The sequence below is a fragment of the Phaeobacter sp. SYSU ZJ3003 genome (assembly GCF_041300735.1).
Lineage (GTDB): Bacteria > Pseudomonadota > Alphaproteobacteria > Rhodobacterales > Rhodobacteraceae > Phycobacter > Phycobacter gallaeciensis_A.
In genome coordinates, this window is the sequence record NZ_PXNU01000013.1 from 1 (window position 1) to 56729 (window position 56729).

The 56729-nt window shown below is 63.5% G+C and carries 53 protein-coding genes (1 of these 53 running past the window's edge); 32 read left to right on the forward strand and 21 right to left on the reverse strand.

What is annotated here, in order from left to right; genetic code table 11:
• Positions 1-139 precede the first annotated feature (139 nt).
• Together fabB and C6W91_RS05905 are read left to right on the forward strand one after the other, a co-directional pair.
• Entirely contained in the window at positions 140-1369 is a 1230-nt protein-coding gene (gene fabB, locus C6W91_RS05900) for a beta-ketoacyl-ACP synthase I (RefSeq protein ID WP_370570542.1), read from the forward strand.
• Between the two features lie 7 nt (positions 1370-1376).
• Entirely contained in the window at positions 1377-2168 is a 792-nt protein-coding gene (locus C6W91_RS05905) for an enoyl-ACP reductase (protein ID WP_065272315.1), read from the forward strand.
• A gap of 92 nt (positions 2169-2260) precedes the next feature.
• Here the strand turns inward: C6W91_RS05905 and C6W91_RS05910 are convergent, their stop codons facing one another.
• From C6W91_RS05910 to C6W91_RS05920, 3 genes are all read right to left on the reverse strand, one after another.
• Complete coding sequence (locus C6W91_RS05910) at positions 2261-2872, reverse strand: hypothetical protein (protein WP_065272314.1); 612 nt, start codon at positions 2870-2872, stop codon at positions 2261-2263.
• A 64-nt stretch (positions 2873-2936) separates the two neighbouring features.
• Positions 2937-4004 carry an NAD(P)H-dependent flavin oxidoreductase gene (locus C6W91_RS05915; RefSeq protein ID WP_370570543.1) on the reverse strand — a complete coding sequence of 356 codons (1068 nt, stop codon included), beginning with the start codon at positions 4002-4004 and terminating at the stop codon, positions 2937-2939.
• 342 nt (positions 4005-4346) lie between these two features.
• Positions 4347-4775 (reverse strand): peptidylprolyl isomerase, encoded by a 429-nt coding sequence (locus tag C6W91_RS05920; protein WP_065272312.1) that lies wholly within the window; start codon positions 4773-4775, stop codon positions 4347-4349.
• 197 nt (positions 4776-4972) lie between these two features.
• Between C6W91_RS05920 and C6W91_RS05925 the strand changes: the two genes are divergently transcribed.
• From C6W91_RS05925 to C6W91_RS05970, 10 genes are all read left to right on the forward strand, one after another.
• The gene (locus C6W91_RS05925; RefSeq protein ID WP_370570544.1) at positions 4973-5659 is read left to right on the forward strand and encodes a haloacid dehalogenase type II; all 687 of its coding nucleotides are present in this window, start codon (positions 4973-4975) and stop codon (positions 5657-5659) included.
• Between the two features lie 32 nt (positions 5660-5691).
• Positions 5692-6525, forward strand: a complete 834-nt coding sequence (locus tag C6W91_RS05930; protein WP_370570545.1) for an alpha/beta fold hydrolase — start codon at positions 5692-5694, stop codon at positions 6523-6525.
• A complete protein-coding gene (locus C6W91_RS05935) occupies positions 6525-7499 on the forward strand; it encodes a threonine/serine dehydratase (RefSeq protein WP_370570546.1) in 975 nt (324 codons plus the stop codon). The genes C6W91_RS05930 and C6W91_RS05935 overlap by 1 nt, the downstream gene beginning before the upstream one ends.
• An 88-nt stretch (positions 7500-7587) precedes the next feature.
• Positions 7588-8379, forward strand: coding sequence for a 3-oxoadipate enol-lactonase (pcaD, locus tag C6W91_RS05940; protein WP_370570548.1), 792 nt, complete (start codon positions 7588-7590; stop codon positions 8377-8379).
• Positions 8372-9082 (forward strand): alpha/beta fold hydrolase, encoded by a 711-nt coding sequence (locus C6W91_RS05945; RefSeq protein ID WP_370570549.1) that lies wholly within the window; start codon positions 8372-8374, stop codon positions 9080-9082. Before pcaD ends, C6W91_RS05945 begins: the two co-directional genes overlap by 8 nt.
• A gap of 1 nt (position 9083) precedes the next feature.
• Positions 9084-10424: a lyase family protein gene (locus tag C6W91_RS05950; protein ID WP_370570550.1), complete on the forward strand. Its 1341-nt coding sequence runs from the start codon at positions 9084-9086 to the stop codon at positions 10422-10424.
• 105 nt (positions 10425-10529) lie between these two features.
• Positions 10530-11729 carry a TCR/Tet family MFS transporter gene (locus C6W91_RS05955; RefSeq protein ID WP_370570551.1) on the forward strand — a complete coding sequence of 400 codons (1200 nt, stop codon included), beginning with the start codon at positions 10530-10532 and terminating at the stop codon, positions 11727-11729.
• 106 nt (positions 11730-11835) lie between these two features.
• Positions 11836-12930, forward strand: a complete 1095-nt coding sequence (locus C6W91_RS05960) for a Zn-dependent alcohol dehydrogenase (RefSeq protein WP_370570552.1) — start codon at positions 11836-11838, stop codon at positions 12928-12930.
• 29 nt (positions 12931-12959) lie between these two features.
• Complete coding sequence (locus C6W91_RS05965) at positions 12960-14192, forward strand: mandelate racemase/muconate lactonizing enzyme family protein (protein WP_370570553.1); 1233 nt, start codon at positions 12960-12962, stop codon at positions 14190-14192.
• Between the two features lie 104 nt (positions 14193-14296).
• Entirely contained in the window at positions 14297-14605 is a 309-nt protein-coding gene (locus C6W91_RS05970; protein ID WP_335645308.1) for a metalloregulator ArsR/SmtB family transcription factor, read from the forward strand.
• Positions 14606-14894: 289 nt separating this feature from the next.
• Here the strand turns inward: C6W91_RS05970 and C6W91_RS05975 are convergent, their stop codons facing one another.
• Both C6W91_RS05975 and C6W91_RS05980 read right to left on the reverse strand, forming a co-directional pair.
• On the reverse strand, positions 14895-15743 hold the full coding sequence (locus tag C6W91_RS05975) for a fumarylacetoacetate hydrolase family protein (RefSeq protein WP_274831555.1): 849 nt from the start codon (positions 15741-15743) through the stop codon (positions 14895-14897).
• A 36-nt stretch (positions 15744-15779) separates the two neighbouring features.
• Entirely contained in the window at positions 15780-18776 is a 2997-nt protein-coding gene (locus C6W91_RS05980; protein WP_370570554.1) for an ABC transporter transmembrane domain-containing protein, read from the reverse strand.
• A 242-nt stretch (positions 18777-19018) separates the two neighbouring features.
• On the opposite strand from C6W91_RS05980, the gene C6W91_RS05985 reads away from it, so the two are divergent.
• Complete coding sequence (locus C6W91_RS05985) at positions 19019-19366, forward strand: DUF3307 domain-containing protein (RefSeq protein WP_065273682.1); 348 nt, start codon at positions 19019-19021, stop codon at positions 19364-19366.
• A gap of 12 nt (positions 19367-19378) precedes the next feature.
• Here the strand turns inward: C6W91_RS05985 and C6W91_RS05990 are convergent, their stop codons facing one another.
• Positions 19379-19837 carry an Lrp/AsnC family transcriptional regulator gene (locus C6W91_RS05990; protein WP_274829522.1) on the reverse strand — a complete coding sequence of 153 codons (459 nt, stop codon included), beginning with the start codon at positions 19835-19837 and terminating at the stop codon, positions 19379-19381.
• Between the two features lie 145 nt (positions 19838-19982).
• Between C6W91_RS05990 and C6W91_RS05995 the strand changes: the two genes are divergently transcribed.
• Both C6W91_RS05995 and C6W91_RS06000 read left to right on the forward strand, forming a co-directional pair.
• A complete protein-coding gene (locus C6W91_RS05995; RefSeq protein ID WP_370570555.1) occupies positions 19983-23405 on the forward strand; it encodes an indolepyruvate ferredoxin oxidoreductase family protein in 3423 nt (1140 codons plus the stop codon).
• 303 nt (positions 23406-23708) lie between these two features.
• Positions 23709-24146, forward strand: a complete 438-nt coding sequence (locus C6W91_RS06000; protein ID WP_065272300.1) for a response regulator — start codon at positions 23709-23711, stop codon at positions 24144-24146.
• Between the two features lie 25 nt (positions 24147-24171).
• Here C6W91_RS06000 and C6W91_RS06005 read toward each other — a convergent pair whose 3' ends face one another.
• Complete coding sequence (locus C6W91_RS06005; protein WP_274837981.1) at positions 24172-24837, reverse strand: TetR/AcrR family transcriptional regulator; 666 nt, start codon at positions 24835-24837, stop codon at positions 24172-24174.
• 351 nt (positions 24838-25188) lie between these two features.
• Here C6W91_RS06005 and C6W91_RS06010 point away from each other — a divergent pair, with 351 nt between their 5' ends.
• Positions 25189-25671 (forward strand): N-acetyltransferase family protein, encoded by a 483-nt coding sequence (locus C6W91_RS06010; protein WP_370570556.1) that lies wholly within the window; start codon positions 25189-25191, stop codon positions 25669-25671.
• Positions 25672-25759: 88 nt separating this feature from the next.
• Here the strand turns inward: C6W91_RS06010 and C6W91_RS06015 are convergent, their stop codons facing one another.
• Positions 25760-26389: a glutathione S-transferase family protein gene (locus C6W91_RS06015; RefSeq protein WP_370570557.1), complete on the reverse strand. Its 630-nt coding sequence runs from the start codon at positions 26387-26389 to the stop codon at positions 25760-25762.
• A 75-nt stretch (positions 26390-26464) separates the two neighbouring features.
• Positions 26465-26959, reverse strand: a complete 495-nt coding sequence (locus tag C6W91_RS06020) for a class I SAM-dependent methyltransferase (protein ID WP_274829518.1) — start codon at positions 26957-26959, stop codon at positions 26465-26467.
• 275 nt (positions 26960-27234) lie between these two features.
• Between C6W91_RS06020 and C6W91_RS06025 the strand changes: the two genes are divergently transcribed.
• Genes C6W91_RS06025 through C6W91_RS06045 form a run of 5 tightly spaced genes read left to right on the forward strand, consistent with a single transcriptional unit; the run spans position 27235 to position 34477 of the window.
• The gene (locus C6W91_RS06025; protein ID WP_274829517.1) at positions 27235-29007 is read left to right on the forward strand and encodes an ABC transporter ATP-binding protein; all 1773 of its coding nucleotides are present in this window, start codon (positions 27235-27237) and stop codon (positions 29005-29007) included.
• Positions 29000-30952, forward strand: coding sequence for an ABC transporter substrate-binding protein (locus C6W91_RS06030; protein WP_370570558.1), 1953 nt, complete (start codon positions 29000-29002; stop codon positions 30950-30952). Before C6W91_RS06025 ends, C6W91_RS06030 begins: the two co-directional genes overlap by 8 nt.
• Positions 30952-31980, forward strand: a complete 1029-nt coding sequence (locus C6W91_RS06035) for an ABC transporter permease (protein ID WP_274831563.1) — start codon at positions 30952-30954, stop codon at positions 31978-31980. Before C6W91_RS06030 ends, C6W91_RS06035 begins: the two co-directional genes overlap by 1 nt.
• Positions 31977-33134: an ABC transporter permease gene (locus C6W91_RS06040; RefSeq protein WP_065272293.1), complete on the forward strand. Its 1158-nt coding sequence runs from the start codon at positions 31977-31979 to the stop codon at positions 33132-33134. Before C6W91_RS06035 ends, C6W91_RS06040 begins: the two co-directional genes overlap by 4 nt.
• Positions 33131-34477, forward strand: coding sequence for a CoA transferase (locus tag C6W91_RS06045; RefSeq protein WP_370570559.1), 1347 nt, complete (start codon positions 33131-33133; stop codon positions 34475-34477). The genes C6W91_RS06040 and C6W91_RS06045 overlap by 4 nt, the downstream gene beginning before the upstream one ends.
• Positions 34478-34641: 164 nt before the next feature.
• Here the strand turns inward: C6W91_RS06045 and C6W91_RS06050 are convergent, their stop codons facing one another.
• Positions 34642-37014, reverse strand: coding sequence for a mechanosensitive ion channel family protein (locus C6W91_RS06050; protein WP_370570560.1), 2373 nt, complete (start codon positions 37012-37014; stop codon positions 34642-34644).
• Positions 37015-37235: 221 nt separating this feature from the next.
• On the opposite strand from C6W91_RS06050, the gene C6W91_RS06055 reads away from it, so the two are divergent.
• From C6W91_RS06055 to C6W91_RS06085, 7 genes are read left to right on the forward strand one after another with little or no spacing between them, the layout of a single operon-like run.
• A complete protein-coding gene (locus tag C6W91_RS06055; RefSeq protein ID WP_274831567.1) occupies positions 37236-38462 on the forward strand; it encodes a glycosyltransferase family protein in 1227 nt (408 codons plus the stop codon).
• Positions 38459-39703 (forward strand): glycosyltransferase family 4 protein, encoded by a 1245-nt coding sequence (locus C6W91_RS06060; RefSeq protein WP_274831568.1) that lies wholly within the window; start codon positions 38459-38461, stop codon positions 39701-39703. Before C6W91_RS06055 ends, C6W91_RS06060 begins: the two co-directional genes overlap by 4 nt.
• Positions 39700-40788 carry a glycosyltransferase family 4 protein gene (locus C6W91_RS06065; protein ID WP_274831569.1) on the forward strand — a complete coding sequence of 363 codons (1089 nt, stop codon included), beginning with the start codon at positions 39700-39702 and terminating at the stop codon, positions 40786-40788. Before C6W91_RS06060 ends, C6W91_RS06065 begins: the two co-directional genes overlap by 4 nt.
• A complete protein-coding gene (locus C6W91_RS06070) occupies positions 40785-41372 on the forward strand; it encodes a histidine phosphatase family protein (RefSeq protein ID WP_370570561.1) in 588 nt (195 codons plus the stop codon). The genes C6W91_RS06065 and C6W91_RS06070 overlap by 4 nt, the downstream gene beginning before the upstream one ends.
• Positions 41369-42505 (forward strand): glycosyltransferase family protein, encoded by a 1137-nt coding sequence (locus tag C6W91_RS06075; RefSeq protein WP_370570562.1) that lies wholly within the window; start codon positions 41369-41371, stop codon positions 42503-42505. The genes C6W91_RS06070 and C6W91_RS06075 overlap by 4 nt, the downstream gene beginning before the upstream one ends.
• An 8-nt stretch (positions 42506-42513) precedes the next feature.
• On the forward strand, positions 42514-43272 hold the full coding sequence (locus tag C6W91_RS06080; RefSeq protein WP_370570582.1) for a polysaccharide deacetylase family protein: 759 nt from the start codon (positions 42514-42516) through the stop codon (positions 43270-43272).
• Positions 43273-43749, forward strand: coding sequence for a class I SAM-dependent methyltransferase (locus C6W91_RS06085; RefSeq protein WP_370570563.1), 477 nt, complete (start codon positions 43273-43275; stop codon positions 43747-43749).
• 84 nt (positions 43750-43833) lie between these two features.
• Here the strand turns inward: C6W91_RS06085 and C6W91_RS06090 are convergent, their stop codons facing one another.
• Positions 43834-44976 carry an alpha-D-ribose 1-methylphosphonate 5-triphosphate diphosphatase gene (locus C6W91_RS06090; protein WP_370570564.1) on the reverse strand — a complete coding sequence of 381 codons (1143 nt, stop codon included), beginning with the start codon at positions 44974-44976 and terminating at the stop codon, positions 43834-43836.
• A 52-nt stretch (positions 44977-45028) separates the two neighbouring features.
• Between C6W91_RS06090 and C6W91_RS06095 the strand changes: the two genes are divergently transcribed.
• Positions 45029-45712: a DUF1045 domain-containing protein gene (locus tag C6W91_RS06095; RefSeq protein ID WP_370570565.1), complete on the forward strand. Its 684-nt coding sequence runs from the start codon at positions 45029-45031 to the stop codon at positions 45710-45712.
• On the opposite strand, the gene phnN is transcribed toward C6W91_RS06095, so the two are convergent.
• The 7 genes from phnN to phnG all read right to left on the reverse strand — a co-directional run bounded on the left by phnN (position 45694) and on the right by phnG (position 50839).
• Positions 45694-46254, reverse strand: coding sequence for a phosphonate metabolism protein/1,5-bisphosphokinase (PRPP-forming) PhnN (phnN, locus tag C6W91_RS06100; protein WP_370570566.1), 561 nt, complete (start codon positions 46252-46254; stop codon positions 45694-45696). The genes C6W91_RS06095 and phnN overlap by 19 nt on opposite strands.
• On the reverse strand, positions 46251-46934 hold the full coding sequence (phnL, locus tag C6W91_RS06105; RefSeq protein ID WP_370570567.1) for a phosphonate C-P lyase system protein PhnL: 684 nt from the start codon (positions 46932-46934) through the stop codon (positions 46251-46253). Before phnL ends, phnN begins: the two co-directional genes overlap by 4 nt.
• A 10-nt stretch (positions 46935-46944) precedes the next feature.
• The gene (phnK, locus tag C6W91_RS06110) at positions 46945-47715 is read right to left on the reverse strand and encodes a phosphonate C-P lyase system protein PhnK (RefSeq protein WP_370570568.1); all 771 of its coding nucleotides are present in this window, start codon (positions 47713-47715) and stop codon (positions 46945-46947) included.
• A complete protein-coding gene (locus C6W91_RS06115) occupies positions 47712-48572 on the reverse strand; it encodes an alpha-D-ribose 1-methylphosphonate 5-phosphate C-P-lyase PhnJ (RefSeq protein ID WP_370570569.1) in 861 nt (286 codons plus the stop codon). Before C6W91_RS06115 ends, phnK begins: the two co-directional genes overlap by 4 nt.
• 114 nt (positions 48573-48686) lie before the next feature.
• Positions 48687-49787: a carbon-phosphorus lyase complex subunit PhnI gene (locus C6W91_RS06120; protein ID WP_370570570.1), complete on the reverse strand. Its 1101-nt coding sequence runs from the start codon at positions 49785-49787 to the stop codon at positions 48687-48689.
• Positions 49788-49790: 3 nt separating this feature from the next.
• Positions 49791-50375 (reverse strand): phosphonate C-P lyase system protein PhnH, encoded by a 585-nt coding sequence (gene phnH, locus C6W91_RS06125; protein ID WP_274831579.1) that lies wholly within the window; start codon positions 50373-50375, stop codon positions 49791-49793.
• Positions 50375-50839, reverse strand: a complete 465-nt coding sequence (gene phnG, locus C6W91_RS06130) for a phosphonate C-P lyase system protein PhnG (RefSeq protein ID WP_370570571.1) — start codon at positions 50837-50839, stop codon at positions 50375-50377. Before phnG ends, phnH begins: the two co-directional genes overlap by 1 nt.
• Before the next feature lie 108 nt (positions 50840-50947).
• Here phnG and phnF point away from each other — a divergent pair, with 108 nt between their 5' ends.
• Entirely contained in the window at positions 50948-51661 is a 714-nt protein-coding gene (gene phnF, locus C6W91_RS06135; protein ID WP_370570572.1) for a phosphonate metabolism transcriptional regulator PhnF, read from the forward strand.
• A 313-nt stretch (positions 51662-51974) separates the two neighbouring features.
• Here phnF and C6W91_RS06140 read toward each other — a convergent pair whose 3' ends face one another.
• The 3 genes from C6W91_RS06140 to C6W91_RS06150 are packed head-to-tail and all read right to left on the reverse strand — an operon-like array spanning position 51975 to position 54189.
• Positions 51975-52778, reverse strand: a complete 804-nt coding sequence (locus C6W91_RS06140; RefSeq protein WP_370570573.1) for a substrate-binding domain-containing protein — start codon at positions 52776-52778, stop codon at positions 51975-51977.
• On the reverse strand, positions 52775-53485 hold the full coding sequence (locus tag C6W91_RS06145; protein WP_370570574.1) for an ATP-binding cassette domain-containing protein: 711 nt from the start codon (positions 53483-53485) through the stop codon (positions 52775-52777). Before C6W91_RS06145 ends, C6W91_RS06140 begins: the two co-directional genes overlap by 4 nt.
• A complete protein-coding gene (locus tag C6W91_RS06150; protein ID WP_065272274.1) occupies positions 53485-54189 on the reverse strand; it encodes an ABC transporter permease in 705 nt (234 codons plus the stop codon). Before C6W91_RS06150 ends, C6W91_RS06145 begins: the two co-directional genes overlap by 1 nt.
• A 403-nt stretch (positions 54190-54592) precedes the next feature.
• On the opposite strand from C6W91_RS06150, the gene nadA reads away from it, so the two are divergent.
• Together nadA and C6W91_RS06160 are read left to right on the forward strand one after the other, a co-directional pair.
• Positions 54593-55645, forward strand: a complete 1053-nt coding sequence (gene nadA / locus C6W91_RS06155) for a quinolinate synthase NadA (RefSeq protein WP_065272273.1) — start codon at positions 54593-54595, stop codon at positions 55643-55645.
• Positions 55646-55648: 3 nt separating this feature from the next.
• Positions 55649-56729: the 5' portion of an L-aspartate oxidase gene (locus tag C6W91_RS06160; RefSeq protein ID WP_274835388.1), read on the forward strand. It continues 509 nt past the right edge of the window; only the first 1081 of its 1590 coding nucleotides appear in the window; the start codon lies at positions 55649-55651; the stop codon falls past the right edge of the window.

The window sequence follows — 56729 nt, forward strand, 5'->3', positions numbered from 1 at the left end:
AGGTGTTTCTCTCTGCCATCGCGCTCGCGGCTCTCGTCATCTTTTGGTTATGAATCCTGACCCTAGCTCCCCCCCAACCCATCTTGCACCCACGCCCTGCACGGCCTAGTAAGACAAAAGCTATTAAGGGAGTGCACCTATGCGTCGCGTCGTCGTCACCGGTCTTGGCATCGTCTCCTCGATCGGCAACACAGCCGAAGAGGTTCTTGCATCGCTCAAGGCCGGGAAATCCGGTATCGTAGCCAGCCCCGAAATGGCCGAACACGGCTTTCGCAGCCAGGTGGCCGGCACGCTGAAAATCGATCCTGCCGAACATGTGGACAAGCGCACCCTGCGCTTCATGGGGCCGGGAGCCGCATATGCCCATATCGCCATGAGCCAGGCGATTGCCGATTCCGGCCTTTCCGAAGATCAGATCGTCAACGACCGCACCGGTCTCATTGCAGGGTCCGGCGGACCGTCGACCTCGTCCCTGCTGGCCGCGCATCAGACCGTTCTGAAAACCGGCGCGACCAAGCGGATCGGGCCGTTCGCGGTGCCGAAATGCATGTCGTCCACGATCTCCGCGAACCTGTCGACCGCGTTCAAGATCAAGGGCATCAACTATTCCATCACCTCGGCCTGCTCCACTTCGCTGCACTGCATCGGCAGCGCCGCCGAGCAGATCATGATGGGCAAGCAGGACGTGATGTTCGCAGGCGGCGCCGAAGAGCTGGACTGGACCCTGTCCTGCCTGTTCGACGCGATGGGCGCGATGTCTTCGAAATACAACGACACGCCCGAAAAGGCCTCGCGCGCCTTTGACCAGAACCGCGATGGTTTCGTGATCACCGGCGGCGGCGGCATCGTCGTGCTGGAAGATCTCGATCACGCGCTGGCCCGCGGCGCCAAGATCTATGCCGAGGTCACCGGTTTTGCCGCAACCTCGGACGGGCACGACATGGTTGCCCCCAGCGGTGAAGGCGGCGAGCGCGCCATGCGTCTGGCCCTGTCCACCCTGCCCGAGGGTCGCAAGGTCTCCTATATCAACGCCCATGGCACCTCGACCCCGGTCGGCGACCTCGGCGAAGTCGAAGCTGCCCGCCGCGTCTTTGGCGCAGGCCAGGTGCCGCCGATTTCCTCGACCAAGTCGATGACCGGCCACGCGCAGGGGGCTGCCGGAGCGATGGAGGCGATCTTCTGCCTTCTGATGCTGGAAAACGATTTCATCACCCCGTCGATCAACGTCGAAACCCTGTCCGAAGGCATTGAAGAGGGCGAAATCGCCACCTCCTATGTGGAGAACGCCGGTCTGGACAGCGTGATGACCAACAGTTTTGGGTTTGGGGGCACCAACGGCTCCATGGTTCTGAGCAAGTACAAGGGATAAGCGCGTCATGTCTGGAGTATTGACCGGCAAACGGGGCCTGATCATGGGCGTGGCCAACGAACGTTCCATCGCCTGGGGCATCGCCAAGGCGATGCACGAGGCCGGAGCCGAGCTGGCCTTCACCTATCAGGGTGAAGCCTTTGGCAAGCGGCTGGAACCGCTCGCGGCCTCTGTCGGCAGCGATTTCATGGTTGATGTGGATGTGACCGACGATGCCTCGCTCGACACCGCATTCGAACAGCTCGCAGCGCGCTGGCCGACGATCGATTTTGTGGTGCACGCGATTGCCTATTCGGACAAGACAGAGCTGACCGGCCGGTTCATCAACACCAGCCGTGCGAACTTCAAGAACTCCATGGATATCTCCGCCTATTCCTTCATCGAGGTGGCGCGCCGCGCCTATCCGATGATGGAGGAGAACGGTGGCACCCTGCTGACGCTGACCTATGGCGGCTCCAACCGGGTGACCCCGAACTACAACGTGATGGGCGTTGCCAAGGCCGCATTGGAAAGCGCCACCCGCTATCTGGCCAATGACCTTGGCCCCGATGGCATCCGCGTCAACGCGATCTCGCCCGGCCCGATGAAGACCCTCGCCGGCGCCGCTATTGGCGGGGCGCGCAAGACCTACAAGCACACCGAACAGAACGCGCCCTTGCGGTCAAACGCAACGCTTGAAGCTGTGGGCGGCACCGCCGTATATCTGGCCTCGGATGCGGGCGCCTATACAACGGGTGAGGTCATCCGTGTCGATGGTGGCTTTCATATTCTTGGTATGCCGCAGCAGGAAAACCTCTAAGTTTCCCACAAGCTGCATCCTTCAAAATGGAAAAACGGGCGCCCTCACCGGACGCCCGTTTTTCTTTTATGGCAGGCGCGATCCCAAACGGCTCACCCTCCGTCAGCCTCGTCCGGGCCATCCTTCTCTTGAACCTTACGGCGGGAGCGCGCCAATCCTGCCTCGAACCCCTCGCCATCTCCGAATTCGGAAAACTCGGCATAGCGCGCGTGGGCCCCTGCAACCCGCGCGGCATGCTTGATCGGGCACCAATAGGCTTCGGTGCGGCTGGCAACTTCACGCACCCAGGCGATCACCCCGTTGCAATACCCGCAGTAGATGCAATTCAGTTTCTGCACCCCGTTAAGATAGGCCAGATGGTGCCGGTCCATCCGGATAAAATCGCGCCTCGGCACCTTTGGGATGCCGTAAACCGGGAAACAGGCGGCCTGATAGACAAGCACGAAGAGGTCCAGCAGCACGAAGGGCACGATCAGCGCATAGATGAAAGGCGCGGTGATCAGCACCATAGGCCGTGTGTAGGCAAGAAAGCGTAGCCAGCGCACCCGCAAAGCCCGGTGACGACGGCGGGCCTCTTCCTCCCAGACGATGCGGCCGTTCTCCAGTTTGTACTGAAACGCGGCGCGCTTGTCGGCAATTTCGTCCTCCAGCTCGTCCTGCAGCTCCCGCATCCGGGCCAGCAGATCCTCCATTCGCGTGCTCATCTCATACCCTCCATCTGCTCGTTACACCGGCGCGCGGACCGCGCTCTGTTGCGCCCTCGCGGAACTATGCCGTGGCCACCCGCCATTCGGCAATCAGCGCTGCCATGATATCCGACGCCGAACCGCTGCGGACGCGCGGCGCGCCTTGGCCTGCCCATTGCGCGCCAAACCCGGAGGCCCCGGCAGATTTGGCAACCGCATTCAGCGCCTTTCCCGCATCATAGGCGATCGGATAGTCCGGAACAGCCGCGTCTGCGTGCTCTGCCGCCCATGCGGTGAAATCGTTGGCGAGGCAACGGGCCGGGCGGCCTGAAATCGCTGCTGTCATCTGCGTGGCCTCTGCCGCTTTCGAATGCAGCCGGGCGCGGTACGCACCATCTGCCAGGCTTTCGCTACAATCGATGAAGGCGGTGCCCAGCTGCGCCGCCGAGGCTCCCAAACGCAGCGCCGCTGCGATATCGCCCCCCGTCATCAGCCCGCCTGCTGTCACCACCGGCAGGTCAACCTCCGCCACCAGCAGCCGCGTCAGATCAAGGGCACTCAACCTTTCATCCGGGGCCGCGGGGTCGAAGATGCCGCGATGACCGCCCGCCTCCCAGCCCTGGGCCACCACCGCCTGCACCCCGGCGTCGCGGATCGCACGCGCTTCCGCCAACGATGTGGCACTCGCCATCAGAAAGATTCCCGCCTCTTTCAGTGCCAGCATCAAATCCGGCGCAGGCAGGCCGAAATGAAAGCTGACCACCGCCGGGCGCTCTGCCAGCAGCATCTTCTGCATGTCCCTGTCCACCACAAAGCTGGTATATATTTCGCTCAAGGCCGCGGGCGGCACTGCATCGAACCGGGCAAAGACCGGGGCGAGCAGATCCAGCCAGGCCGCCTCCCGCGCCGGATCCGGCACAGCGGGCTGGTGGCAGAAAACATTGACGTTGAATGGCCGCGCAGTCAGCGCCCGCGTCTGCTGGATCATCTCCCGCGCTTGCGCCACTCCAGAGGCGCCGATGCCCAGCGCGCCAAGCCCGCCTGCATTGCTGACCGCCGCCGCCATGGCAGGAGAGCTGACCCCCGCCATCGGCGCCTGAAAGATCGGCACCTCAAGGTCCAGTGCCCGGATAAGCTCCGTTGCAGCCATGCCATATGTCTCCCTGTTTTGCCCCTCGGCCAGCAAAGCCGCAGTTTCATGCCCATGCAAGTAGAGAAAGCGAAACGCCCATCCCCCCTTTGGCCGGAGCCGGGTCAAGGGCGGCGCAGCCGCCGCACCCTAGGTGCGGCTTGCCCTTGAGGCGGCTCTGGCCGCACACAAACTGGCTCTGGCGCCCAAAGGAGGGGCAAAGCCCTCCCTTTGGCGCCTCTCAGCCGTCCTTCGCGCCGCGCAGCGGCGCCACTCCGACGGAACGGGCCCAACGGAAAAGGCCGGATCTGGGATCCGGCCTTTTCGGGCGGGAGAACCCCGCCTTGCAGAATAATTCGCAGATCAGTTAATCGACACCAGCTCGATATCGAAAATCAAATCCTTGCCCGCCAGCGGATGGTTGGCATCAAGCGTAACCGTCGCTTCGTCCGCTTCGACCACGGTTACCGGCAGGACCTGGCCTTCCGGGGTCTGCATCTGCAGCTGCGTGCCCGGCTCCAGCGGAATGTCATCCGGAATACCTTCGCGCGGGATCGCCTGACGTGCGTCAGGGTTGGACGGACCGTATGCGTCATCACAGGCGATCTCGAGCGTCTTCTTGTCGCCCGCGACCATGCCCGGCAGACCGGCATCCATGCCGCCGATCACGTGACCGGCGCCAACGGTGAACTCCAGCGGATCACGCCCTTCGGAGCTGTCAAAGACGGTCCCATCCGTCAGTCGGCCCGTGTAGTGGATGCGCACGGTGTCGCCATTCTTTACCTCGGTCATGTGACCTCCAGTTCGTGTTCAGAATCTAAAGGGCCGGACCCTACAGGACCTGTTTGTGATGTAAACCCACGGCCCGGACCGCAGCAGAGACAATATTTGACCGCCATCCGGGCACCCTCGCGCAATTGTGACAGGTACAACTTCCCGCTTTGTTCCAAGCTGCCTCCTATGACAAAGTCGCGGCAACGGAGGATCTCATGCCCATCACCACCTGTGTATTCGACGCCTATGGCACCCTGTTCGATGTTGCCGCCGCCGCCCGGCAGGCCGCGGCCGAGCCGGACTTCCCGCAGCTTCAGGGCACATGGGCAACCCTCGCCGCCAACTGGCGCCAGAAGCAGATCCAATATACCTGGCTGCGTGCGGTGACAGGCGCCCATACCGATTTCTGGGAGGTCACCCAGAACGGGCTGGACTGGTCGCTGGAGGCCGGCGGTCTGGCCGGAGATGACGCCCTGCGCGAGCGTCTGCTGGCGCTCTACTGGGAACTTCAAGCCTACCCCGAGGTGCCCGCCATGCTCACCGCGCTGAAAGAGGCCGGTTTCAACACGGCCATCCTGTCCAACGGCTCGCCCGGGATGCTTGAAGGATGCGTGCAATCCGCCGGAGTGGGCGCGGTTCTGGACGATCTCCTGTCGGTCGAAAGCGTCGGCGTCTTCAAGCCGCATTCCAGCGTCTACGATCTGGTCGGCAAACGCTTTGACTGCGCTTCGTCCGAGGTGCTCTTCGTCTCCTCCAACGGCTGGGACGCCGCAGCAGCCAGCGGCTACGGCTTCGAAACCGTCTGGGTTAACCGCGCCGGAGAGCCGATGGACCGCCTGCCCTGGACGCCGCAGCACGTGCTGAATGATCTCACCACGATCCCGGACATCGCCAAGGGCTGATCCCCTCAATCCCAAAGGAGCACTTCGCACCGATGCCATTTTTCACCACTTCGGATGGGCTGTCGCTCCACTACACCGACAGCGCGCAGGGTCAGGCCCTGCCGCTGATCTGCCTGCCGGGCCTTACCCGCGATGGGCAGGACTTTCGGTATTTTGCACCACATGGCGCACGCTACCGGATGATCACGCTGGACGCGCGCGGGCGCGGGCAATCGGACCCCGACCCTAAGATCGCCAATTACAACGTCATGCGCGAGGCGCAGGATGTGACCGAACTGATGGATCACCTGGGCCTGGAACAGGCGGCGATCCTCGGCACCTCACGTGGGGGAATGGTGGCCATGGTGCTGGCCGCCACCGCAAAGGACCGCCTTAGCGCCGTGGTGCTGAACGATGTGGGACCGGAAATCCCTCAAGGTGGCATTGCCCGCATCATGGAATACGTCGGTCGCCGCCCCGCTGCAAAAACCTATGATAAGGCTGCGCAAACTCTGGCGGCTTTGATGGCACCCGCCTTCCCCGACGTGCCGCCCGCCCGCTGGCGTGAAGAGGTGGAGGTCTTCTACGACGAAACGCCGGAGGGCCTTTCCCTGCGCTATGATCCACGCCTGCGCGATGCGCTGCTTGAGCAGGCCAAGGCTGGCCCGCCCCCCGATCTTTGGCCGCTGTTCATGGCGCTTGAAGGGCTGCCCTGCGGCGTGATCCGGGGCGCCAATTCCGATGTGCTTAGCCATGAGACCTATCTTGAAATGCAGCGCCGCCTGCCTGCCTTGCAGGCGGTAGAGCTGGACAATCGCGGCCATGTCCCGTTTCTGGACGAACCGGCTGCCCTCACCCTTATTCATTCCGTATTGGACCAGATTTGATGACTTCCATTTCCATGATCGAAGCCGCTGCCCGGCGGCTTGACGGCCACGCCCGCAAGACACCGCTGCTCTCCTCGCCCTTCCTCGACGAGGTTGCGGGCCGTCGCCTGCTGGTCAAACCCGAGTGTCTGCAACACACTGGATCGTTCAAGTTCCGGGGCGGCTGGGCAGCGCTCTCGGCAATGGACGAGGACACCCGCAAACGTGGCGTTTTGGCCTATTCCAGTGGCAATCATGCGCAGGGTGTCGCAGCCGCCGCGCAGGCCCATGGCGTCCCTGCCGTTATCATCATGCCCTCTGATGCGCCGCAGCTGAAGATCGACAATACCCGCGCCCTTGGCGCCGAGGTAGTTCTTTATGACCGTGCAGGTGAAAGCCGCGAAGAGATCGGCGCGCATTACGAGAAGACCCGCGGCCTGACGCTGGTCAAACCCTACGACGACCCGCAGGTGATCGCGGGTCAGGGCACCGTTGGTCTGGAGATCGCCGAGCAGGCCGCTGCCGAAGGCGTCACCTCGGGCGATGTGCTGGTCTGCTGCGGTGGCGGCGGTCTGACCGGCGGCGTGGCGCTGGCGCTGGAGGCCCGCGCGCCCGGCCTGCGGGTACGTCCCGCCGAACCCGAAGGCTTTGATGACGTGGCCCGGTCACTCTCAAGCGGGCAGGTCGAAAGCAATCCCGCCACCTCCGGCTCCATCTGCGATGCTATCCTGACGCCTGCACCGGGGGAAATCACCTTTCCCATCCTGTCGCGCCTTTGCGGCCCCGGCATTGTCATCACCGAGGACGAAGCCCTGCGCGCCATGGCGCTGGCCTTCCTGCGGCTGAAGATCGTTGTCGAGCCGGGCGGCGCTGCTGCCCTTGCCGCGGCACTGTTCCACGGGGATGAGATCCAAGGCGATGCGGTGATCGCCGTGGCCACCGGCGGCAATGTGGATCCCGCGATGTTCATCCGCGCACTGGAGCAGCACGCCTAAGGCGGCACCCGTCCCTCCCCGACCTTTGCTTTACCTTCCCGTGCCTTCGCGGATATGGTGCGCCGCAAACGTGACGGGGAGAGATATCATGCAAATCGCGGATCTGGGCGATGTCCAGCTGCACTACCGTGTCGACGGCGATCCGGACGGCGCGCCCATCGTTTTTGCCAACTCTCTAGGCACCGACCTCAGGGTCTGGGACGCGGTGGTCGAACGCCTGCCTGCGGGTCTGAAGGTGATCCGCTATGACAAGCGCGGCCACGGGCTGTCCTCGGTGCCGCCCGCCCCTTATTCCATGGGCGCACTGGTGCGCGATGCCGAGCGGCTCCTGGATCATCTCAATGTGCGCGATTGCGTTTTTGTGGGCCTGTCCATCGGCGGCATGATCGCCCAGGGGCTGGCGGTCAAACGCCTCGATCAGGTGCGCGCGCTGGTGCTGTCGAACACCGCCGCCAAGATCGGCACCGCCGAGATGTGGCAGGAGCGGATCAAGGCGGTCGAGGAACAGGGCATCGAACCCATGGCCGACAACGTGATGGAGCGCTGGTTCGGCAAGGATTTCCGCGCCACGCCCGAACTCACCCTCTGGCGCAACATGCTGGTGCAGCAATCGCGCGCGGGCTATGCGGGCTGCTGCGCCGCCATCGCGGGCACCGATTTCTACACCCCCACCAGCGGCTTGCGCCTGCCCTGCCTTGGCTTTGCCGGGGCTGAGGATGGCTCTACCCCGCCCGATCTGGTGCGCGAAACCGTCGATCTGATCCCCGGATCGCAATTCCACCTGATCCGCCGCGCGGGCCACATCCCTTGCGTCGAAAAGCCCGATGAATACACCGAACGGCTGACCACCTTCCTCAAGGAGATCGGACACATTGGCTGACTTTCTGCTGATCCACGGATCCTGCCACGGCGCCTGGTGCTGGCGCGATCTGATCCCGGCGCTTGAGGCGCGCGGCCATACCGCCCGCGCCATCGACCTGCCCGGCCACAACGACGGGCGCGACCTGACCAGCGTCACGCTGGAGGAAACCGCCGAGGCAATCCTGATGAACGCGGGGCCGGACACCATCGTGCTGGGCCATTCCTGGGCGGGTTTTCCGATCTCGGCCGCCGCAGAAAAGGACCCCAGCCGCCAGCGCGGGCTGATCTATCTCTGCGCCTATGTGCCAGTCTCGGGCCTTTCCATGATCGACATGCGCAAGCGCGGCCCGCGCCAGACGCTGGCCCATGCGGCGATCAAAGACGAAGCTAGCAACAGCTACACAGTAGACCCGGCCGAGGTGCCGCGCCTGTTCTACCACGACTGCCCGCAAGAGGCGGTGGATTATGCGCTGGAGCGTCTCTGCCCGCAGGCGATCCGTCCGCAGGACACGCCGCTGACCCTGGGCGCCAACTGGGACGGTACGCCCAAGGCCTATATCCGCTGTGCAAATGACCAGACCATTCCGCCGGAATATCAGGCCGATATGGTCAAGGACTGGCCCAAGGGCAGCGTGCATGTGATGCAGACCTCTCATTCCCCGTTCTTCGCCGCGCCGGATGCGCTGGCGGATCTGCTCACCCAGATCGAAAAGGATCTCTGACATGGCCGGATCGGTCTTTGACAGCCAGCTTTATGGCGATCTTTTCCCGGCGGGCGATGCTGCGCGCCTGTTCAGCGACAGCGCCGAAATCCGCGCCATGCTGCTGGTCGAGGGTGCGCTGGCCAAGGCCCAGGGCGCGGCGGGCGTAATCCCCGCCGACAGCGCCGCCGCCATCCAGCGAGCGGTGATGGAAGTCGCTTTGGATCCCGGTGCGCTGCGCAAGGCGACCGGACAGAACGGCGTGCCGGTGCCCGCGCTGGTCGCCGCCCTCCGCAGCGAGATGAACGCGCCGGAACATGCGCAATACGTGCATTGGGGTGCCACCTCGCAGGATATCATGGACACCGGCCTGATGCTGCGACTGCGGCAGGTTCTAACGGCGGTTGAAACCGATTTGAAAGCAGCGCTGACGGCACTGGCCCGGCTGGCCAAAGACCATGCCGAGCTGCCGATGCCCGCCCGCACCTATGGCCAGCATGCCACCCCGACCAGTTTTGGCGCCGTGGTCTCCGCCTGGGGGGCGCCACTGATCGCGCTTCTTGAAGAGCTGCCCACCTTGCGCCAGTCTTGCCTGCTGGTCTCACTCTCTGGTGCTGCCGGAACCGCCGGGGCGCTGGGGCCCGAGGCGCCGCAGATCCGCACTGCCCTAGCCGAAGGCCTGTCTCTGGGCGATCCCGGACGCAGCTGGCACAGCGACCGCACCCCGGTGCTGCGCCTCACTGACTGGCTGGTGCGGGTGAACCTTGCGCTTGGCAAGATGGGCGAGGATTGCATCGCGCTGGTGCAGACCGGCATTCAGGAAATCCGCCTTGGCGGAGCGGGCGCCTCATCGACCATGCCGCAGAAACAGAACCCGGTTGCGCCTTCGGCGCTGGTGGCGCTGGCGCGGCAGGGATCGGGGCTTCTATCGGTCCTGCACGGCGCCGCCATGCAGCAGCATCAGCGCGACGGTGCCGCCTGGTTCACCGAATGGATGTGCCTGCCACAGATCGTGCTGGGCACCGCAAGCGCCGCCGCCATGGCCAAGGATCTGAGCGCTGGGATCACCCCCAACGCCGATGCCATGGGCGCTGCACTCGCCAGCGGCCTGGACATGATCCACGCCGAGGCGCTGAGCTTTAACCTCGCCGCCACAATGCCCCGACCGGAGGCGCAGGCCGCCGTGAAAAAGCTCTGCCTGGAGGCCAACGAGACCGCAACGCCACTCAGCACCCTTGCAGCGCGCACCTTTGCCGATCTGGATACTGAGGCGCTGTTTGATCCAGCCCGGCAACTGGGACATGCCCCGGCGGAAGCCTTGCGTTTTGCCGAAAAAGCCGCCGAAATCTGCAGCGAGACTTAACCGGCAAAGAGACATCAGAATGCGGCGCAGGAAAGACGGTTTGGCAGAGGCTGTGCCCGCGTTCATGAAACGCAGGCACAACAGACGCGGGGCGGTGCCCTTCTGATGCGCCTGCCGCTGGTCTTTGTTCTGCTGACCGTGATGATCGACGCCATGGGCATCGGTCTGATCATGCCGATCATGCCCAGCCTGATTGTCGAGGTGCAGGGCGGATCGCTGGCAGATGCGGCCATCTGGGGCGGCGTTCTCAGCACCGTCTTTGCCGTGATGCAATTCCTGTTCAGCCCGGTGCTGGGGTCCCTGTCAGATGCCATTGGCCGCCGTCCGGTGTTGCTGGTGTCACTCTTCGTGATGGCGCTGGATTATCTGGTGATGGCATTGGCCGGGTCGCTGTGGCTGCTGCTGGCGGGGCGTCTTATCGGCGGTATCACCGCCGCCACCCATTCCACCGCAGGCGCCTATATCGCCGATATCTCGAAGCCGCATGAAAAGGCTGCGAATTTTGGCCTCTTGGGCGCGGGCTTTGGCGCTGGTTTCGTGCTGGGTCCGCTGATTGGTGGTCTGCTTGGCGAGATGGGCACCCGGGCACCCTTTTATGCCGCCGCCGCCCTGTCGGCGCTGAACTTTGCCCTTGGCTGGTTCGTGATGCGGGAAACGGTCACCGACAAGACCCGCCGCGCCTTTGACTGGCGCCGCGCCAACCCCTTTGGCGCCTTTCGCGCCATGGCCCGCATTCCTGGTATTGCCAACCTTCTGTGGGTTTATTTCCTCTATTCCGTGGCGATCTACGTTTACCCGTCGATCTGGTCCTATTTCACCGCCGAACGGTTTGGCTGGGACACCAAGGTCATCGGCGTGTCACTGGCCATCTACGGCGTCTCGATGGCGCTGGTGCAGGGCTGGCTTTTGCGCCACTGCGTGCGCTGGTTCGGCGAGCGACGCACCGTGCTTTGGGGGCAGATCTTCGACTTTGTCGCCTTTGGCATTCTCGCCTTCATCACCAGCGGGTCGCTGGCGCTTGCGCTGATCCCGGTCTCGGCCCTTGGCGCGGTGGTGCAGCCCGCATTGCAGGGGATCATGTCCCGCGCGGTGGACGACAACCAACAGGGGGAGCTACAGGGGGTGATGACCGCCGTGCACGCCCTGTCGATGATCATCTCTCCGATGATGATGACGCTAACCTTTGCCCATTTCACCCGCGCCGAGGCCGCCATCTACCTGCCGGGGGCGCCGTTCCTGCTGGCGCTGGTACTGATGCTGGGTGGGTGTCTGCTGTTCTTGCGCGCCAGCCGTTCCCCTACGTAAACGTGCAATCTCCCCTTCAACTCTCCTCTTGCGACAATCAACCGTCCGGGTCACCGTGCGGAAAATGCACGGTCTAAAAAACACGGGCCAACGGGGAGAACGCACCATGCAAACCATCAAAGCCGCCGTCTGCCACGCCTTCGGCAGTCCGCTTGTGATCGAGGAGATTCAGCTGGCCGCCCCGCGCATGGGCGAGGTCGAGGTGACGCTGGATGCGGTGGCCATCTGCCACAGCGATATTTCCTATGCCGAAGGCGCCTGGGGTGGTCACCTGCCTGCCGTCTATGGCCACGAGGCGGCCGGAACGATCAGCGCGGTTGGCGGCGGCGTCAACGGATTTGAAGAGGGAGACAGCGTTGTCGTCACCCTGATTCGCGCCTGCGGCACCTGCCCCAGCTGCGCAGGAGGCAAGCCGACGATCTGCGAAACGCCCTATGACGGGGTCAAAAACGGCCCCCTCGCCACCGCCGATGGCGGCCCGCTGGAACAAGCCATGGCTTGCGGTGCCTTCGCCGAAAAGGTGGTGGTCGATCAGCGCCAGATCGTGAAGATCCCCGACACCATGGCCAAGGATGTCGCCTCGCTGATTTCCTGCGGGGTGATCACCGGCGTTGGTGCCGCGGTCAATGCCGCCGGTCTGCGCCCTGGGCAGGACGTGGTGGTAATCGGCGCTGGCGGCGTTGGCCTCAACGCCATTCAGGGCGCCCGTATCGCAGGCGCCCGCCGCATTGTCGCCGTCGACATGAGCGAGGAAAAGCTGGAGGTTGCCAAGGAATTCGGCGCCACCCACGGGGTGCTCGGCAGCCAGGCCTCACCCTGGCGCGCCGCTTACAAAGCGCTTGGCGGCAAGGGGGCCGATGCGGTGCTGGTCACTGTAGGCGCCATCCCCGCCTATGATCAGGCCGTGCGCTATCTGGGAAGGGGCGGCAAGGCGGTGATGATCGGCATGCCGCATTCCGGCCAAAAGGCGGAATACGAGCCCGTCGTAATGGCCGCCATCGGTCAGGGCATGGTCGGCTCCAAGATGGGCGATGTGGTGATCCAGCGCGATATCCCCTGGATGATCGACCTTTACGATCAGGGGCGGCTCAAACTGGACGAGCTGATCTCCGGCCGCTGGCGCCTTGACCAGATCAACGAGGCCATCGCCGATACCAAGACCGGCTCAGCCCGGCGCAACGTCATCCTCTTCAACCACTAACGGCTGCCGCAGCCCAAAGGAGCCCTCCCATGAAGCTGCAGAACCTCGACATCATCGTCACCGCACCGCCTGCCCCGGGTTGGGGTGGACGCTATTGGATCCTCGTTAAGGTCACCACAGACACCGGGGTCACCGGCTGGGGCGAATGCTATGCCGCCTCGATCGGGCCGGACGCCATGACCCATGTGATCCGCGATGTCTTTGACCGGCATATGGCGGGCGAGAATCCGGAAAACATCGAGCTGATGTTCCGCCGCGCCTATTCCTCGGGTTTTACCCAGCGTCCCGATCTGACGGTCATGGGGGCCTTTTCCGGCTTGGAAATCGCCTGCTGGGACATTCTGGGCAAGGACAGGGACCGCCCGGTGCACGCACTGCTCGGCGGGCGGATGAACGATCGCATCCGCGCCTATACCTATCTTTATCCGCTGCCCCATCACGACATCGCCGCCTTCTGGACCTCGCCCGATATGGCCGCCGAAAGCGCCACCGAAATGGTGCTGAGGGGCTATACGGCGGTGAAATTCGACCCCGCAGGCCCCTATACGATGCGCGGCGGCCATATGCCCGCGATGCGCGACATCAGCCAGTCGGTCGCCTTTTGCAAGGCGATCCGGGAGGCGGTCGGCGACCGTGCGGATCTGCTGTTCGGCACCCATGGCCAGTTCTCGACCGCAGGCGCCGTACGGCTGGGCCAGGCGCTGGAGCCCTATGCGCCGCTGTGGTTCGAAGAACCCACCCCCCCTGACAATATCGAGGACATGGCCCGCGTCGCCCGGCAGGTGCGCATCCCGGTTGCCACCGGCGAGCGGCTGACCACCAAGGCCGAGTTTGGCGCGGTGTTGCGTGCGGGCGCTGCCGAGATCCTGCAACCGGCGCTGGGACGGGCCGGCGGCATCTGGGAGATGAAGAAGGTTGCCGCCATAGCCGAGGCCTTCAACGCGCAGATGGCGCCGCATCTTTATGCTGGGCCGGTGGAATGGGCCGCGAATATCCATCTGGCGGCCTCGATTCCGAATATCCTGATGGCCGAAACCATCGAAACCCCCTTCCACGACGCCCTGATCAAAGGAGCGATCCGCGTCGAAGAAGGCTTCATCCGGCCGCCCGAGGCCCCCGGTCTGGGCATCGAGGTGGACGAGGACCTGGCCCGCGCCAATCCCTTTACGGGTGATGATCTGCACCTCAACATGCAAGAGGCGCCCTGCGACTATGCCAAGGGAAATTCCTTTGCCGGAGGCGCCCCGCCGCTGCCCGAGTGACTCTGTTTCATCGGTGCTTGTGCAACAGGGACAAAATGGGGCATTATACGGTCCATCATTTATCGCAGGACCCCGGACACGTGACCATTCAGCATCCCGATACGATGTCGCCGGATACCCCGATCGACATGGCCCAGCGCGCCGCCGATGCCGCGTCTTTCCTCAAGACGCTGGCCCATGAAGGGCGGTTGATGATCCTGTGCCATCTCGGCACCGGTGAGAAATCCGTCGGCGAATTGGAAGCGCTGCTGAATATGCGCCAGGCCGCCGTCAGCCAGATGCTGGCGCGACTGCGCGACGAGGGGCTGGTCGAAACCCGCCGCGACGGCAAGACGATCTTCTATTCCCTGAAAGACCGGAACACCGAAGAGATCATCGCGCTGCTCTACCGCCAGTTCTGCGGCCCGGAATAAGCACCCACTGCGCCCGGCACCGAGCGGCCCACAGACGTCTCCAGTCCAAGACTACACCGGATCAAACCCGCTGGGTTTGAGACCCACGGCACCTGACCCCGTTCGACAAGGACGCGGGTGCTCCCGTGCCTGTCAGGTCCCTTGCCTGCGGCAAAGCCCCAGACACGCTTTGGGCGTGGCGCGGCTTCGCCGCGCCACGCCCAACTGGCACAGGGCATTCCCTGAATGGCCGAAGCCAGGCGGGAGTGCCCCGCCTGCCTTTCAATGGTGGTTTTTCAGAACGCCCGGATCAGTCGTCCGCACGCACGGTCTGCCGTTGACGGCCCAGACCTTCGATTTCCAGCTCCATCACGTCACCCGGTTTCAGATAGATCGGATCAGGCTTGATCCCCATGCCGACGCCCGGCGGGGTTCCTGTCGCGATCACATCGCCCGGATGCAGGGTCATCAACTGGCTGAGGTGGGCAATGATTTCCGCCACCGAGAAGATCATCTTGCCGGTGGTGCCACTTTGCATGCGCTGACCGTTCACATCGCAGGACAGCGACAGGTTCTGCGGATCGGCAACCTCGTCCCGGCTCACCAGCCAGGGACCGATCGGACCAAAGGTGTCGCAGCTTTTTCCCTTGGTCCATTGTCCGGTCAGCTTGATCTGGAAATCCCGCTCAGAGACATCGTTGACCACGCAATACCCGGCCACATAATCCAGCGCGTCTTCTTCGCTCACGTATTTGGCGGTCTTGCCGATCACCACGCCCAGTTCGACCTCCCAGTCGCCAGCGACCGAGCCGCGCGGCAGCACCACATCGTCATTGGGCCCAACAATGGCCGAGGTCGCTTTCATGAACAGGATCGGATGTTCCGGGATCGACATCCCGGCCTCTTCGGCGTGGTCCGAATAGTTGAGACCAATGCAGAGGAACTTGCCCACGCCGCCGACGCAGGGCGCCAGGTCCACATTGCCTTCGACCACGGGTAGGGCCGCCACATCCAGTGCCGCCAGCTTCGCCAGGGCGGCATCATCCAGGGTTGCGCCTGTGATATCCTCTACATGATCCGACAGATCGCGGACCGTTCCATCGGCCGCCAGCATCCCCGGACGCACAGTGTCTCCCACGCGATATCGCAGCAGTTTCATTCTATTCTTCCCGTCTTGTTGGTTGTCTTCGTCAGATCAGCTCGACACGTAGCCGGCCACCACCTGCAACAGCTTAAAGGCCGTCGCGGCGTCGTTTTCCACCACGGCGAGGAACTCTTCCTCGCCGATACGCAGACAGGTCAGATCCGTCTGCGCGATCATGCTGAGCGCACGGGGCTCCTTGCGGATCAGCCCCAGTTCCCCGACCAGCCGCCCCGGGCCAACCGTGGCAATCAACCGGTCCTCTTCGCCATCCTGTGGCAGGAACAGCCCCGCTTCGCCTTCGGTGATCATATAGGCACCGTCGCTGGCATCGTCGTCTTTCAAAAAAACCGCATCGCCCGCCTTGGCCTCGTACCAGCGCGCGCCAAAGGCCAGCAGCCGCAGCTGGCGCCGGTTGAGACCTGAGAAAAGCTCGGATTGTTCCAGCGCCCGCAGTTTGCGCGCCAGATCTTGGCTGGCGGCGCTGTCGGCCACGGCGACCTCCTGCATCTGGTCGCTGACCAGCCGCCCCTGGCGCAACTGGTAGAAAACATCGAAGACTTCGGAGCGTTCGAAATCGCTGTCGAGATAGACCAGCGTCGTCTCCGGCAACAGCTTGCGCAGGTTCTTGTGCACCGAAACGCGGGTTTCCAGATCGTAACTCGCCAGCGCCGATTCCAGGATCAGGATATCGGGCCGTTTGATCGTCGCACGGGCAAAGGCCAGCGGTTCGGCAAAACTGGCAGGCAAGCCCTGCCCGCCCAGCGCCACCGGCAGATCAAAGATCAGTTCGACCACCATGTTGCGGGTGCCATTTTCCACCAGCACGTCCGACACCAGCTTGCGCAGCTCGTCGCCTCGGGCGCCCGCAGTGTCGGAGATCTTGCCGAACATGGCGTTCTCCATCACCGTCAGACCGGGAGCAAAGCTGCTGTCGTCGATACGGACAAAGATGTCCTCAAGCGTTTCCATCAGCTCGTCCGCGTGGCTGCGGCGGAACTGCAGGATGCGGTCCTGCATTTCCTGACTGAAGGCCGGGCCGATCTGCTCGGCCGAGATGCTGAAGGGCACGATCAGCATCTGTGCCAGCTCGTCCCGGTCCAGCGCATCGACGCCCTTGCTGCGGGTCTTGTCCACCAGCGCCAGCGCCGCCTCATAGGCCGACGGTTCCAGCCCCAGTTTGCGGAACAGCGGATGGCCGGTACCATCGATACCAAAGATCTGCCGCAGCATGTCCACCACGTCCTGTGTCAGCGTCACAAGGTCGGTGTCCAGCTTCAGCTCGCGCAGCCGGTCCAGAAAATTGACGTGGCGTTTCAGCACCGCTTCGGTGATCGGCTCGCGCAGGGTGGCATACAGCAGGTTTTCCGCCACCGGCAGCGCCGGGTTATAGCGGTCGGGCGCAAAGAAATGCGCTTGCGCCTCCAGTCCAGCCTTTTCAATGGCCGCCTGCACCTTGGGCCGCAGATCGATCAGGCTGGCGGTCAGGCGCGGATGCGCGTTGCTGTCGAATTTCTGGTCCATGCCGCGCCGAAACAGGGCGGTATCGGTGCCGATGCCCGACACCAGCTGCACCCACCAGTCGCGCAATTCCGCCTCGGTCGAGAACCCCGCAAGCGATGGGTCCAGCCAGGCCGCATCGTAGGGGTCGGGACTGTTGCCCGCCCTCAACGCCGCATCCAGCTGCAACATGTCTCGGGCCTCACCCTGCGGGCGCTGCCGCATCGGCATCATGACGTTGTCCCCGAAAGAGCCCCGAAACAGAACCGGCCGCGAGGTCGCATGACCGATGCGCGAAGCAACGATGGCCTGATGCACCTCGCGCAGATCAAAGGTTGCGACCGTCACGGCGCCCGCCGCAGGCAGCACTTCACGGGTCAGCAATTCGGCCATGGCGCGGCGGTCTTCCTCGGAGGGGGCAGCAATGCCGATGACCTTTCCGGCGGGCAGCGTGGCGGTCAGATCCTCCAGCACGAGATTGCCATCGGCATCGCGCACGCTGACGTCTTTCAGCTCGATATCGCCCTTGAGGCGCGGAATATCGTCAGGTTCGCCGGTCATCAGCGCTTCATCGACCATGCCCGGCGGCGCGAAACGTTCCAGGATCACCTCCCAGCGCAGCGACATGTCCTGCGTCTGGTTGTAATATGTCAGCAGTTCCTTCCAGGGCGAGGCGATATCCTTGTACGCCGCCAGCGCCGCCACCAGCGCGCCCAGTGATACCTTGCCCTGCAGCACCAGGAAGCCGCCCACGGCGTAAAAGAAGAATGGCGTCAGCTGGGTGATGAAGTTGTTGAGGAACTTCATGAAGAATTTTTTCTGGTAGATATCGAAACGGATATCATAAAGCCGCCCCAGCCGGTCGGTGATCACCGCCATCCGGTAGCGCCAGCCGCCATTGATGCGCAGCGTGGCGGCACCTGCTGCGCTTTCGCCGATTTCCGAGGCCAGCGCCCGCACCTCTTTGATGCGCTCCTTGTTCAGAAGGTTGATGCGCCGCTGCAGCATCGGGATCAACCAACCCTGAAGCGGGATCAGTGCCACGGCGGCCAGACCGAACCAGAAGCTTTGCACAAACAGGAAATAGAGGATGGTCAGCATCTGCCCGGCCTGCAACACCGGCTGGCTGACGGCATCGCCCATCAGACCGCCCATCGGCTCGGATTCCGATGTCACCATCGACACCAGTTCGCCCTGGCTGACCCGTTCGAAATAGGGCTGCGGGAACCGCAAAACGCGGGCGATCAGCTGATAGCGGAACCGGCGCAGCATCCGTTCGGCCAGAACCCCCTTCATGGTGTTGATGCGCATTTTCAGCAGACCGTGCATCAGCACCGACACCAGAAAGGCCACGCAAAGGATCCACAGGAAAGTCAGCTTGTCGAAGGAATACCCCAACACCGCAATCGTGTCGGTCTCGGCACCAATCGCATCGTTGATGATACGCTTGGGCAGTTCCAGCGTCAGGTACAAAAGCGGAAACAGGCAGGCCGTGACCACCAGAAGCACGAGCTGATCACGTTTGGAATACTTCCAGATAAAACGGAACAAAGAACGTTCTATGAGACAGCTCCGGATAGGCGTCTGAAATTCGGTACAACATATGCCTAGCGCGGTTTACCTGTGACAGGCAATGGCAACTGCACCAAAGCCCGTTTTGGCCTGTCGTCGCGGCACAAGGGCACGCAGCATTTGCCATGGCCGCAAAAAAACGTAAGGTTCCCGGACAGTATAGATGACAGGGGACTGTTTTGCCGGAGCATACCGGAACATTATTGCTGCTGCTCTGCCTGATGCAGGTCAAACATATGTTCGCAGATTTCTTTCTGCAGACACCAAAGATGCTGTCGGGCCGCGGCGAATACCTGCACAGCGGTCGTGCGCAGCATGCCGGAGTTCACACGCTGGGTTCCATTCTGGTCTTCGTGCTGATGGGCGCGCCCGTCCTGTTCATCCTGATCACCTGCGTGCTGGAATGGATCGTGCATTTCAACATCGATTACTGCAAGGCGCGCTATTCCGACAGCAAGAAACTGACGCCGCAACAGGCGGCTTTCTGGCGCGCTGCCGGTACCGATCAGGCGCTGCACCAGCTGACCTATATCGCCATGGCCGCCGCCTGGCTGAAATACGCGACCTAGGGCACAACCTGCCTAAGGGACAACCGGTCTGTCCCGCTTGATCGTGCGCAGGACCACGTTGGTCTGGGCGCTGGCCACCGCAGGCAGGCGGAACAGGAACTCCTCCAGAAACCGGTTATAGGCCTCCAGATCCGGCGCCAGAACCCGCAGGTGATAATCCGACTGGCCGGTGGTCGCAAAACACTCCTGCACCAGCGAATTGTTCTCAACCGCGCGGATGAACTCCTTCAGCTTTTCCGGATCATGCCGCGTCAGCTGCACATGCACCATGGCGTGAAAGCCAAGCCCCATGGCCGCCGCATTCACCACCGCGCCATAGCGTTCGATCACACCGGCCTCTTCCAGCGCGCGCACCCGCCGCCACAGGGCAGAAGGAGACATGCCTACCGTCTCGGCCAGATCCGCATTGGAAATACGCGAATCCTCCTGCAACAGGGTCAATATACGGCGGTCGCGGTCGTCCAGCTTCATTGTAACGGTTATCCAGTTCAAAATAGCGATCAACACCGGTTAATTTATCCACAAATCACCAAAACACCAGTAGATGTGGCAAAATTTTCCGCCCTAAATGGATTATCCTTTCGCGATCACAGACTACCCGCGCGAGGACTCCCCGATGACCAAGCTGAGCCACGACTTCCGCAGCTACCAGCTCGATGACCGTTACGAGATGACCAAGGGCCGCGTGTTCCTCACCGGCACGCAGGCGTTGGCGCGGATCATGCTGGACCAGTCCCGCCGCGATCAGAACGCCGGGATGAACACCGCCGGTTTCGTCTCGGGCTATCGCGGCTCGCCGCTGGGGGCCGTGGACCTGGAGTTCTGGCGCTCGCGCAAGCGGATGGAAGAGGCCAAGGTCAAATTCATGCCCGCCGTGAACGAGGATCTGGGCGCCACCGCCGTTCTGGGCGCGCAGCAGGCGGTTCTGGATCCCCATTGCGAGGTCGAGGGCGTCTTTTCCATGTGGTACGGCAAGGGGCCGGGCGTCGACCGTTCTGGCGATGCACTGAAGCATGGCAACGCCTATGGATCGTCCGAAAAGGGCGGCGTGCTGGTGGTTGCGGGCGACGACCACGGCTGCGTCAGCTCCTCGATGCCGCACCAGTCGGACGTCGCCTTCATGGCCTGGTTCATGCCGGTTCTGAACCCGGCTGATGTCTCCGAATTCCTGACATTTGGCGAATACGGCTTTGCCCTGTCGCGCTATTCCGGCACTTGGGTCGGCTTCAAGGCCGTGTCGGAAACCGTCGAAAGCGCGCGGTCCGTGGAATTGCAGCCGGACCGTGAATTTGTTCTGCCCGAGCTGCCGCCCTACCCCGGCGGGCTGCACATCCGCCGCGCCGATCTGCCCTCGCCCGAGATCGAGACCCGCATACAGGCCAAGATCAAGGCGGTGCGCACCTTTGCCGAGGCCAACCCGATCGACCGGCGCATCTATGACGTCGAGGATGCCAAGTTCGGTTTCGTCACCACCGGCAAGGGGCATCTCGACCTGGTGGAGGCACTGCGCCTTCTGGGTCTGGATGAGGCCGCCTGTCGTCGGCTGGGTATCGACATCTACAAGGTCGGCATGGTCTGGCCGCTGGCCCGCCCCGAGGCGCTGCGCTTTGTGAACGGCAAGGAAGAGGTACTGGTCGTCGAGGAAAAACGCGGCATCATCGAAAGCCAGTTCAAGGAATATTTCTACGACTGGCCCGGCGACAAGCCCAAGAAAATGGTCGGCAAATACGACAGCAAGGGCGAGCCGCTGATCCCATGGACCGGGGAACTCAGCCCGCTGCAACTGGCACCCATCGTGGCCGCGCGGCTTGATGCGTTCTTCCCTGAGGAAGGTCTGCCCGCCAAGGCCGCCGCGCTGACCGCTGAGCCGCCCAAGCTGATCAACGTGCCCGGCGCCACCCGCACGCCCTATTTCTGCTCGGGCTGCCCGCACAACACCTCGACCAAGCTGCCCGAGGGCTCCAAGGCATTCTCCGGCATCGGCTGCCATGTGATGGCCAGCTGGATGGACCGCGAAACCGCAGGCTATGCCCAGATGGGCGGTGAAGGTGTGCCCTGGGCCGTTGCCTCGCAGTTCAACGGGAACAAGCACGTGTTCCAGAACCTGGGCGAGGGCACCTGGTATCACTCGGGCAGCCTTGCCATCAGGCAAGCGGTCGCGGCGAAAACCAATATCACCTACAAGATCCTCTATAACGATGCGGTCGCCATGACCGGTGGTCAGCCGGTGGACGGGCCGGTCAGCGTTTCGGGCATCGCCCAGACCTGCCGCGCCGAAGGGGTGGACCGCATCGCGCTGGTCTCGGACGACATCGGTAAGTTCAGCCGCGCCGATTTTCCGGCAGGCACATCGTTCCACGACCGGGAAGAAATGGACGCGGTACAGCGTGAACTGCGTGAAATCCCCGGCGTCACCGTGCTGATCTATGAACAAACCTGCGCCACCGAGAAACGCCGCCGCCGCAAGCGCGGCAAGATGGAAGACCCCAAGAAATTCGCCTTCATCAACGATCTGGTCTGCGAAGGCTGCGGCGATTGTTCGGTGGAATCCAACTGTCTCAGCGTGGAGCCGAAAGAGACGCCCTTTGGACGCAAGCGCAAGATCAACCTCTCCTCCTGCAACAAGGATTTCTCTTGCCTCAACGGCTTTTGCCCCAGCTTTGTCACCGTTGAAGGTGGCGAGCGGCGCAAGAAGCAGCCCGCCGGTCTGGATGCAGACCAGCTGGTGGCCCGCCTGCCCGCCCCGGACCTTCCCTCCCTCGCCGAGCCGTTCGATCTGCTCGTCACCGGGGTGGGCGGCACAGGCGTTGTCACCGTCGGCGCGCTGATCACCATGGCCGCGCACCTTGAGGGCAAGGGATCGAGCGTGCTGGACTTCACCGGCTTTGCGCAGAAATTCGGCACCGTTCTCAGCTATATCCGCCTGTCAAACGCGCCCGAAACGCTGAACCAGGTGCGTATCGATCAGGCCGCTGCCGATGCGGTCATTGGCTGCGATGTGGTGGTGTCCTCCGCCCCCAAGGCCTCGGCCCATTATCGCGCGGGCACCAAGGTGGTGCTGAACCGCGCCGAGATGCCCACGGGCGATCTGGTGCTGCGCCGCGATGCCGACCTGATGACAGGCCTGCGCGAAAAGGAGATCGAAGCGGTGGTTGGCGCCCAGAACCTGTCGGGCTTCAACGCCAACGAGGCGGCCGAGGCGCTGCTTGGCGATGCGGTTCTGGCCAATGTGATGATGCTCGGCTTTGCCTGGCAGAAGGGGCTGGTGCCGGTCAGCGGGTCGGCCCTGTCACAAGCCATCGAACTCAACGGTGTGGCCATCGATAAGAACCACCTCGCCTTTGCCATTGGCCGCGCCATGGCGGTTGATCCCGGTCTCGTCAGCCAGCTCTACGACGAAACCCCGGACCAAGGGGAAACGCTGCAGCAGATGATCGATCGCCGCGCCGCCTTCCTGACCGAATATCAGGACGCGGCCTACGCAGAGCGGTATCGCGAAACGCTGGTGTCGTTGCGCAGCGCCCTGCCCACCGAAGCGCAGGACGAACTGATCGAGAAGGCCGCGAAATCCCTGTTCAAACTGATGGCCTACAAGGACGAATATGAGGTCGCGCGTCTGCTGACCGCAGACAGCTTCAAGGAGCAGATCGCGGAGGAATTCGATGGCAACTATTCAGTCAAATACCATCTCGCGCCGCCTCTGCTGGCGCGCGGCAAGGACAGCCGGGGCCGCCCGAAGAAAAGCGCCTTTGGCGCCTGGCTACGCCCGGCTCTGTCGGTGATGGCCAAGGCCAAGGGCCTGCGTGGCAGCGCGTTCAACCCCTTTGGCTATCACGCCGAGGCCCGCCTGCACCGCGACCTTCTGGACTGGTACGAGGCGGCGATGACCAAGGTCGCACGTGCCTATGGCGCGGACCGGCACGACACCTGCGCCGACATCCTGGCAGCACCGATGGAGATCCGGGGCTATGGCCCAGTCCGCATGGAGGCCGCCGCCAAGGTGCGCCAAGAGGTCGACCAACAGCTCGGCCAGCTCTGAGCGCCGTCTCTCCCGATCAAGGGCGCGCGTGCCTCTGCGCAGCGCGCCCTTTTTTGATCCAAAACTCTTGCTTATCCAGCACAGCTTTCCACTGCCCCGGATTGAAAACGCCTCTCCCATCGGGCTGCACAGTGCGACCGATTGCGGCCAGTGCCGGATTGGCAATTGTAAAAGTAGCCACAGAAATGCATAATTTTCGAACGATGGGTGACTTCGTTCCGATAAGGATGCAACGCGCCTTGGGAAACCGGCCAAGCAGTGCCGGGACACGCACACCAGACGGTTCGGAAAGGGCCTGCCTGTATGCCAACTGAAATGAACATCCTTCTGGTCGAAGACAGCGACCTGGATGCGATGATCCTGGAACGTACTCTGAAACGGCTTGATCTTCCGGCAACCGTCGTGCGGGCGCGTGACGGCGTCGAAGCACTGGATATCCTGGCGGGCACAGCCCCGGGGATATCAATCGAAAGCCCGTTCCTTATCCTGCTGGATATCAACATGCCGCGCATGAACGGCCATGATTTTCTGAGCGCCCTGCGCGCCAACCCGGACACGGCAGATCAGATCGTCTTCATGTTCACCACATCAGACAATCACGCGGACATTGCCGAAGCTTATAAGCACAATGTCAGCGGATATTTCATCAAACCCCAGGGTGCGGCCGAGCTGAAGACGCTACTGACCTCTCTTTTCCGGTTTTGGGAGATTTGTCAGCCGCCGGTGCCCAGCCCCGCCTAGGCGATGGTCGCCAGACCCGGTCGTCTCAGACGTCCCAGTATCTTTCCGTGTAGATGGCGAATTCTTCCAGCTCCTCCGGCAGGGGTTCTTTGCCGGTGAAGACCCGCAGGTAATGGGGCGTCATCTGCAACCGTTCCTTATGGCTCTCGTTCGGCTCCGCCATGTCATAGCCAAGCTGCATGTAGTAAAGAACCTTGGCCCGGGTCTTTGCCTCCAGCTCCGGATAGCCATAGCGGGAGAACATGTCGCTAAGCGCTTTCACCCGCCGTGCATCGGAACGGTCCAGCAGGCTGCGCACCTTGCCCGAGCGCCGCGCCCAGTCCCGCACCGCGAAATCGAGCGCGGTATTGAACAGATCCGGGTTGGCAATGCAGTGAAAGACGTTCAGCACCGCGCCCGTGATCGCGGCGGCAGGGGCTTCGGTCTGGGCAACCATCGCGGCGGTATTGGTCTGCTCCCACGTCTGCAACAGCGCATCCAGAAGATCCTGCCGCGATTTGAAATACCAGTAGAAGGAGGAACGCGACACGCCCATGCGCTCAGCCAGGGCCAGCACCTTGACCTGCTCAACCCCGTGGCTGATCAGCACATCCATCGCCACATTCAGCCAGTCGGCCCGGGTAACCTTGACATTGCCGGTCAGGGGTTCGGCGGTGGGATCATCCCGGTGCAGGATCGGTTTGGGGGGCATGGACAGAACACCTCGTGACGTGCGCCAATCAGGGCACCAAACATCCTGCGGCGCCCACCGCGCCTTGTCCACCGCATTTGACGGTGTTGCGACATTTGTCTCAGTTTAAGGCCAGGGCACCTGGACTCTCGAAATCGTGTCAGTCCATCGCGCGGGCCCGCACCGCCCGCGAACAAACGGTCATTGAGCACCCACATTATGTATGCGAGCCTTCACCCTGGGACGGTTTCGAAGGTGACATGAAATGAGCAATGCCTGCACAGTGAGATGCCGCGAGAACATCCGCGGTCATGCCATCTGCCACCGCAAGGGAAACGAGAATACCCGCCCGATTGCCTTGGAGAAAAACCAATGAGCGTGACAGTCCGAGCGTTCAGGGCAGAAGATGCAGAGGCATTCCGCACTCTTCACCGGGCCTGCCTCGCGTATTACCAGATTGCCCCGGCCACCCATGATCAGGAGGAGCGGGTGCTTTCACTGCTCCGCGCCGAAAGGCACATGGCGTGCCATCTGGCCTTTGATGGCACCCAGCCCGTCGGGTTCGCCACATGGGGACTAAGCTTCCCGGCCGGCCCGGGCATATCATTGGTCATGAAAGAGCTGTTTGTTTCTCCGACCGCACGACAGAAAGGTGTCGGAAAAGCATTGTTATCCGCCCTCATCGATGTGGCACGTCGCGAGGGCTGCACACGTTTTGACTGGGCCACAGACGGCACCAACGGTGGCGCACAACGATTTTATGAGGCGCTTGCAGCACCGAAAATGACCAAGCAGAGTTATCGCGTAGCCGAAACGGAATTTGACGCCTTTCAAGCCCGAATTGAGCCCAAGTAGCGCCTGATTAAATCCTGATATTGGCTCCGAACTCGGGCTGTCAGGACGTGCCATCGCTGCGCGAGACCTCCTCCTCTGCCCTCCCGGCCTACAACTGCGAACTTGGACGCTCCCGAATGGCCTCTTGCCAGGCCAGCGTGGCCGTGTTGGCTTCGGGCACGCGCATCTTGATCACGCGAGCAAAGTCGACAAAGACGAAGGCCGAAATATCCGCCAGCGTGAAATGATCAGTGGCAAGGAAGGGGCTGTCCTGCAGACGCTCTTCCAAGAGATCAAAGAACCGCGCAGTCCGCGCCTGTCCGCGTTCGGCCAGCTCAGGGATCTGGGCATAGTGATCAGGGCCCGGAATAGCGCGGTTTTCAAACGCCGGGTGGGTGTTGCGCAGCGCCTCGGCCACGGGGGCGCCGCCCTGCTGTTCCACGATGGCATTCCACATCAGCACCAGCCCTTTTTCATCGGCGGTGCGTCCCATCAACGGCGGTTCCGGATGCGCCGCCTCCAGATAGGCGGCGATGCCAAGGTTCTCGGTCAGGACAGTGCCCGTATCGGTGACCAGTACCGGGATCGTCGCGCGTGGGTTCACCGAAAGAAAGGCCGCGTCCAGCTGCTCTCCCTTGGCGATGGAGATGTCATGGGTTTCGGGGCTCAGCCCCTTCTCCGCAAGAAACATCCGCGCCCGACGCGGGTTCGGCGCGGTGGAGCAATCGTAGAAAATCATGGCAGCCTCCCTCTGTTACCGCCAGCCTAGGGGCAGGGCAGCACGTGAGGCCAGCATGACGGAGCGTCGCGCGGATCAGGCGTCGCGGCGGTAGATGAAGCAGCGCCCCTCGACGGCGTCCGGCGGCAGGGGCATTTCGCGCAAGCTGTCAAAATACATCCGGTCCGAGGACACCATCATGCCGCCCACCGCCAGCAGCGGTTCGATGAGCGGCGACACCAGCCGGGCAAAGGCATCGTTCTTGGCGCGGTTGTGACCGCCCAGATCCGCGTGGATCAGACTGGCGGTCGCACCGAACCGTTCCACGGCTGCCGGTAGCGTTTCACGCACATCGCCAAGGATCGTCAGTTCCTCGGGCGGGGTGCTGTCAGGATGCGAGGCAACAGCGCGTTCGAAGACATAGATATCCCGGCCGGTGATATTGTGCTTCATGTGGTGGTAGGTGCGCCCGTTCCCAAGCCCCAGCTCAAAGACCGGGCCGCTCATACCAGCGGTTTCGGCAATGGCGTAATCCAGACAGGCACGCTGGGACACCATGCGATCGATAAAAAGGTCCAGACGGGTGATCATGTTACGGTCTCCTTGCACGCCATGGCCGCGCGGCGGCCAATCCCGTGCAGATGTGTCAGACTTTTACGCAAATGTGTAGCGAATAGCGAAAACGGCCCGAGCGCCTTCACAATTGCGTAAAGACCCCACCGGCGCGTCATATTTCCCGCATCTGGGGCTGCTATCTGCGAATGGGGTTTGACTAGTGCCCGTAGGCCGCGCGATGGTGGGGGAAAAAACAGGGAAACGGGAAGATCATGAAGAGACATCACCGGACCTCAGACGGGTTGAACTGAATGGCGCCGCTGTTGTCAGTCGAGGGCCTCAGCATCGGCTTTGGCCGGGATGAAGCTGTCGTGCGCGATGTTAGTTTTGACGTTGCCCCCGGCGGCACCCTGGCGCTGGTCGGGGAAAGTGGTTCCGGCAAGACGATCACCTGCCGCGCCGTGCTGCGCATTCTGCCACGTGCCGCCCAGATCCGTTCTGGCCGCATCACCCTCCACGGCGGCGACGCGCCGCTGGAGCTGAGCCGCCTTGGCGAACGGCGCATGCGGGATGTGCGCGGCAACCGGATCGCGATGATCTTTCAGGAGCCGATGCGCTCTTTGTCGCCGTTGCACCGGATCGGCAACCAGGTCTCCGAAGTTTTATGGCTGCACGAAGGCAAAAGCGAAGCCGCCGCCCGCAAGGAAGTTCTGGAGTGTTTCGAACGGGTCGGTTTTCCCGAGCCGCAACGCACCTATGACTCGTACCCCTTTGAATTGTCCGGGGGCATGCGCCAGCGGGCGATGATCGCCATGGCGATGGTGGCAAAACCCGATCTTCTGATCGCGGATGAGCCGACCACGGCGCTGGACGTGACAACGCAGGCACAGGTTCTGGGCCTGATGAAGGAATTGCAGCGCGACACCGGCATGGCGATGATCCTTGTGACCCACGATCTGGGCGTCGTTGCCAATATGGCCGAAGAGGTCGTGGTCATGCACAAGGGCCGGGTGATGGAAGCTGGTCCTGCTGCACCGATCCTTTCGGCACCCGCGCATGCCTACACCCGGGCGCTGATCAACGCCGCGCCCAAGATCCCCGCCGCCACGCAGGCTGTGCCGCCAGAGCCCAAGGAAGATCTGATCCTTGAGCTGAAATCGGTGTCCAAGACCTACACCCTGCGCGCCGGAAAGGGCTGGGCTGCCCCCACTCTTATACACGCCTGTCGCGGCGTCGATCTGAAACTGCCACGCGGCAAGACGCTGGCCATCGTCGGCGAAAGCGGCTCTGGCAAGACCACCGCCGCCCGCATCGCGCTTGGCGCCGAACCGCCGGATCCCGGCGGCGAGGTTCTGTTCCGCCCCGATCCGGATGGCGAGATCGTCAAGGTTCACCAGATGGACCGCGCCGCCCGCACCGCGTTTCAGCGCGAGGCGCAGATGGTGTTTCAGGATCCCTATTCCTCGCTCAGCCCGCGCATGCGCATCGCGGACACCATGACCGAGCCGCTGGAGATCCACGGTATCGGCACCTCCGCCGACCGCCGCGACAAGGCAGCAAAGATGCTGAAGACCGTCGGCCTTGGCCCCGAGATGCTGCAACGCTATCCGCATGCCTTTTCCGGCGGCCAGCGCCAGCGCCTGTCGATTGCCCGTGCGCTGATGCTCGACCCCTCGCTGATCGTCTGCGACGAGCCGACCTCGGCTCTGGATGTGTCGGTGCAGGAACAGATCCTACGGCTCTTGGAAAACATTCAGGAACAGCAGGGGCTGTCCTATCTCTTTATCAGCCACGATCTGGCGGTGGTGGCGCGGATCGCCGATGAGGTCGCGGTGATGCGGCGCGGGCTGATCGTCGAGCAGGCTCCACCGCAGACGCTGTTCCACAACCCGCAGCACCCCTACACCAAGGCGCTGATCGCAGCGCAGCCGGAACCCGATATCGGGCGCCCGATCAATCTGGATCTGGTTTCGCAAGGCGCCGGCGCGCCGGACAGCTGGCCCGAACATTTCAGATTCACAGGAGCCGAGGCCCCGCCTCTGGTCATCCTGGAACCCGGACATAAGGTACGTTGCCATGTTTAACGCCCCGAAACCCGCGACAAAACGAACCGCCCTGAAACCCGTGCTGGCCATCGCGCTGGCCGCACTTCTGGCACCGCTCGCCGCGCTGGCAGGCACGCTGCCCACCCCGCAGGAAAGCGCCTTCTGGGATCAGGAGGTCGCCTCTGGCAACCTGCCCAAGGCGGCAGAGCGCCTGCCGGATACGCCGCTTGTGGTCAATCTGGAGGCAAAGGGCCGCGCCTTTGGCGTGCAGGGCGGTGCGCTTAACACCATGGTGACCCGGTCAAAAGACATCCGCCAGATGGTGGTCTATGGCTACGCGCGGCTGGTCGGCTATGACGCGGATTACAAACTGCAATCGGATATCCTGCTGGGCTATGAGGAAGAGGACAACAAGCGCTTTACCTTGCATCTGCGCCCCGGGCACCGCTGGTCGGACGGGTCTCCCTTCACCTCGGCGGATTTCGAATACTGGTGGAAGGACATTGCCAACAATCCGCTACTGAGCCCGGCCGGGCCGCCGGAATTTCTGCGCGCCGAGGGAGAGCTGCCCGAGGTCACATTCCCAGATGAGACCACCGTCGTCTTTGAGTGGCAGAACCCGAACCCCAGCTTTTTGCACCATCTGGCGCAGGCGCGCCCGCCCTTCATCTACCGGCCCTCGGCCTATCTGAAGCAGTTCCACGCCGATTACGCCGACCCGGCCAAACTGGCCGAGGAAGTGGATTACGCCCGCGTCAAAAGCTGGGCGGCGCTGCACAACAAATACGACAACATGTACAAGTTCGACAATCACGAGCTGCCCACCCTGCAGCCGTGGATGAACGCGACGGCGGGCAAGAAGATCCGCCACTTGTTCGTGCGCAACCCCTATTACCACCGGATCGACGCCAAGGGCGTACAGCTTCCCTATATCGACACGGTGGAGATGGAGATCGTCTCGGGCGGGCTGGTGGCTGCCAAAGCCAACGCCGGAGAGGCAGACCTTCAGGCGCGTGGTCTGGGTTTTCGCGACATTCCGATCCTGCGCAAGGGCGAAGCCGACGGCGGCAACTACAGGACCTTCCTCTGGGGCACTGGCACCGCCTCGCAGATCGCGATCTATCCGAACCTCAACGTAAACGATCCGATCTGGCGCAAACTGCTGCGCGATGTCCGGGTGCGCCGCGCCCTGTCGGTCGCCATCAACCGCGCCGCCATCAACAAATCGCTCTATTTCAAACTGGCCAAGCCCGGCGCCATGACCGTGCTGGAAAAAAGCCCCTTCTTCGATCCCGCCCTGCGCGAAGCCTGGGCGCAGTTCGATCCCGATCTGGCCAATCAGCTGCTGGATGAGGCCGGGCTGACCGAAAAGGATGGCTATGGCATCCGCCAACTGCCCGACGGGCGTCCGATGGAGCTGATCGTGGAAACCGCCGGAGAGCGGCAGGAAGTCGAAAACGCCCTGCAGATCATCACCGATGATTGGCGCGACGTGGGGGTCAAGCTGGTGATGCGTCCGCTCGATCGCGACATCCTGCGCAACCGGGTGTTCTCAGGCACCACTGCGGCCTCGGTCTGGTACGGCTGGGACAACGGCCTGCCGCAGCCCTATACCTCGCCCGCCTATCTGGCGCCAACCGATCAGGTCTTTCTGGCCTGGCCGAAATGGGGGCAATATTACCAGACCGGCGGAGAGGTCGGCGAAGCGCCCGATATGGAACCCGCCCAGCGCCTGATGGAGCTGGCACATGACTGGCGGATCGCCACCACTGAAGCGGAACGGATCGCCGCCTGGAAAGAAATGCTGAAAATCCATTCCGAGCAGGTCTACGGCATTGGCCTTGTGGCCGAGGCGCCGCAGCCCGTGGTGGTATCAAACCGCCTGCGCAACGTGCCAGAACGCGGCATCTGGGCCTGGGACCCCGGCGCTCATTTTGGAGTCCACCGCATGGATGAGTTCTTCTTCGAGGATGGTCAGGGCTGATGGAAATCCTGCGCTACGCCATATACCGCTTCGGCACCATGCTGCTGACGCTTTGGGTGGTGTCGGTGCTGATCTTCGTGATCATCAACCTGCCACCCGGCGATTACCTGTCCAACCAGATCGCCGAGCTGCGTGCCAGCGGTCAGACCGCAGGCGTGGCCAAGGCAGAGTTCCTGCGCACGGAATACGCCCTCGACAAGCCCATGTGGCAGCAGTATTTCATCTGGGCGGGCTTCATGCCAGGCCCGCACGGCTTCTCAGGCCTCATTCAGGGCAATTTCGGCTGGTCCTTCGAATTCGACCGCCCGGTGGCCGAAATCGTCGGTGACAGCCTGTGGCTGACGGTTCTCGTCAATCTCGCAGCGGTTCTTTTTGTTTATATGGTGGCCCTGCCGCTGGGAGTTCTGGCGGCGGCGCGCTCGCGCACCTGGGTGGATTACACTTCGGCCTTTGTCGGTTACCTCGGTCTGGCGACGCCGAACTTCCTCCTGGCGCTGATCCTGTTCTACTACGGCCATCGCTGGTTCGACCTGCCCATCGGCGGGCTGATGGACCCCATCTACGAGGGTGAGCCGATGAGCTGGGACAAGGTGAAATCGATCCTCATCCACCTGATCGTCCCGACTTTCGTCATCGGCACCTCGGGCGCCTCGGCGATGATGCAGCGGTTGCGCGCCAATATGCTGGACGAGCTGGGCAAACCCTATGTGGAAACCGCGATTGCCAAGGGCATGTCGCCTTCGCGGATGCTGGCGAAGTACCCGCTGCGGGTGGCCTTCAATCCCTTTGTCGCTGACATCGGCAACCTGCTGCCCTCGATGGTGTCGGGATCGGTTCTGGTCTCGGTGGTGCTGGGGCTGCAAACCATCGGGCCGGATCTGCTGCAAGCGCTGAAATCGCAAGACATGTTCCTGTCGGCCTTCATCCTGATGTTCGTCGCCCTTCTGACCCTGATCGGCACGATGATTTCGGACGTGCTGCTGGTCCTTCTGGATCCGCGCATCCGCTATGAGGGGCGTGACGCATGAGCAAGCTGCCCGACGGTCGTTATGTCGACGATGCCCCCTATGACGCCGAACAGTCCCTGCGCGAGCTGGAGCGCAAGGATCTGGATGCTCCGAACTGGGTGCTGATCTGGCGCAAGTTCAAGACGCACCGGTTGGGCCTGATCTCCGGCGCCTTCCTGCTGTTCTGCTATCTGATGCTGCCCTTTGTCGGCTTTGTCGCGCCCTATGGCCCGAACGAACGTCACAGCGAGCATCTCTATGCGCCGCCGCAGGAGATCAATCTCTTCCACGAGGGCGAGTTCCTCGGCCCCTTCATCTACCCGATGACCTCGGAGGCGAACCTGGAAACCTTCCAGTGGGAGTTCAAACCGGATCTGGACAACCCGCTGCGGCTGAAATTTTTCTGCGAAGGCAGCTCCTACGATATCGCCGGGCTGATCCCGGCCGACACCCATCTGGTCTGCGCGCCCGGCGCCGATGTGCCGCTGTTCCTTTGGGGTTCGGACCGGCTGGGCCGCGATGTCTTCAGCCGCATCCTTTATGGCGCGCAGCTGTCGCTGACCGTCGGTCTGATCGGGATCACGGTCTCCTTCGTTCTAGGCATCTTTTTCGGCTCTATTGCGGGCTATTTCGGTGGCCGGATCGACTGGGTGATCAACCGGGTGATCGAGATCCTGCGCAGCCTGCCGGAGCTGCCTCTGTGGCTTGCGCTCTCAGCAGCCGTGCCCTCGAACTGGTCTCCGGTGGCGGTCTTCTTCATCATCTCGGTGATCCTTGGCATATTGGACTGGCCCGGCCTTGCGCGCTCGGTGCGGGCCAAGTTCCTGTCCTTGCGCGAAGAGGAATACGTGCGCGCCGCCGAAATGATGGGCGCCACATCGGGCCGGGTGATCCGCAAGCATCTCTTGCCGAATTTCATGAGCCACCTCATCGCCTCGGCAACCCTGTCGATCCCGGCGATGATCCTGGGCGAAACCGCGCTTTCCTTTCTGGGCCTGGGCCTGCGCGCGCCCGCGGTCAGCTGGGGCGTGATGCTCAATGATGCGCAGAACCTCGCCAATATCGAGATCTACTGGTGGACCGCCATTCCCATGCTACCCATCGTGGTGGTAGTGCTGGCCTTCAACTTCCTTGGTGACGGCTTGCGCGACAGTCTGGACCCCTATCAACAATGACCCTGCTTGCCGCCCTTCCCGATCCCGCAAGCTATGCCATCACCGGCAGCGGGCACAGGCCCAGTGCCTTTGCGGTGACTGGGCTGGCCACTGCCTCTGTTGCTGCCGTCGGCGTGGAACTGGCCCGCTACATGAAGGTGGCAGGTCTTGCGCCCCGCGCGCCCGAAGTCACCGTGGATCAGCGTTTGGCGGCGCTGTGGTTCGGCTATAGTTTTCGCCCCGCAGGCTGGGAGATGCCATCGCTTTGGGATCCGATTGCCGGGGACTATCCCTGCGCCGATGGCTGGATCCGCCTGCACACCAACCTGCCCCATCACCGCGCCGCCGCGCTTCAGGTGCTCGGCTGCGAAGGCACGCCCGAGGCGGTGCGCACGGCCGTCAGCAAATGGGACGGCGACCTGCTGGAGCGCGAGATCGTCGCTGCTGGAGGCGTGTCGGCCACCATGCGCAGCCGCGAGCTGTGGCTGTCGCACCCGCAGGGGCAGGCAGTCGGCTCGGAACCGTTGGTACAATGGACCGCCCCCCGCGACGTCTCTCCGCGTGCGCGTCCTGAAGCCAGCGAGGCACGGCCGCTGGCCGGACTGAAGGTGCTGGATCTGACCCGGGTCCTGGCCGGGCCGATTGCCACCCGGACGCTGGCTGGATTTGGCGCCGAGGTGCTGCGGATCGACCCGCCCGGCTGGGATGAGCCGGGGGTGATACCGGATATTTCGCTGGGCAAGCGCATGGCCATGCTCGATCTGCGCAAGGACCCGGACCGGCGCCGTTTCGAGACGCTGTTGGCCAAATCCGATGTGCTGGTGCACGGCTACCGCCCCGGCGCCCTTGCAGGTCTTGGCTATGATCAGGCAACCCGCGACCGGATCGCCCCAAACCGGATTGAGGCAACGCTCAACGCCTATGGCTGGACCGGCCCCTGGGTGCGCCGCCGCGGCTTTGACAGTCTGGTACAGATGAGCGCGGGCATCGCCGATGCAGGCCGGATCTGGGCAGGCGCAGAGAAACCGACCCCGCTGCCGGTGCAAGCACTGGATCACGCCACCGGCTATCTTCTGGCTGCGGCGGTGATTTCCGCCCTCAGCCGGGCCACCGAGACCGGTAAGACCCCGCAGGCACGGCTGTCCCTGGCCCGCACCGCCGAGCTGCTTGCCAGCCTGCGCCCATCGCAGGGTGGCCCCTCCATCACCCAGGCCGAGGCGCAGGATTATGCACCTTCCCGCGAACATTCCGGATGGGGACCGGGTCTGCGCCTCAAACCGCCGCTTGCGCTGGGAGAGACCGGCATGCGCTGGGACCTACCCGCAGACAAATGCGGCTCTTCCGAGCCGGTCTGGACCAGCTGACCCTTAGCCATCTGGCATCTCCCTCAAGAACGGCAGACCGCCCGCGCCGTGCCCCTGCACGGCGCCCGGCCCACCCCCAGGCGGAGCGCAGAGGCGCTCAGGCGCGGGGGCGGGAGCGCCCCGTTCTCACGCACCGCGAATTTCAGAATTTATGCAGCACAGACCTATCGGTCGTCGCCGCCCCTGCCCTCATCGGCGTCCAGAAGATCGGCATCAATCGCCGCCTGCACGGCCCCCGCCGCCGCCTCCTTTTGCTGCGGGGTCAGGTTCTCGTTCTGATCCTCCGCAAGGCGCACCGTGACCTCGCGATGAGCGAACTTGATGCCTTCACGTGCGAACAGCTGGCGGATTTCCTCGTAGACCTTCTTGCGCACCAGCCACTGATCGCCCGGTTTGGTCATGAATTTCACCCGGATGATCATCGCCGAATCCTGCATCTCGATGACGCCCTGGGATTTCAGCGGCTGGATGAAATTGTCGCCAATGACCGGATCGTCCAACAGCTCCTGCCCCAGTTTCTTGATCAGCTTGCGGACCTTTTCCACATCGGTGTCATAGGTCACCCGCAAGGGCAGCTTCATCATCACCCAGTCGCGGGAATAGTTGGTCAGCACCCGGATTTCGCCAAAGGGAATGGTGTGCAGCGCGCCCAGATGGTGGCGCAACTGGAAGGACCGGACCGAGATCTTCTCGACCGTGCCTTTCACGTCGCCGATGTCGATATACTCACCCTTGCGAAAGGCATCATCGACCAGAAAGAAGGCGCCGGAAAAGATATCCCGCACCAGCGTCTGTGAGCCAAAGCCCACCGCCAGACCGACAACACCTGCACCGGCGAACAGCGGACTGACGTTGATCCCCAGTTGCATCAGCAGGATCAGAGCAATCGACACCACGACCACCGCCAGAATGGCGCCCCGGAACAGCGGCAGCAGCGTGGCAAGCCGACTGGCCCCGCCTGCGCCGCCTTCATCGCCCAGCTCGCTCTCGGGCATATCGCCGACTTCCTCGTCGATCTTGCTGTCGATCCAGATCCGCGAGACGCTGTAGATGATATAGCCGAGGAACAGGATCACCACGATGTCGAAGATCCGGTCAATGGCCGAATTGTCAGTCCAGTCAAGATCCGGGTTCCACACGTAGATCAGCGCCAGCGCCCCGCCGACAAAGGCCAGAACCCCGGCAACCCTGCGCGCCAGATCCTCATAGGTGGCAATCGGGTGGCGCTTTCGCATCGAAGCGGCGGCCGCCTCATCTGCTTCTACAGCCTCCCCGTCAGGGCCATCGGCGTCTTGCGCATCGCTGTCCTCTGGCTGAACCATTTGCGCGGGAAGACGCCGCCTGTCGGCATAGACTTCGATCCCGTAGTTGATGATCCCATAGACCACCAGGATCGAGGTCAGCACCATATAGGTGCCCGCCATCAGCGGGATCGACATCTCCCGCTCCAGCACCAGATCAAAGGCCAGCTGAAGCCAGCCAAAGACGATATAGGCCACGACCGCGGGCGCCCAGGCCACCGACAGCAGCCGCACCAGCCAGGAGCATTCCTCAGCATCGCGACCCGCGCGGATGGCGCGGCTGATGGCTCCGGCGTTAAAGGCGACAAGTGCCAGATTGCCGACAATCCCCAAAAGCGCCAACCCGCCATAGACGATGGCATAGACGTTGTAAGTCAGCCCGAAATCGCCGACCCAGGCGGCAAAGACGAGGGTCGAAATATCATAGGTCGCCAGCACCGAAGCCCAGATATAAAGCCGTTTGGCATCCCGGTCGGAAAACGCCGGTATCCGATATTGGCTAAGGTAGGGCGACAGCACCATGCGCCACAGGTCCGATATGGTCCGGGACAGGAAAAAGGCGGTATAGATCGCCAGCACCGTCAGCCGCACCGACGAATTGCCTGAGGAACCCAGCACAAGATAGGATCCCAGCAGAGCGATCCCCATCGAAAAGATCGTTCCCCCGACGCCCAGCAGGAAGCGAAAGAACAAAAACGGCATTTTCTCGCGATAGCCTTCGGGCTTTTCCTTGGTGCGCTGCACCACGTGGTGCAGCGCAAACCTCTTGCCGTAGAGCTCAACGGTGACCCAGCGCCCCAGAAACAGGAACAGGAGGCTCCAGAACAGGATTTCCGCATAGGTGGCGATCCGGCCATCGGGGCTGGTCTGGCGCAGGATGTATTTCATCTCAAAGATGGAATAGGGCAGCGCCTCCAAACGACTGCGCAATTCGGCCCGGAAGATATCCATCTCCGACTGGGCTTTCATCAGCATCGATGCACCTTCCATCTTGGCATCGTGTTCGCTGATGGCCTGTTCCGCAGCCCCGTCCTGCGCGCGGGCGCCGCCGCTGTCGACGATGATCACATCAACGCCGCTTTCGGCAGCCAGCTCGATGGCCCGGGCGATCGGATCCTCGCCGTTGTCAGCCGCCGTCTGCGCATGTCCTGTGCCCGCAGTCCCGATGGCCAGTGCACACAGAAGAAACAGGGCAAACAACCCCGGGAGAAGCCGCCGGACGGGAATGAAGTTCATGGTCTGAAATCCTCAGGACAGTTCAAACCAGACTAGCCAGCGCCCCCAGTCGGCGCAATTGCCCTACTGCAACAACAGCGGAACGATTTTGGCACATCGCGGTGACGCGCGGGGCTTTAGCTGCCATTTGTTGCGCAATCGGGACCGCAAAGGCCGATCGCCCTTGATTTCGGCGCCTGCCTATTGCACCACCCTGATAATACACCTGTTCAGGCGACCCTATGAAAGATCAGACAAGCTCCACCGCCGACAGGGAAAACGGCGCCCGCAGCCCCCGAGTCATGCTCTACAGTCATGACACCTTCGGGCTGGGCCACCTGCGCAGATCGCGGGCGCTTGCCGGGGCGATTACCGCCGCCGATCCTTCTGCTTCGGCGCTGATCCTGACCGGTTCACCGGTTGCCGGGCGGTTTGCCTTTCCCAGCCGGGTCGATCACATGCGCCTGCCCGGGGTGATCAAACGCTCCGACGGCAGCTATGCTTCGCGCACCATGGGGATGAGCATCGAGGAAACCACCGAGATGCGCGCCGGGCTGATCCGCTCCATGGCGCAGCAATACGATCCCGACGTGCTGATCGTCGACAAGGAGCCAACCGGTTTCCGCGGTGAGCTGATGCCCGCGCTGGAATGCCTGCGCAGCCGCGGCCATTGCAAGCTGGTGCTGGGCCTGCGCGATGTTCTGGACGAACCCGAGGTGCTGGCTGCCGAATGGGAGCGCAAGAACGCGGTTCCAGTGACCGAACAGTTTTACGACGAAATCTGGGTCTATGGCCTCAGCTCGGTCTATGACCCCACGCAGGGGCTGGATCTATCTCCCGAAACCCGTTCCCGCATGCACTGGACCGGCTACCTGCGCCGCGATCTGGGCCAGATCGGTGAGCCGCCCGAACAGCCCTATATCCTGATCACCCCCGGCGGTGGTGGCGACGGGGCGATGATGGTGGATCTGGTGCTATCGGCCTATGAACGGGACCCAAACCTCAGCCCGCGTGCCGTGCTGGTCTATGGCCCCTTCCTGTCCGGTGAAACCCGCGAGGCGTTTGAGGCCCGCGTTGCCGCGCTGGATGGCCGCGTCACCAGCGTTGGTTTCGAAAGCCGGATCGAAACGCTGTTTGCAGGCGCCTGCGGCGTGGTCTGCATGGGCGGCTACAACACCTTCTGCGAGGTCTTGTCCTTTGACAAACCTGCGGTGATCGTGCCCCGTACCACGCCCCGTCTGGAACAGTGGATCCGCGCCAGCCGCGCCGAGGAACTGGGCCTTGTTTCCATGCTGGACGAAGACCGCGATGGCTGGACCCCCGAGGCGATGATCCGCGCGATAGACGCGTTGAAGGATCAAAACCCCCCCTCTGCCGCTTTTGGCGAAGGGTTCCTCGACGGGCTCGATTATGTCACCCACCGGGTGAGCGCCCTGCTGCAGGACGCGCCGCGAAAGGCAACCGAATGACCACAAACCGGCCACCGCTTGCGGTGCTGGTCAAGGGCTGGCCGCGCCTGTCCGAGACCTTTATCGCGCAGGAGCTTGTCGCGTTGGAGGCCGCGGGCCACAGTTTCGAGATCTGGTCCCTGCGCCATCCCACCGATGTCAAACGCCACCCGCTGCACGACCGTTTGGAGGCGCAGGTCAATTACCTGCCCGAATACCTCTATCAGGAGCCGGAGCGCGTCTGGCGCGCCCGCGAGACGGCGCAAAAGCTGCCGGGCTACGCCGAGGCCCGGCGGATCTGGCGCGCCGACCTGCGCCGCGACCCCAGCCGCAACCGCATCCGCCGCTTTGGCCAGGCCTGCGTGCTGGCCGCCGAAATGCCGGACGCGGTTCTGGGGCTTTATGCCCATTTCCTGCACACGCCGTCCTCGGTGGCGCGCTATGCGGCGATCATGCGTGGCCTGCCGTGGAGCTTTTCCGCCCATGCCAAGGACATCTGGACCTCGCCCGACTGGGAGATCCGCGAAAAACTGTCCAGCGCCGATCACGGCGCTACCTTCGGCGCCACCTGCACTGCCTTTGGCGCCCAGCACCTGCGCGATATGTCGGACGATCCGGCGCGCATCGACCTGATCTATCACGGGCTGGACCTCAGCCGGTTTCCCGCCCCGCCCGACCGCATCTGGCGCAAGGCCAGCGATCCACTGCACCTGATGTCCGTTGGTCGGCTGGTGGAAAAGAAGGGCTTTGACCGGCTGATCGACGCGCTGGCGCTGCTGCCCAAGGATCTGGACTGGCACTGGACCCATATCGGCGGTGGCGGCCTTGGCGATCTGTTGCAGGGCATGGCCGAGGATGCGGGCGTTGCTGATCGCATCACCTGGCGCGGTGCCTGCGACCAGCCCGAGGTGATCGAGGCGATGCGCCAGAGCGATATCTTCGTCCTGCCCAGTCGCGTTGCCGCAGATGGCGACCGCGACGGGCTGCCGAACGTGCTGATGGAAGCCGCCTCGCAGCGGCTGCCGATCCTGTCCACACCGGTCTCTGCCATCCCCGAATTCATCGACAGCGGCACCCATGGTCTGCTCAGCGATGATGCCCCCGCAGCGCTGGCGGCTGCCATCTGCAAGATGGCCGAGGATCCAGAGAAGACCGCCGCCATGGCCGAAGCCGCGCTCCAGCGCCTGCGCCGTGACTTTGGCATGGATCCGGGCATTGCCCGCCTTTCCGAACGGCTCAACGCCATGCTGAATGGCGCATGACCAGCGGCAGCGGCAAACACATCGCCTTTTATGCGCCGATGAAATCGCCGCGCAGCCCGGTGCCCTCGGGCGACCGGGAAGTGGCCCGCAACCTGATGGATGTGATTGCGACAGGCGGCGCCCGCGTCGATCTGGTCAGCGAGCTGCGCATCTATGACAAGACAGGCGATGCGGAATGGCAGAACGACCTGCAAGAGGCCGCCCGGCAAGAGGTTCGTCGCCTGCTGGACGAGATGCAGCCCGTGGATCTCTGGGTGACCTACCACAACTACTACAAGGCGCCGGACCTGATCGGGCCTGCCGTGGCCCGCGCCCGTTCCATTCCCTATGTGCAGATCGAAAGCACCCGCGCCACCAGTCGCCTGACGGGCCCCTGGGCCGGGTTCGCCAAGGCCGCCCATGACGCGGCCGATGCGGCCGATACCATCTTCTATTTCACTGCCAACGACCTGATCACTCTGGAGCGCGAGCGCTTTGGCAGCCAGGCGCTGGTGCACCTGCCGCCCTTCCTGCCGCAAGGCGCGCTGCCGGAGCCATCGAGGCTGGACGGTCCCATGCTCAGCGTTGGTATGATGCGCGCCGGGGACAAGCTGTCCTCGTATCGTATCATTGCGGAAACGCTCACCTGTCTGATGGGCGACTGGCAGCTTGAGATCGCAGGCGATGGCCCCGCCCGGGCCGAGGTCGAGGCGATGATGGCGCCCTTTGGCGACCGTGTGCAGTTTCTGGGACAGCTGGATCGCGACGGCCTGACGGCCGCCTATGGGCGCGCCAGCCTGTTCTTCTGGCCTGGCGTCAACGAGGCTTTCGGCATGGCCTATCTTGAGGCACAGGCCCACGGCCTGCCCGTGGTGGCGCAGGATCGTCCCGGCATGCGCGACGTGCTCACCCCTGCCGCATACCCGGCACCGGAAGAGGGGCCAGAGGCGCTGGCAGAGCAGATCAACGCCCTGCTGACCGATTCCGATCTGCGCGCCCGCCGCAGCGCCGAGGCGCGCCAGATGGTCGCCACAACCCACCTTGCCCCCGCCGCAAGCGCCCGTTTCTGGGCCGCTGTGGCCCCGCTGATGGAGGCCCGCCCATGATCCGTCTTGCCCTTTTGCGCCATGGACATACCGACTGGAACCGCGCGGGCCGCATTCAGGGCCGCAGCGATATTGCGCTGGATGATACTGCCCGCAGCGAGCTGGCCGCGCAGGCGCTGCCCGCGCCCTGGGATGCGGCGGATCTGTGGTCCAGCCCGCTGCTGCGCGCCGCCGAAACCGCGAAACTGGTGGCCGGGCGCGATCCCCAAACGGCGCCCGAGCTGATTGAAATGGACTGGGGCGACTGGGAAGGGCTGCGCGGGATCGACCTCAAGGCCGACCCGAAAAGCGGCTTTCGCGATATCGAGCACTGGGGCTGGGACTACCGCCCCCCCGGCGGCGAGTCCCCGGCCGAGGTCTGGGAACGTATCGCGCCCTGGCTGCAACGCCTCACCCGGGACACGGTCGCGGTCTGCCATATCGGGATCATGCGGATGATCCTGGCGCGCGCTTATGGCTGGGACTTCGACGGTCCGGCGCCCTTCCGGATCAAACGCAACCGCCTCTTCGTGGTGGAGATCGACGGCGACGCCCTGCGCCCGCAGCCGGATCCCATCCGCCTGATCCCGAAAGAGCCCCAATGAGGGTCCTGATCGCAGTCACCCATCTACTGGGCACCGGCCATCTGTCACGGGCGCTGACGCTGGGCCGGGCCTTTGCGGCGGCAGGCCATCAGGTCCGCGTGGCCTCGGGTGGATTTCCGGCGCCGCAGCTGAGCCTTGCGGGGCTGGACCTGGTGCAACTGCCGCCGCTGCGCTCGGACGGGGTGGATTTCACCCGACTTCTGACAGCCGAGGGCACCGTGGCGGATGACGCCTATCACGACGCCCGGCAACGCACTTTGTGCGATGCCCTGCGCGAGATGCAGCCCGATGTGCTGATCACAGAGCTTTTCCCCTTTGGCCGCCGCAGCCTGAAGGGAGAGTTTCTGTCACTGCTGAAGGCCGCCCACGCCCTGCCGCACCGGCCCGTAGTGCTGGCCTCGATCCGCGATATCCTGGCCCCGCCCTCCAAGCCCAAAAAGGCGGTAGAGGCAGACGTGGTGATCGCGGAGTTCTACGATGCAGTGCTGGTGCATTCCGATCCCGCCGCCACCCGGCTGGATATCAGCTGGCCGGTCTCGGAGATGCTGGCGGGCAAGCTGCGCTATACCGGTTACGTGGCGCCTCCAGCCGCCCTGCCGCACCCTGAACAGGCAGGCGCGGGTGAGGTGCTGGTCAGCGCCGGCGGCGGCAGCGTTGGCGATGCCCTATATGACACCGCGCTGGAGGCCGCGCAGCAGACGCCCGATATCACGTGGCGGCTACTGGTCGGCGGCAGCGACGCAGCAGAACGGATCGCGCGGTTCACTGCCAAAAGCTCCCCCGCCCTGATCGAAGCCGCCCGCCCCGATTTCCGTCAAATGCTGTGCCACGCCGCCGCCTCGGTCAGCATGTGCGGCTACAACACCGCGCTGGACCTGCTGCAGGCGGGTACCCCCGCCGTTCTTGTGCCCTTTGATGCGGGCAAGGAAGTGGAACAATCCCTGCGTGCCGAGAGCCTGGCGCCGCTAAGCGGTATCGCGGTGCTGAAGACCGCCGATCTGACGCCAAGCGCGCTGGTACAGGCGGTGAAAGGCGTGATGGCCGAGGCGCCGCGCGCCACCGACCGCTTCCGGTTTGACGGCGCCGCCAGAACGGTAGAGATTGCTGCCGAACTGGCAGGAGACCGTCGATGACCCCGGCAATCACCCCGGATTGGAGCGCGCTGGATCAGGAGCTTGAGGCCTGGCAGCAGGCCGGATTGCAGCTCCCCCTGTGGTGGCGCGATGATGACGCCACCGAGATCACGCCGCAACTACAGCAGCTGACCGAAACCGCGCGGCGGCTGGGTCTGCCGGTGCATCTGGCGATCATCCCACGGGACGCCCAGCCGGAACTGGCCGCGCATCTGCAGAACACGACTGATCTGATCCCCGTGGTGCATGGCTGGGCTCATAAAAGCCACGCCCCGGAGGGCGAAAAAAAGGCCGAGTTCGGCGCCCACCGTCCGGTGCAAGATATGCTGGGCGAGGCCGAAGCCGGGTTGGAGCGACTGAAGAGCTTTTTCGGATCCAGCCTGCGCCCGATGTTTGTACCGCCCTGGAACCGTATCGCGCCCGAGATCCTGCCCTGGATGGCGGGCCTTGGCTATTGCGCCCTGTCGACCTTTACCCCGCGCTCCCGGACCAAGGCCGCGCCGGGACTTGTACAGATCAACACGCATCTGGACCCGATCGACTGGAAGGGCAGCCGGTCATTGCTGCCCGAGGCGCAGCTGATCGCGCAGGTCGCATCGCAGCTGAAAGACCGCCGCCAGGGCCGCGCCGACACCCGCGAACCCTATGGCATCCTGACCCACCATCTGGTGCATGACGACCGAATCTGGGGGTTTACCGAAACACTGATTGCACGTCTTCTGGCCGGGCCCGCCGTGGCCTGGACCTATGACGAAAGGATTTCCTGAATGAGCCGACTGGATTCGATGCTGCGCCGCCTGACCGCGCAACGGGACGGGCTGAACTGGGCCGCTGAGCAGATCACGGATGTTCCCGGCGACGCGCTGGACATGGGGTTGGGCAACGGACGCACCTATGACCACCTGCGCGAGATCCTGCCGGATCGCCGCATCTGGGTGATCGACCGGGTGCTGCAATGCCACCCTTCCTGCGTGCCGCCCGAACAGGATTTCCTTCAGGGCGAGGCAGAGCCGATGATGCAACGTCTTGCCGCTGAGGGGCACAAGATCGTACTGGCGCATTATGATTTTGGCTTTGGCGTCAAGGAAAAGGACGTCGCCGAGGCCGCCGCCATGTCGCCGGTGATCGCCTCCGTCATGGCGCCGGGCGGTATCATCGTCTCGGGCCAGCCCTTGGTGGGTTTTGAGGAGCTGGACGGCCCGGAAGGCATCCCCAAAGGCCGCTACATGTTCTACCGCGCCTGACGCGCCGCCCAACGGCGTTCACCGAAACGAAAGGCCCCGATGCGCTTTGCGCCGGGGCCTTTATGCATGAAACTGAGTTGTTTTTCAGGCCACCCGGAGGCCACGGGAATAGACCCCCTGCAGGGCAGGCACACCGGCGCGCATGGCGAAACGGATCAGATCCGCGCGCTTGCCGACCTCCAGACGTCCACGATCCTTTAGGCCCACCGCCTTGGCCGGGGCGCTGGTGACGGTGGCAAGCCCCCGCGCCATATCGCCCCAGATTTCCCCGAGCCGCGCCGCCGCCAGCAGGAGTGCCGCCGGTACATAGTCGGAGGAGACGATATCGAGAAGGTCCAGCTCAGCCAGTTCCTGCGCCGCCACATTGCCCGAATGCGATCCACCCCGGATCAGGTTCGGGGCCCCCATCATCACCTGGATATCATGGGCATGGCAGGCACGCGCGGCCTCCACCGTGGTGGGGAATTCGGCCAGGCGGATGCCGTGACCGGCCGAGACGACGACCTGTTCCTCGGTGGTGTCGTCATGGCTGGCCAGCACCGCGCCAAACCGCTGCGCGGCCTTCACGGCCTCGACCTCGTGCAGATCGCCATAGGTCTCGCGCATGGTCTTGAGGTTGGCGATATGCTGCAGGAAGGCATCATCATCGAACCCGTGCTTGCCCTTCACATAGGCCTCCAGTTTCGAGATATCGCGAAACTGCCGCTGTCCCGGCGTGTGGTCCATCAGGGAAACCAGCCCGACGCGATCCTCATCGCCGAACTCATTGAGCTCCTCCACCAGTGTTTCCGAGCAGACCTCGGCCCGCAGGTGCAGGAAATGGCTGATCTTGAGCGCATCCTTGGCGCGCAGCTCCAAGAGTTCAGAGGCAAGGCTGCGGGCGTATTGACCGTATCGCGCCTCGGTCGCCTTGATCGAACCGACGCGCATCGCATCGAACACCGTGGTGATGCCGGTCCCCGCAAGTTCCGCATCATGGGCGATGATCGCAGCGGCATGGGGCCAGTCCACCTTGGGGCGGGGCTGGATATGGCGCTCCAGATTGTCGGTGTGCAGCTCGATCAGGCCGGGGCTGACGAAATCGCCGCCGCAATCCACCGCACCGCTGGGCACGCCCGCACCCTCGGCCATATCCGCGATCTCTCCGTCCTTGATCCTGAGGCTGCCGGTGCGGGTTTCGCCGGGCAGAACAAGGGTGGCATTGGCAAGGATCATCTCTTGTGTCATCTGGATTTCACATCTTTCGAGCTATGGAGAAGGCCACGTTTAGGAGGCCAATGTGACATTCACGCGATACGCGATCTATTTTGCGCCGCCCCAAGGGGCGGATTGGAGCCGGTTTGGGGCCAGCTGGCTGGGCTGGGATATGGAGACGGGGGCCGAGGTGGCGCACCCGGAGATCGAAGGGCTGGACGTGGCCGCGATCACCGCGACGCCGCGCAAATATGGTCTGCATGCGACCATGAAACCGCCGATGCGGCTGGCAAAAAGGTGTTCCCTGGCCGATCTGGAAGCCGCCTGCGCCACGCTGGCCGCCACACAGGCGCCGGTCGCATTGGATGGCCTGCAACTGGCGCGGCTGGGCCGTTTTCTGGCGCTGCGCCCCTTGGGCGATGAAAGCGCGCTCAATGCGCTGGCTGCCGCCTGTGTGCGCGATCTCGACGCCTTTCGCGCGCCCGCCCCCGAGGCGGAACTGGCCCGCCGTCGCGCGAACGGGCTCAGCCCCACGCAGGAGCAGAACCTTGTGACCTGGGGCTACCCATACGTGCTGGATCAATTCCGCTTTCACATCACCCTGACCGGCAAGCTGCCCAAGCCCGAGCTGCCCAGCGTCGAGGCTGCCCTGCAGGCGCATCTGATCCCGCTCTTGCCCGCGCCATTTGTGCTCAAGGATCTGGCACTGATGGGCGAGGATGGGATGGGACGTTTTCACCTGATCCACCGCTACGCCCTGACCGGCTGAAGCGCGGCGCGCGCGGCACTGACCGCCGCGCCCAGATCGCCGCTGTTGTCGATCTCGTGGACCTGGGCCAGCCCCGCAGGCAGGGGTTTGCCCGCGCGGGCAAGTCTACGCTGCACCTCGGCGGCATCCTCGCGCCCGCGCGCCGCCAGCCGTGTGGCAAGTACCTCGGGGCGGGCGGTGACGGAGAGCACCCGGAAATCGTCAAAGGCGTCCTGCGCCTCCAGCAGCACCCCGCGAGAGAGGTTGACCAGAAGGGCCGTAGCCCCGACGCGCAGAGACTCGATCTCTTTGGGAATGCCATAGTGCAGCCCATGGGCAGGCCAATGGAGGGCAAAGGCGCCCTTGCCTGCCAGATCCAGAAACGCGGCTTCGGTCACCGGGGTGTAGTCCTCCCCCCCGGCCTCGGGCGCGCGGGTGATCACCCGGCGCATCAATTTTATGCCGGGATCGGCCTGCCGCAGCCCCTCCATCAGGCTGTCCTTGCCCACGCCTGAGGGGCCGACAACGGCAATCACCGGCCCCTTGTTCGCGCCCATGCTCATGCGGCGGCCCTTGGTGTAAAGCCCGAGACATCGACAAACTGGTCGCAGACCTGTTCGCGCGCGGCCTCGTCATGGAAGATGCCGACAATGGCTGCGCCGCGTGCCTTGGCCCCTTCGATAAGGCCCAGCACCGTGGCGCGGTTCTGCGCATCAAGGCTGGCGGTGGGTTCATCCAGCAAAAGCGCCGGATAGTCATAGGCGAAACCGCGCGCGATATTCACCCGCTGCTGCTCCCCGCCGGAGAAGGTCGTGGGGCTGAGGCTCCAGAGCCGTTCGGGAATGTTGAGCTGCGCCAGAAGGGTCGCCGCCTTTTCGCGCGCCTCCTCGATCGGGGTGCCCACCGCCAACAGCGGATCCGCCACCACATCAAGGGCAGGCACACGCGGCACCACCCGCAGGAACTGGCTGACATAGCCCAGCGTCTTGCGGCGCAGCGCAAGGATCTCGCGTGGCTCGGCCTGTGCCACGTCGGTGCCGCCCACCATGATACTGCCGCTGGCAGCGAGGTAGTTACCGTAAATGAGCCGCATCAGGGTCGATTTCCCAGCCCCCGAGGCCCCCACCAGCCCGACGCATTCGCCCGGTTTGACGGAAAGGGTCGCACCCTCCATCACCGGGATCACCGCGCTGCCCTGATTGTGCAGGGTGAAGCTTTTGCTGACGTTTTGGAGTTCGATCATCACTTTACCCTCACACCTGCAACACGCTGGAGACCAGCAGCTGCGTATAGCCATGTTGCGGATCGTCCAGCACCTGATCGGTGAGACCCGTTTCCACCACGTGACCGTCCTTCATCACCATCAGTCGGTCCGCCAGAAGCCGCACCACCGCCAGATCGTGGGTGACGATAATGGCGCTAAGGCCCATCTCGCGCACCAGACCGCGCAACAGATCCAGAAGCCGCGCCTGAACCGAGACATCGAGGCCGCCGGTTGGTTCATCCATGAACACCAGCCTTGGCCCGGTCACCAGGTTGCGGGCGATCTGAAGCCGCTGCTGCATGCCACCGGAAAAGGCCGAGGGACGGTCATCAATGCGGGCATCGGAAATCTCCACCCGGCCCAGCCAATCGGAAGCGCGGGCGCGGATATCACCATAGTGACGATCGCCAACAGCCATCAGCCGCTCACCGATGTTGCCACCGGCCGAGACCGACATGCGCAGCCCATCGCGGGCGTGCTGGTGCACAAAGGCCCAGTCGGTGCGCCCCAGCATCCGGCGCGCGGGTTCCGACATGGTGACCGTATCCACAGGCCCGTCGGCGCGGGTGTCAAACACCACCTCTCCCCGATCCGGCGCAAGGTGCCCGGCAAGGCAGTTCAGCAATGTGGACTTGCCCGAGCCGCTTTCGCCGACGATGCCCATCACCTCACCGGGATACAGGTCAAAGCTGACATCGGTACAGCCGATCCGCGCGCCATACATCTTGGCGACGTCTTTCACTTGCAGCAAAGGGGTCATGCCGCGGCCTCCTCTCCCAGGCGGCCCACGTGGCCTGCCTCGCGCCGCGAACGGCAGTAATCGGTGTCCGAGCAGACAAACATCCGGTTGCCCGCATCATCGAGGATCACCTCATCCAGATAGCTGTCCTCTGCCGCGCAAAGGTCACACGGATGATCGGCCTTGCTGGCCTCGAAGGGGTAATCCTCGAAATCAAGGCTCACGACCGATGTATAGGGCGGCACCGCGTAGATGCGCTGCTCGCGGCCCGCGCCGAACAGCTGGATCGCCGCCATCTCCATCTTGGGGTTGTCGAATTTCGGGATCGGCGAAGGGTCCATCACGTAGCGGCCTGAGACCTTCACCGGGTAGGCGTAGGAGGTCGCGATGGCGCCGTGCTGGCTGATATCCTCATACAGTTTCACATGCATGAGGCCATATTCCTGCAAGGCGTGCATCTTGCGGGTCTCGGTTTCGCGCGGCTCAAGGAAGCGCAGCGGTTCCGGGATCGGCACCTGATAGACGAGGATCTGATCTTCGGAGAGCTGTGCCTCGGGGATACGGTGGCGGGTCTGGATGACGCTGGCCTGTTCCGTTTCCTCGGTGGTGGCAACACCGGCGGTGCGCTCAAAGAACTTGCGGATCGACACCGCATTGGTGGTGTCATCGGCGCCCTGATCGATCACCTTGAAGGTATCCTCCGGCGTCAGCGTTGCGGCAGAGACCTGCACCCCGCCGGTGCCCCAGCCATAGGGCATGGGCATTTCGCGGCTGGCAAAGGGCACCTGATAGCCCGGCACGGCCAGACCTTTGAGGATGGCCCGACGGATCATCCGCTTGGTCTGCTCGTCGAGGTAGGCAAAATTGTAATCAGACATTCTGGGCACCCTTCTTCCGTTTGGCCCGGCATCGCCGGGCCGCGCCCGACCTCCCCCTCGGGAGGGCGCTTCGCCCCCACCCGAGGTCGGGCACTGCCCTGTGTTGCACAAAACTCATTCCGCCGCCTCCTTGGCCGCCATCTGCTCCACCGCTTCGGTGGCTTCTCGGCGCAGTTTGCGCACCAGTTCCAGCTCGGACTGGAAATCGACGTAATGGGGCAGCTTGATGTGTTCGAGGAACCCGGTCGCCTGGATATTGTCGCTGTGGCTCAGGACGAATTCCTCGTCCTGCGCGGCCGCGCCAAGGTTATCCTCGCCCAGCTCTTTCCAGCGCAGGGCGCGATCCACCAGCGCCATGGCAATGCTCTTGCGCTCTGACTGACCGAACACGAGGCCATAACCACGAGTGAACTGCGGTGGCACGGTCTTAGAGCCCTTGAACTGGTTCACCGTCTCGCATTCGGTCAGCTCCACCTCGCCGATCTCGATAGCAAAACCCAGCTCGGGGATCTCCATCTCCACCGCCACGGTGCCGATGCGCAATTCGCCGACAAAGGCGTGATTGCGCGCATATCCACGCTGGGTGGAGTAAGCCATGCCAAGGATGAATCCCTCATCCCCGCGCGTCAGCGATTGCAGCCTGACCGATCGGTCAGCCGGAAAGGCCATCGGTTCGCGCGTCAGGTCTCCGGGCTGCGCCTCGGAACTCGGTTCGCGCTCGATGATGTCCTCGCCCTGCAGGAACTCGGTGATATGGGGCGTCGGTTCGGTCCGGGGCGTTGCAGCGGGGGCTTCCGGCACCTCGCCCTCGGCGGCCAGTTTGAAGTCGAGCAAGCGATGCGTGTAGTCGAAGGTCGGCCCCAGCACCTGCCCGCCCGGCGCATCCTTGAAGGTCGCCGAAATCCGCCGGTCGCAGGCCATAGCGCCGGTGTCCACCGGCAGCGTATAGCCAAAGCGCGGCAGGGTGGTGCGATAGGCGCGGATCAGAAATATCGCCTCGATCAGATCGCCGCGCGACTGTTTGATCGCCAGCGCCGCCAGATCGGGATCGAACAGCGATCCTTCGGCCATCACCCGGTTCACCGCCAGCGACAGCTGTTCGCGGATCTGCGCCAGTGACAACTCGGCTACCGAAGCATCGCCGCGACGCTCCTCCGCCAGCCAGGCATGGGCATTGTCGATGGCGCGCTCGCCACCCTTTACGGCTACATACATGGCTCAGGCCTCCGCACGGATCTGGGTCGAGCGCGGCAGCGCCGCCACCTGAGAGCCAGAGGTGAAAAAGAAATCGACGCCCAAGGGATAAAGCATCGCATTGCCCGCACAGGCCACCGGATCCGGCAGGGCAATCTGCGCCTTGTCCTTGATACCGGGACCGCTGAGCGTGGCATTGGGGGCGTCGAACCCCGTCACCTCAACGATCAGCGTCGCCGAGCGATCCGGGTATTCCGCCGTGCCGATGCGGAACCGGTCGAGCGGCATCAGCGCGTCCCAGCCGCCAAGGGCAAAATCCGCCTGCTCCGCACTGACAATGGGCGCGCCGGTATGGAAGGTCAGCCAGCCACGCAGGGCCTCGCTGTCCACATCGGGCGCCAGAAAGACGCCGGTTTCGGGATCGCAAAGCGTCAGCAGCAGGCAGCCCGCCGCATGGGAAATCCCCTCGGGCGGGATAGCGCCCGTGATCTTTTGCACCGTGCCGGGCCGCGCCATCGCATTCATTGCCGCACGAAAGGCATGGGCCGAGGCGACTGGCGGGTTGGCAAACCCACCCGCATAGACCGTGTTGTCCGTCAACTGGTTCATCAGTCCTCTCCCCGCACCATGGTGAAGAAATCGACCTTGGTCGCAGCCGCCTTGGCCGCGCGGGCCGCCTTGGACGTGGCACGCTCCTGTTCAAGCGGGACCAGAACCGTCGCGCACAGGGCTTCGGCCGCTTCGGTCTGCATCAGCGCGTCGATCTTGGCGGCCATCTCGGCCTTGGCCTTGGACCGGCCCTGCACGTAGCCGTGGCCAACCGTGCCATCGGCCAGCGACAGGGCGCAGCGGGTGACGGTCATCTCACCGAGGTTGAAGGGCGCGCCGCTGCCGCCCATACGGCCCCGGACCATCACGCCGCCCGCCTCGGGCGCGCGCAGCCAGTCAAAGGCAGGCTCATGATCAAAGGCGCGCCAAAGCTCGGCAAGCCGGGCATCGTCAGCCGAGGCCAGAAGACCCATCCAGGCCTTGCGATCTCTTGTGCGATCCTCTGCGGAAATTGTGGTGTTCATCGTGTCAAAGCCTCTTGGCCGGGTTGTCTACATAAACTATACAACTAGACAAATCATAGGTGACTCGCCTGCAAGGGCGCAAGCCAATCCTTGTGAAAGTTTGATGACATGGCCCGAACCCCGGTCTGGAAATCCATCGCGGGCACATTGACCGACGATATCGCCCAGGGGCGCTATGATACCGGCGACAAGCTACCAGCAGAGGCGCAGCTGGCGGCGCGGTTCGGCGTTAACCGCCACACGGTGCGCCGCGCTCTGGCGGAAATGGCAGCTGGTGGGCTGGTGCATGCACGGCGCGGCGCGGGCGTTTTTGTTGCCGCCAAACCGACGGATTACCCGATCGGCAAGCGGGTGCGCTTTCACCAGAACATCTCCAAAGGCGGGCGCACCCCGGCAAAGCAGATCCTGACCACCGAAACCCGCGCAGCCGCCGCTGGCGAAGCCGCCGCGCTGGCGCTGTCCCCCGGCGATCCGGTGCACGTCTACGACGGGTTATCGCTGGCAGATGGACAGCCGATTGCCCTGTTCCAAAGCATCTTTCCAGCCGAAAGGTTCCCCGAGATGCTCACGGCGCTGGAAGAGACGCAATCCGTCACTGCCGCGCTGCAACGCTGCGGCATCGAAGACTATACCCGCCTTGAGACCCGCATCACCGCCCGACAGGCCACCGCGACACAGGCGCTGCACCTGCGCATCCCCGAAGGCGCCCCGATCCTGCGCACCACCGGCATCAACGTAGACGCAAAAGGCACCCCCATCGAATACGGCCGCACCTGGTTCGCTGGCGACAGGGTGACTCTGACCGTAGGGGGCGAAGAATAGAAAACTCTCGCCCATCAAAGTTCTTCTGACGATGGCCCTTTCCCGTTGGGCCCAGCGCCGCCTGCCGAAAAGCCGTTTGCCAAATCCGGGTCAAGGGCCGCGCAAGCGGCCGTGCGCATGCACGGTTCACCCTTGAGGCGGAATTGGCGGACTGGACACTCGATATGGCGCATCAGGGCAAACCTGCCCCTGAGGCGCCTCTCAGCAAAGGAAAAGCGCCGCGCAAAGCGCGGCGCCTGGCCCAACCGGGACAACGCATTTTCAAATGCGGCGGCACGGGCGGGAGATCCCCGCGCCGTGGCTCACACAAGACTTATTGCTTGGCGTTGAACACAAACAGGGTCTCACCGTTGATCTTGTAATCGTTGATCAGCGCCTTGGCCTTGTCCGACACCAGCCAGCCTTCCAGCTTCATCGCCAGATCATTCTTGGCATGCGTGTGTTTCTCCGGGTTCACCGGCAGATAGGCGTATTGATTGAACAGCACCGGATCACCCGAGAACAATAGCGCCAGATCCCCCTTGTTGCCAAAGTTCAGCCAGCTGGCACGGTCGGCCATGATATAAGCATTCATCCCCGCTGCCGTGTTGAGCGCCGAGCCCATGCCTGCCCCCACCGCGCGGTACCAGTCGCCAAAGCTCCCGGCGTCCAAACCGGCAGCTGCCCAGAGGCTCAGCTCTTTCTTGTGGGTGCCACTGTCATCGCCGCGACTGACAAACAGCGCCTCTGCACCTGCAACCTTCTGCAGCGCATCAACTGCGGTTTCCGCATCCGCAATCCCGGCGCCATCGGCATTGGGTCCGATAAAGACGAAATCATTATACATGATCTCGCGGCGATGGGTGCCGTTACCCCCAGCCAGAAAACGCTCTTCGGCCTTTTTCGAATGCACCAGGATCGCATCCACATCGCCCGCTTCGCCCAGGCGGATCGCCTGACCGGTGCCAACGACCAGAAGCTGCACATCCAGATCCAGATCCTTCTTGATCTCGGGCAGCAGGATCTCCGCCAGCCCGGAATTGTGGAACGAGGTGGTCACCGCCATCTTCATCTCTTCGGCAAAGGATGCGGTGGCCAGAACGGCCGAGGCGACAACGCCCAACACCAGATGTTTCATTCTACTATATCTCCTCTCAAGAATGCTTGCCCCTGCGGGGTTTGAGGCCCGGCAAAAAACGCTTCGGCCGGAGCGAACTCGTGAATGCGGCCGCCAATGATGAGGATCACCTCATCCGCCAGCCGCTGCGCCTGACCCATGTTGTGGGTCGACATGATCAGGCGAGTCCCGCTTTGGGCCGCCTCGGTCAGGATCTCTTCGATTTCTCGCGTCGCTCGCCCATCAAGCGAGGCGCAGGGTTCGTCCAGAAACAGCACTTCCGGATCCCGGATCAGCGCCCGGGCCAGTGCCAGCTTTTGCCGCTCACCACCCGAAAGCAGCACTGCGGGCCGCTCCAGCGCATCACCCAGATCGATCCGCCGCGCCCAGTCCGCAGCACGGGCGCGGGCCTCCTTGCGTGGTACCCCGATCAGGCGCAGAGGGTAGGCGATGTTTTCCACCACGGACCGGCGCATCATCACAGGTGTCTGAAACACAAAGGCCTGACGCTTTTCGGCCTCCGACCTAGGGCAGGCCCAGGTCAGGCTGCCGCCATTGAGACGTACGACGCCGTGCAGCATTTTCAGAAACGAGGTCTTGCCGGCTCCGTTCGGCCCCACCACGATGGTCGCTCCCACGCCTTCCAGCGTCAGGTCCACCGGGCCAACCAGCACCTTGCCGCGCCTGCGCACCACGCCCTGATCCACGGTCAGCGGGAACATTTGCATCACCAGCGTCCCCCGCGTTCGGTATGGCCGATCCAGTGGATCGACAGGTTGACGGCAATCGCCATGCCAATCAGCACAAAGCCAAGGCCCAGAGCCATTGCAAATTCCCCCTTGCCGGTCTCCAACGCGATCGCGGTGGTCAGAACCCGGGTGGCATGGTCGATATTGCCGCCCACCACCATGATGGCGCCGACTTCTCCGATGGCGCGGCCAAACCCGGCCAGCGCCGCCGTCAGCAGCGCCCGCCGCCCATCCCACAACAACGCCCGGATCCGCTGACCCTGGGTGGTGTTCAGCGAAATCAGCAGGTCGTGGTAATCGCTCCACAGCTCGCGCAGGGACTGATGCGCGATCGAGGCGACCAGCGGCACGATGATGATCACCTGAGCGATCACCATCGCCGATGGCGTGAACAACAGACCCAGCACCCCCAGCGGCCCGGACCGCGAAAGAAAGACATAGACGATCAGGCCGACCACCACCGGCGGCAGCCCCATCAGCGCATTGAGCACCGCAATTGTCGGACGGCGCAGGCGAAACCGCCGCACGGCCAGCAAGGCCGCCAATGGCAAGGCGATGGCAGAGGCGATGGCAAGGGCGGTCAAAGTGACCCTGAGAGAGCGCAAAGTGATCTCGACCAGATCAGGATCCAGCATCACCACCAGCCAGAACGCCTGGCTCAGACCGTCCCACAGATCAGACATGACGCTTGATTTTCCCCCCGATGGCTTAGGGTTACAGGCCTGTTTCCCTCAGCTTTCCCCAGTGTCAAAACACAGGAAAGCACCCCGAAACAGAAAAAAATGCAGCCGCCCCTGAAAAAGGACAATTTGTCCACTATATCGATGAGTGACTGCGCATCGCCGGACAGAAAGATGCCCAACGCCCGCGCTTGATCCGGGGAACAGATCTTCTATCGCCGGGTTTACAAACCCGCGGAGCAAGAGATTCTTGGCCTTCCGGCCACCCCAACAGCAGCCCCGGCGCAGCAGCGACCAGCCTGCGGCCTTTTCGCACCATTACTTGCGCGCGGCATGTGAACGTGAAAGAAGACCGACCCAAAGTGCCCGCCACAGTTCCGCAAGGGCGCGTTTTCGAGGAAATGCCATGTTCGATCTGCAAACCATGCGCGATCAACTCGCCAGCACCTATGATCTGGCGCCCAACCCCGATCTGGCCGAACAGATGTCAGATCTGTACCAGACCATGGACCGCGTGGTGAACCCGGTCGACTGGGCGCGCTATGCGCCCTATGTCGCGGCGATCAACGCGCTGAAGAAAGAACGCGGCGCGGTCATTTTGGCCCACAACTACATGACGCCGGAGATCTATCACGGCGTTGCGGATTTCGTCGGCGACAGCCTGCAGCTGGCCATCGAAGCTGCGCGGGTCGAGGCGGATGTGATCGTGCAATGCGGCGTGCACTTCATGGCCGAGACCTCCAAGATCCTTTCTCCTGAGAAAACCGTGCTGATGCCGGATATGGCGGCGGGCTGTTCGCTGGCCGAAAGCATCACCGCCGCGGGCGTCGAAGAGATGCGCCGCAAATATCCCGGCGCGCCTGTGGTGACCTATGTGAACACCACCGCCGAGGTGAAAGCCGCCTCCGACATCTGCTGCACCTCCTCCAATGCAGCGCAGATCGTCGCCGCGATGGACAGCGACACCGTCATCATGACGCCGGACAAATACCTGGCGCAGAACGTGGCCAACCAGGTGCCGCAGAAGAATATCGTCTGGTGGGACGGCTCCTGCATCGTGCACGAACAATACACCGCCAAGGACCTGCGCGAATTCCGCGAATGGAACCCCGGCACCCGGCTGATCGCCCACCCCGAATGCCCCCCCGATGTGGTGGCCGAGGCGGATTTCTCCGGCTCCACCAGCGGCATCATCAAATACGTCACCGATGAAAAGCCGGAAAAGGCGATGCTGATCACCGAATGTTCGATGGCTTCGAACATCGCGGATGAGCTGCCCGAGGTGGATTTCGTCGGCCCCTGCAACATGTGCCCCTACATGAAGATGATCACGCTGGAGAAAATCCTGTGGTCGCTGCACACCATGTCCGAACCGGTCGAGGTTGACCCTCAGGTCGCGGACAAGGCGCGGCTTGCAGTGCAGCGGATGATCGATCTCAGCCAGAAACTGGGCATCTGACCGGTGACAGAGGCCAGCACCGGGCGCATTGACACCGGCCGCATCGTCATCGTCGGCGCCGGTCTGGGCGCGCTTTACGCGGCGCTGGAACTGGCGCCGCGGCCAGTGCTGATGATCTCTCCTGAAACGCTTGGTCAGGGCGCGAGTTCTGCCTGGGCGCAGGGCGGTGTCGCCGCCGCCATGGATCAAAGCGACAGCCCCGAAGCCCATGCCGCCGATACCCGGACCGCTGGCGCGGGCACTGTCGATCCAAAGGTGGCCGCCATGGTCACCCGCGTTGCGCGCGAGCATATCCTCGACCTGACCGATCTTGGCACGCCCTTTGACCGCGACGCGGCGGGCAACTACGTGATGAGCCGCGAAGCCGCCCATTCCGCCGCCCGCGTGGTGCGCGTGAAGGGCGACCGGGCCGGGGCGCAGATCATGGAAACCCTGATCGCCGCCGTGCGCGCCGCCCCTTCGGTGCAGGTGCTGGAAAACACCCAGGCCGTCCGACTAGAGGTAGACGGCGATACCGTTACCGGAGTCTGGATCTCGCAGGCCGATGCGCCGTCGGATCCCGTCCTGATCACTTGCCCCGGCGTTCTTCTGGCCGGGGGCGGCTCTGGCGGGCTTTATGCCCATACGACCAATCCGCCCCGCATTCGTGGGCAGGTTATCGGTCTTGCCGCCCGCGCGGGCGTGCGTATCGCCGACCCTGAATTCGTGCAGTTCCACCCCACCGCCTTCGATATCGGTGAAGACCCGGCGCCCTTGGCGACCGAGGCCCTGCGCGGCGATGGCGCGGTGCTGATGAACAACAAGGGCGAACGCTTCATGCAGGCGGTCCACCCGGACGCCGAGCTGGCCCCGCGCGACATCGTGGCCCGCGCCATCTTTGCCGAGACCCAAGCCGGGCGCCGCCCGGTTCTGGACACCCGGCAGGCCCTTGGCGCCGAGGTCGCAACCCGCTTTCCCACCGTCGCCGAAACCTGCGCCCGCGCCGGGATCGACCCTGTGACCCAGCCGATCCCCGTGGCCGTCGCCGCCCACTACCACATGGGCGGGGTGGACACGGACATGCAGGGGCGTGCCAGCCTTGGCC

Coding starts and splice junctions, on each gene's coding strand:
- C6W91_RS05905 (WP_065272315.1), top strand. CDS start 1,377: ATGTCTGGAGTATTGACCGGCAAACGGGGCCTGATCATGGGCGTGGCC.
- C6W91_RS06085 (WP_370570563.1), top strand. CDS start 43,273: ATGAGCCGACTGGATTCGATGCTGCGCCGCCTGACCGCGCAACGGGAC.
- C6W91_RS06020 (WP_274829518.1), bottom strand. CDS start 26,959: ATGATCACCCGTCTGGACCTTTTTATCGATCGCATGGTGTCCCAGCGT.
- C6W91_RS06115 (WP_370570569.1), bottom strand. CDS start 48,572: ATGTCTGATTACAATTTTGCCTACCTCGACGAGCAGACCAAGCGGATG.
- C6W91_RS06025 (WP_274829517.1), top strand. CDS start 27,235: ATGGCGCCGCTGTTGTCAGTCGAGGGCCTCAGCATCGGCTTTGGCCGG.
- C6W91_RS05995 (WP_370570555.1), top strand. CDS start 19,983: ATGACCAAGCTGAGCCACGACTTCCGCAGCTACCAGCTCGATGACCGT.
- C6W91_RS06075 (WP_370570562.1), top strand. CDS start 41,369: ATGAGGGTCCTGATCGCAGTCACCCATCTACTGGGCACCGGCCATCTG.
- C6W91_RS05930 (WP_370570545.1), top strand. CDS start 5,692: ATGCCATTTTTCACCACTTCGGATGGGCTGTCGCTCCACTACACCGAC.
- C6W91_RS06055 (WP_274831567.1), top strand. CDS start 37,236: ATGAAAGATCAGACAAGCTCCACCGCCGACAGGGAAAACGGCGCCCGC.
- C6W91_RS05955 (WP_370570551.1), top strand. CDS start 10,530: ATGCGCCTGCCGCTGGTCTTTGTTCTGCTGACCGTGATGATCGACGCC.
- C6W91_RS06035 (WP_274831563.1), top strand. CDS start 30,952: ATGGAAATCCTGCGCTACGCCATATACCGCTTCGGCACCATGCTGCTG.
- phnH (WP_274831579.1), bottom strand. CDS start 50,375: ATGAACCAGTTGACGGACAACACGGTCTATGCGGGTGGGTTTGCCAAC.
- C6W91_RS06120 (WP_370570570.1), bottom strand. CDS start 49,787: ATGTATGTAGCCGTAAAGGGTGGCGAGCGCGCCATCGACAATGCCCAT.
- C6W91_RS05910 (WP_065272314.1), bottom strand. CDS start 2,872: ATGAGCACGCGAATGGAGGATCTGCTGGCCCGGATGCGGGAGCTGCAG.
- C6W91_RS05985 (WP_065273682.1), top strand. CDS start 19,019: ATGCAGGTCAAACATATGTTCGCAGATTTCTTTCTGCAGACACCAAAG.
- C6W91_RS05920 (WP_065272312.1), bottom strand. CDS start 4,775: ATGACCGAGGTAAAGAATGGCGACACCGTGCGCATCCACTACACGGGC.
- C6W91_RS06090 (WP_370570564.1), bottom strand. CDS start 44,976: ATGACACAAGAGATGATCCTTGCCAATGCCACCCTTGTTCTGCCCGGC.
- C6W91_RS06140 (WP_370570573.1), bottom strand. CDS start 52,778: ATGAAACATCTGGTGTTGGGCGTTGTCGCCTCGGCCGTTCTGGCCACC.
- C6W91_RS06065 (WP_274831569.1), top strand. CDS start 39,700: ATGACCAGCGGCAGCGGCAAACACATCGCCTTTTATGCGCCGATGAAA.
- C6W91_RS05960 (WP_370570552.1), top strand. CDS start 11,836: ATGCAAACCATCAAAGCCGCCGTCTGCCACGCCTTCGGCAGTCCGCTT.
- phnK (WP_370570568.1), bottom strand. CDS start 47,715: ATGACCCCTTTGCTGCAAGTGAAAGACGTCGCCAAGATGTATGGCGCG.
- pcaD (WP_370570548.1), top strand. CDS start 7,588: ATGCAAATCGCGGATCTGGGCGATGTCCAGCTGCACTACCGTGTCGAC.
- C6W91_RS06040 (WP_065272293.1), top strand. CDS start 31,977: ATGAGCAAGCTGCCCGACGGTCGTTATGTCGACGATGCCCCCTATGAC.
- C6W91_RS06060 (WP_274831568.1), top strand. CDS start 38,459: ATGACCACAAACCGGCCACCGCTTGCGGTGCTGGTCAAGGGCTGGCCG.
- C6W91_RS05965 (WP_370570553.1), top strand. CDS start 12,960: ATGAAGCTGCAGAACCTCGACATCATCGTCACCGCACCGCCTGCCCCG.
- phnG (WP_370570571.1), bottom strand. CDS start 50,839: ATGAACACCACAATTTCCGCAGAGGATCGCACAAGAGATCGCAAGGCC.
- C6W91_RS05915 (WP_370570543.1), bottom strand. CDS start 4,004: ATGGCTGCAACGGAGCTTATCCGGGCACTGGACCTTGAGGTGCCGATC.
- C6W91_RS06070 (WP_370570561.1), top strand. CDS start 40,785: ATGATCCGTCTTGCCCTTTTGCGCCATGGACATACCGACTGGAACCGC.
- phnL (WP_370570567.1), bottom strand. CDS start 46,934: ATGATCGAACTCCAAAACGTCAGCAAAAGCTTCACCCTGCACAATCAG.
- C6W91_RS06145 (WP_370570574.1), bottom strand. CDS start 53,485: ATGCAAATGTTCCCGCTGACCGTGGATCAGGGCGTGGTGCGCAGGCGC.
- C6W91_RS05950 (WP_370570550.1), top strand. CDS start 9,084: ATGGCCGGATCGGTCTTTGACAGCCAGCTTTATGGCGATCTTTTCCCG.
- C6W91_RS06010 (WP_370570556.1), top strand. CDS start 25,189: ATGAGCGTGACAGTCCGAGCGTTCAGGGCAGAAGATGCAGAGGCATTC.
- C6W91_RS05925 (WP_370570544.1), top strand. CDS start 4,973: ATGCCCATCACCACCTGTGTATTCGACGCCTATGGCACCCTGTTCGAT.
- C6W91_RS06005 (WP_274837981.1), bottom strand. CDS start 24,837: ATGCCCCCCAAACCGATCCTGCACCGGGATGATCCCACCGCCGAACCC.
- phnF (WP_370570572.1), top strand. CDS start 50,948: ATGGCCCGAACCCCGGTCTGGAAATCCATCGCGGGCACATTGACCGAC.
- phnN (WP_370570566.1), bottom strand. CDS start 46,254: ATGAGCATGGGCGCGAACAAGGGGCCGGTGATTGCCGTTGTCGGCCCC.
- fabB (WP_370570542.1), top strand. CDS start 140: ATGCGTCGCGTCGTCGTCACCGGTCTTGGCATCGTCTCCTCGATCGGC.
- C6W91_RS05970 (WP_335645308.1), top strand. CDS start 14,297: ATGTCGCCGGATACCCCGATCGACATGGCCCAGCGCGCCGCCGATGCC.
- C6W91_RS05990 (WP_274829522.1), bottom strand. CDS start 19,837: ATGAAGCTGGACGACCGCGACCGCCGTATATTGACCCTGTTGCAGGAG.
- C6W91_RS06045 (WP_370570559.1), top strand. CDS start 33,131: ATGACCCTGCTTGCCGCCCTTCCCGATCCCGCAAGCTATGCCATCACC.
- C6W91_RS06030 (WP_370570558.1), top strand. CDS start 29,000: ATGTTTAACGCCCCGAAACCCGCGACAAAACGAACCGCCCTGAAACCC.
- C6W91_RS06015 (WP_370570557.1), bottom strand. CDS start 26,389: ATGATTTTCTACGATTGCTCCACCGCGCCGAACCCGCGTCGGGCGCGG.
- C6W91_RS05975 (WP_274831555.1), bottom strand. CDS start 15,743: ATGAAACTGCTGCGATATCGCGTGGGAGACACTGTGCGTCCGGGGATG.
- C6W91_RS05935 (WP_370570546.1), top strand. CDS start 6,525: ATGACTTCCATTTCCATGATCGAAGCCGCTGCCCGGCGGCTTGACGGC.
- C6W91_RS06150 (WP_065272274.1), bottom strand. CDS start 54,189: ATGTCTGATCTGTGGGACGGTCTGAGCCAGGCGTTCTGGCTGGTGGTG.
- C6W91_RS06000 (WP_065272300.1), top strand. CDS start 23,709: ATGCCAACTGAAATGAACATCCTTCTGGTCGAAGACAGCGACCTGGAT.
- nadA (WP_065272273.1), top strand. CDS start 54,593: ATGTTCGATCTGCAAACCATGCGCGATCAACTCGCCAGCACCTATGAT.
- C6W91_RS06050 (WP_370570560.1), bottom strand. CDS start 37,014: ATGAACTTCATTCCCGTCCGGCGGCTTCTCCCGGGGTTGTTTGCCCTG.